60 protein-coding genes and 1 pseudogene (1 of these 61 running past the window's edge) are annotated in these 57,671 nt (G+C 34.3%); 34 read left to right on the top strand and 27 right to left on the bottom strand.

Annotated features, from left to right (window positions below; translation table 11 throughout):
- The 4 genes in view from ACEN2N_RS16555 to ACEN2N_RS16540 are tightly spaced (at most 59 nt apart) and all read right to left on the bottom strand, a layout consistent with a single transcriptional unit that may run on beyond the window.
- Positions 1-584 carry the 5' portion of a class I SAM-dependent DNA methyltransferase gene (locus ACEN2N_RS16555; protein WP_441825355.1) on the bottom strand. Its footprint begins 187 nt before the window's first position, so only the first 584 of its 771 coding nucleotides appear in the window; its start codon is at positions 582-584; the stop codon falls past the left edge of the window.
- A 59-nt stretch (positions 585-643) separates the two neighbouring features.
- The gene (locus ACEN2N_RS16550) at positions 644-3,745 is read right to left on the bottom strand and encodes a TonB-dependent receptor (protein WP_441825354.1); all 3,102 of its coding nucleotides are present in this window, start codon (positions 3,743-3,745) and stop codon (positions 644-646) included.
- A gap of 15 nt (positions 3,746-3,760) precedes the next feature.
- Complete coding sequence (locus ACEN2N_RS16545; RefSeq protein ID WP_441825353.1) at positions 3,761-4,774, bottom strand: FecR family protein; 1,014 nt, start codon at positions 4,772-4,774, stop codon at positions 3,761-3,763.
- A gap of 57 nt (positions 4,775-4,831) precedes the next feature.
- Positions 4,832-5,410: an RNA polymerase sigma factor gene (locus ACEN2N_RS16540; RefSeq protein WP_441825352.1), complete on the bottom strand. Its 579-nt coding sequence runs from the start codon at positions 5,408-5,410 to the stop codon at positions 4,832-4,834.
- Between the two features lie 202 nt (positions 5,411-5,612).
- Between ACEN2N_RS16540 and ychF the strand changes: the two genes are divergently transcribed.
- On the top strand, positions 5,613-6,707 hold the full coding sequence (gene ychF / locus ACEN2N_RS16535; RefSeq protein WP_441825351.1) for a redox-regulated ATPase YchF: 1,095 nt from the start codon (positions 5,613-5,615) through the stop codon (positions 6,705-6,707).
- On the opposite strand, the gene ACEN2N_RS16530 is transcribed toward ychF, so the two are convergent.
- Together ACEN2N_RS16530 and ACEN2N_RS16525 are read right to left on the bottom strand one after the other, a co-directional pair.
- Entirely contained in the window at positions 6,704-6,997 is a 294-nt protein-coding gene (locus ACEN2N_RS16530; RefSeq protein ID WP_441825350.1) for a chaperone modulator CbpM, read from the bottom strand. The genes ychF and ACEN2N_RS16530 overlap by 4 nt on opposite strands.
- Before the next feature lies 1 nt (position 6,998).
- Positions 6,999-7,904, bottom strand: coding sequence for a DnaJ C-terminal domain-containing protein (locus ACEN2N_RS16525; RefSeq protein ID WP_441825349.1), 906 nt, complete (start codon positions 7,902-7,904; stop codon positions 6,999-7,001).
- Between the two features lie 237 nt (positions 7,905-8,141).
- Here ACEN2N_RS16525 and ACEN2N_RS16520 point away from each other — a divergent pair, with 237 nt between their 5' ends.
- From ACEN2N_RS16520 to ACEN2N_RS16505, 4 genes are all read left to right on the top strand, one after another.
- Positions 8,142-10,007, top strand: coding sequence for a DNA topoisomerase IV subunit B (locus ACEN2N_RS16520; protein ID WP_441825348.1), 1,866 nt, complete (start codon positions 8,142-8,144; stop codon positions 10,005-10,007).
- 25 nt (positions 10,008-10,032) lie between these two features.
- A complete protein-coding gene (locus ACEN2N_RS16515) occupies positions 10,033-12,693 on the top strand; it encodes a DNA gyrase/topoisomerase IV subunit A (RefSeq protein WP_441825347.1) in 2,661 nt (886 codons plus the stop codon).
- 8 nt (positions 12,694-12,701) lie between these two features.
- Positions 12,702-13,130 (top strand): large-conductance mechanosensitive channel protein MscL, encoded by a 429-nt coding sequence (gene mscL, locus ACEN2N_RS16510; RefSeq protein WP_441825346.1) that lies wholly within the window; start codon positions 12,702-12,704, stop codon positions 13,128-13,130.
- Between the two features lie 108 nt (positions 13,131-13,238).
- A complete protein-coding gene (locus tag ACEN2N_RS16505; protein WP_441825345.1) occupies positions 13,239-14,195 on the top strand; it encodes a sterol desaturase family protein in 957 nt (318 codons plus the stop codon).
- 150 nt (positions 14,196-14,345) lie between these two features.
- Here ACEN2N_RS16505 and ACEN2N_RS16500 read toward each other — a convergent pair whose 3' ends face one another.
- From ACEN2N_RS16500 to ACEN2N_RS16490, 3 genes are all read right to left on the bottom strand, one after another.
- Entirely contained in the window at positions 14,346-15,155 is an 810-nt protein-coding gene (locus ACEN2N_RS16500; RefSeq protein WP_441825344.1) for a TerC family protein, read from the bottom strand.
- Between the two features lie 26 nt (positions 15,156-15,181).
- The gene (locus tag ACEN2N_RS16495) at positions 15,182-15,562 is read right to left on the bottom strand and encodes a hypothetical protein (protein WP_441825343.1); all 381 of its coding nucleotides are present in this window, start codon (positions 15,560-15,562) and stop codon (positions 15,182-15,184) included.
- 71 nt (positions 15,563-15,633) lie between these two features.
- Complete coding sequence (locus tag ACEN2N_RS16490; RefSeq protein WP_441825342.1) at positions 15,634-15,990, bottom strand: helix-turn-helix transcriptional regulator; 357 nt, start codon at positions 15,988-15,990, stop codon at positions 15,634-15,636.
- 258 nt (positions 15,991-16,248) lie between these two features.
- Here ACEN2N_RS16490 and ACEN2N_RS16485 point away from each other — a divergent pair, with 258 nt between their 5' ends.
- The 3 genes from ACEN2N_RS16485 to ACEN2N_RS16475 all read left to right on the top strand — a co-directional run bounded on the left by ACEN2N_RS16485 (position 16,249) and on the right by ACEN2N_RS16475 (position 18,556).
- Positions 16,249-17,352 (top strand): M14 family metallopeptidase, encoded by a 1,104-nt coding sequence (locus ACEN2N_RS16485; protein WP_441825341.1) that lies wholly within the window; start codon positions 16,249-16,251, stop codon positions 17,350-17,352.
- A 116-nt stretch (positions 17,353-17,468) separates the two neighbouring features.
- Positions 17,469-17,948 carry an Lrp/AsnC family transcriptional regulator gene (locus ACEN2N_RS16480; protein WP_027066901.1) on the top strand — a complete coding sequence of 160 codons (480 nt, stop codon included), beginning with the start codon at positions 17,469-17,471 and terminating at the stop codon, positions 17,946-17,948.
- Positions 17,949-18,034: 86 nt separating this feature from the next.
- Positions 18,035-18,556, top strand: coding sequence for a DinB family protein (locus ACEN2N_RS16475; protein WP_441825340.1), 522 nt, complete (start codon positions 18,035-18,037; stop codon positions 18,554-18,556).
- Here ACEN2N_RS16475 and ACEN2N_RS16470 read toward each other — a convergent pair.
- Together ACEN2N_RS16470 and aroB are read right to left on the bottom strand one after the other, a co-directional pair.
- A complete protein-coding gene (locus ACEN2N_RS16470; protein ID WP_441825339.1) occupies positions 18,553-18,882 on the bottom strand; it encodes a hypothetical protein in 330 nt (109 codons plus the stop codon). The genes ACEN2N_RS16475 and ACEN2N_RS16470 overlap by 4 nt on opposite strands.
- A 110-nt stretch (positions 18,883-18,992) precedes the next feature.
- Positions 18,993-20,054 carry a 3-dehydroquinate synthase gene (aroB, locus tag ACEN2N_RS16465; protein WP_441825338.1) on the bottom strand — a complete coding sequence of 354 codons (1,062 nt, stop codon included), beginning with the start codon at positions 20,052-20,054 and terminating at the stop codon, positions 18,993-18,995.
- A 111-nt stretch (positions 20,055-20,165) separates the two neighbouring features.
- Between aroB and ACEN2N_RS16460 the strand changes: the two genes are divergently transcribed.
- The gene (locus tag ACEN2N_RS16460; RefSeq protein WP_441825337.1) at positions 20,166-21,332 is read left to right on the top strand and encodes a proline dehydrogenase family protein; all 1,167 of its coding nucleotides are present in this window, start codon (positions 20,166-20,168) and stop codon (positions 21,330-21,332) included.
- 4 nt (positions 21,333-21,336) lie between these two features.
- Here the strand turns inward: ACEN2N_RS16460 and ACEN2N_RS16455 are convergent, their stop codons facing one another.
- The 6 genes from ACEN2N_RS16455 to ACEN2N_RS16430 form a co-directional block, all read right to left on the bottom strand.
- Complete coding sequence (locus ACEN2N_RS16455) at positions 21,337-21,726, bottom strand: DUF4258 domain-containing protein (RefSeq protein ID WP_441825336.1); 390 nt, start codon at positions 21,724-21,726, stop codon at positions 21,337-21,339.
- Positions 21,727-21,799: 73 nt separating this feature from the next.
- Positions 21,800-22,999 carry an alanine dehydrogenase gene (locus ACEN2N_RS16450; RefSeq protein ID WP_423999692.1) on the bottom strand — a complete coding sequence of 400 codons (1,200 nt, stop codon included), beginning with the start codon at positions 22,997-22,999 and terminating at the stop codon, positions 21,800-21,802.
- Positions 23,000-23,095: 96 nt separating this feature from the next.
- Positions 23,096-23,752 (bottom strand): hypothetical protein, encoded by a 657-nt coding sequence (locus ACEN2N_RS16445; RefSeq protein WP_441825335.1) that lies wholly within the window; start codon positions 23,750-23,752, stop codon positions 23,096-23,098.
- A gap of 99 nt (positions 23,753-23,851) precedes the next feature.
- Entirely contained in the window at positions 23,852-23,983 is a 132-nt protein-coding gene (locus ACEN2N_RS16440) for a hypothetical protein (protein WP_441825334.1), read from the bottom strand.
- A gap of 228 nt (positions 23,984-24,211) precedes the next feature.
- A complete protein-coding gene (gene tsaE, locus ACEN2N_RS16435; RefSeq protein ID WP_441825333.1) occupies positions 24,212-24,622 on the bottom strand; it encodes a tRNA (adenosine(37)-N6)-threonylcarbamoyltransferase complex ATPase subunit type 1 TsaE in 411 nt (136 codons plus the stop codon).
- 9 nt (positions 24,623-24,631) lie between these two features.
- Positions 24,632-26,176 carry a PglZ domain-containing protein gene (locus ACEN2N_RS16430; RefSeq protein WP_441825332.1) on the bottom strand — a complete coding sequence of 515 codons (1,545 nt, stop codon included), beginning with the start codon at positions 26,174-26,176 and terminating at the stop codon, positions 24,632-24,634.
- Between the two features lie 86 nt (positions 26,177-26,262).
- Here ACEN2N_RS16430 and ACEN2N_RS16425 point away from each other — a divergent pair, with 86 nt between their 5' ends.
- The 22 genes and pseudogenes from ACEN2N_RS16425 (at position 26,263) to hisIE (ending at position 46,961) form a co-directional block, all read left to right on the top strand.
- Complete coding sequence (locus ACEN2N_RS16425) at positions 26,263-27,492, top strand: HD domain-containing protein (protein ID WP_441825331.1); 1,230 nt, start codon at positions 26,263-26,265, stop codon at positions 27,490-27,492.
- A 23-nt stretch (positions 27,493-27,515) separates the two neighbouring features.
- Positions 27,516-28,532, top strand: coding sequence for a UDP-3-O-(3-hydroxymyristoyl)glucosamine N-acyltransferase (gene lpxD, locus ACEN2N_RS16420; protein WP_441825330.1), 1,017 nt, complete (start codon positions 27,516-27,518; stop codon positions 28,530-28,532).
- A 2-nt stretch (positions 28,533-28,534) separates the two neighbouring features.
- Positions 28,535-29,935 (top strand): bifunctional UDP-3-O-[3-hydroxymyristoyl] N-acetylglucosamine deacetylase/3-hydroxyacyl-ACP dehydratase, encoded by a 1,401-nt coding sequence (locus tag ACEN2N_RS16415; RefSeq protein WP_441825329.1) that lies wholly within the window; start codon positions 28,535-28,537, stop codon positions 29,933-29,935.
- A 1-nt stretch (position 29,936) separates the two neighbouring features.
- Complete coding sequence (gene lpxA / locus ACEN2N_RS16410; protein ID WP_423999708.1) at positions 29,937-30,722, top strand: acyl-ACP--UDP-N-acetylglucosamine O-acyltransferase; 786 nt, start codon at positions 29,937-29,939, stop codon at positions 30,720-30,722.
- 112 nt (positions 30,723-30,834) lie between these two features.
- Positions 30,835-31,401: an elongation factor P gene (efp, locus tag ACEN2N_RS16405; RefSeq protein ID WP_423999710.1), complete on the top strand. Its 567-nt coding sequence runs from the start codon at positions 30,835-30,837 to the stop codon at positions 31,399-31,401.
- A gap of 37 nt (positions 31,402-31,438) precedes the next feature.
- Positions 31,439-32,374: a UDP-3-O-(3-hydroxymyristoyl)glucosamine N-acyltransferase gene (locus ACEN2N_RS16400; protein WP_441825328.1), complete on the top strand. Its 936-nt coding sequence runs from the start codon at positions 31,439-31,441 to the stop codon at positions 32,372-32,374.
- 71 nt (positions 32,375-32,445) lie between these two features.
- The gene (gene sucD, locus ACEN2N_RS16395; protein WP_073244071.1) at positions 32,446-33,318 is read left to right on the top strand and encodes a succinate--CoA ligase subunit alpha; all 873 of its coding nucleotides are present in this window, start codon (positions 32,446-32,448) and stop codon (positions 33,316-33,318) included.
- Between the two features lie 106 nt (positions 33,319-33,424).
- A complete protein-coding gene (gene fabG, locus ACEN2N_RS16390; protein WP_441825327.1) occupies positions 33,425-34,174 on the top strand; it encodes a 3-oxoacyl-[acyl-carrier-protein] reductase in 750 nt (249 codons plus the stop codon).
- A 66-nt stretch (positions 34,175-34,240) separates the two neighbouring features.
- A complete protein-coding gene (locus ACEN2N_RS16385) occupies positions 34,241-36,268 on the top strand; it encodes a VWA domain-containing protein (RefSeq protein ID WP_441825326.1) in 2,028 nt (675 codons plus the stop codon).
- Positions 36,269-36,278: 10 nt separating this feature from the next.
- Positions 36,279-37,091: a prohibitin family protein gene (locus ACEN2N_RS16380; protein WP_441825325.1), complete on the top strand. Its 813-nt coding sequence runs from the start codon at positions 36,279-36,281 to the stop codon at positions 37,089-37,091.
- Between the two features lie 234 nt (positions 37,092-37,325).
- Positions 37,326-38,183: an ATP phosphoribosyltransferase gene (hisG, locus tag ACEN2N_RS16375; RefSeq protein ID WP_441825324.1), complete on the top strand. Its 858-nt coding sequence runs from the start codon at positions 37,326-37,328 to the stop codon at positions 38,181-38,183.
- Between the two features lie 97 nt (positions 38,184-38,280).
- Complete coding sequence (hisD, locus tag ACEN2N_RS16370; RefSeq protein WP_441825323.1) at positions 38,281-39,564, top strand: histidinol dehydrogenase; 1,284 nt, start codon at positions 38,281-38,283, stop codon at positions 39,562-39,564.
- A 43-nt stretch (positions 39,565-39,607) separates the two neighbouring features.
- A complete protein-coding gene (gene hisC / locus ACEN2N_RS16365) occupies positions 39,608-40,654 on the top strand; it encodes a histidinol-phosphate transaminase (RefSeq protein WP_441825322.1) in 1,047 nt (348 codons plus the stop codon).
- Position 40,655: 1 nt separating this feature from the next.
- Positions 40,656-41,798, top strand: coding sequence for a bifunctional histidinol-phosphatase/imidazoleglycerol-phosphate dehydratase HisB (hisB, locus tag ACEN2N_RS16360; RefSeq protein ID WP_441825321.1), 1,143 nt, complete (start codon positions 40,656-40,658; stop codon positions 41,796-41,798).
- 104 nt (positions 41,799-41,902) lie between these two features.
- Positions 41,903-42,181: pseudogene (locus ACEN2N_RS16355) on the top strand (four helix bundle protein); the annotation flags it as partial.
- 60 nt (positions 42,182-42,241) lie between these two features.
- Positions 42,242-42,823: an imidazole glycerol phosphate synthase subunit HisH gene (hisH, locus tag ACEN2N_RS16350; protein WP_441825320.1), complete on the top strand. Its 582-nt coding sequence runs from the start codon at positions 42,242-42,244 to the stop codon at positions 42,821-42,823.
- Positions 42,823-43,245, top strand: coding sequence for a GNAT family N-acetyltransferase (locus ACEN2N_RS16345; RefSeq protein WP_441825319.1), 423 nt, complete (start codon positions 42,823-42,825; stop codon positions 43,243-43,245). Before hisH ends, ACEN2N_RS16345 begins: the two co-directional genes overlap by 1 nt.
- 3 nt (positions 43,246-43,248) lie before the next feature.
- Positions 43,249-44,010, top strand: coding sequence for a 1-(5-phosphoribosyl)-5-[(5-phosphoribosylamino)methylideneamino]imidazole-4-carboxamide isomerase (gene hisA, locus ACEN2N_RS16340; RefSeq protein WP_441825318.1), 762 nt, complete (start codon positions 43,249-43,251; stop codon positions 44,008-44,010).
- Positions 44,003-44,518 carry a DinB family protein gene (locus ACEN2N_RS16335; RefSeq protein WP_441825317.1) on the top strand — a complete coding sequence of 172 codons (516 nt, stop codon included), beginning with the start codon at positions 44,003-44,005 and terminating at the stop codon, positions 44,516-44,518. Before hisA ends, ACEN2N_RS16335 begins: the two co-directional genes overlap by 8 nt.
- 22 nt (positions 44,519-44,540) lie before the next feature.
- Complete coding sequence (gene hisF / locus ACEN2N_RS16330) at positions 44,541-45,296, top strand: imidazole glycerol phosphate synthase subunit HisF (protein ID WP_441825316.1); 756 nt, start codon at positions 44,541-44,543, stop codon at positions 45,294-45,296.
- 180 nt (positions 45,297-45,476) lie between these two features.
- Positions 45,477-46,169 (top strand): aspartate/glutamate racemase family protein, encoded by a 693-nt coding sequence (locus ACEN2N_RS16325; RefSeq protein ID WP_441825315.1) that lies wholly within the window; start codon positions 45,477-45,479, stop codon positions 46,167-46,169.
- A 183-nt stretch (positions 46,170-46,352) separates the two neighbouring features.
- Positions 46,353-46,961 (top strand): bifunctional phosphoribosyl-AMP cyclohydrolase/phosphoribosyl-ATP diphosphatase HisIE, encoded by a 609-nt coding sequence (hisIE, locus tag ACEN2N_RS16320; protein ID WP_441825314.1) that lies wholly within the window; start codon positions 46,353-46,355, stop codon positions 46,959-46,961.
- 46 nt (positions 46,962-47,007) lie between these two features.
- On the opposite strand, the gene ACEN2N_RS16315 is transcribed toward hisIE, so the two are convergent.
- From ACEN2N_RS16315 to ACEN2N_RS16295, 5 genes are all read right to left on the bottom strand, one after another.
- A complete protein-coding gene (locus ACEN2N_RS16315; protein ID WP_441825313.1) occupies positions 47,008-47,619 on the bottom strand; it encodes a DJ-1/PfpI family protein in 612 nt (203 codons plus the stop codon).
- A 239-nt stretch (positions 47,620-47,858) separates the two neighbouring features.
- Positions 47,859-48,269: a GNAT family N-acetyltransferase gene (locus tag ACEN2N_RS16310; RefSeq protein ID WP_441825312.1), complete on the bottom strand. Its 411-nt coding sequence runs from the start codon at positions 48,267-48,269 to the stop codon at positions 47,859-47,861.
- A 42-nt stretch (positions 48,270-48,311) separates the two neighbouring features.
- Positions 48,312-48,503, bottom strand: a complete 192-nt coding sequence (locus ACEN2N_RS16305) for a hypothetical protein (protein ID WP_441825311.1) — start codon at positions 48,501-48,503, stop codon at positions 48,312-48,314.
- Positions 48,503-49,171 carry a hypothetical protein gene (locus ACEN2N_RS16300; protein WP_441825310.1) on the bottom strand — a complete coding sequence of 223 codons (669 nt, stop codon included), beginning with the start codon at positions 49,169-49,171 and terminating at the stop codon, positions 48,503-48,505. Before ACEN2N_RS16300 ends, ACEN2N_RS16305 begins: the two co-directional genes overlap by 1 nt.
- 133 nt (positions 49,172-49,304) lie before the next feature.
- The gene (locus ACEN2N_RS16295; protein ID WP_441825309.1) at positions 49,305-49,619 is read right to left on the bottom strand and encodes a winged helix-turn-helix transcriptional regulator; all 315 of its coding nucleotides are present in this window, start codon (positions 49,617-49,619) and stop codon (positions 49,305-49,307) included.
- Between the two features lie 119 nt (positions 49,620-49,738).
- Between ACEN2N_RS16295 and ACEN2N_RS16290 the strand changes: the two genes are divergently transcribed.
- Positions 49,739-50,251 (top strand): VOC family protein, encoded by a 513-nt coding sequence (locus tag ACEN2N_RS16290; RefSeq protein ID WP_441825308.1) that lies wholly within the window; start codon positions 49,739-49,741, stop codon positions 50,249-50,251.
- Positions 50,252-50,344: 93 nt separating this feature from the next.
- Here the strand turns inward: ACEN2N_RS16290 and ACEN2N_RS16285 are convergent, their stop codons facing one another.
- From ACEN2N_RS16285 to ACEN2N_RS16275, 3 genes are read right to left on the bottom strand one after another with little or no spacing between them, the layout of a single operon-like run.
- Positions 50,345-51,433, bottom strand: a complete 1,089-nt coding sequence (locus tag ACEN2N_RS16285) for a hypothetical protein (RefSeq protein WP_441825307.1) — start codon at positions 51,431-51,433, stop codon at positions 50,345-50,347.
- Complete coding sequence (locus ACEN2N_RS16280; RefSeq protein ID WP_441825306.1) at positions 51,417-51,956, bottom strand: hypothetical protein; 540 nt, start codon at positions 51,954-51,956, stop codon at positions 51,417-51,419. The genes ACEN2N_RS16285 and ACEN2N_RS16280 overlap by 17 nt, the downstream gene beginning before the upstream one ends.
- Positions 51,956-52,498: an RNA polymerase sigma factor gene (locus ACEN2N_RS16275; RefSeq protein ID WP_441825305.1), complete on the bottom strand. Its 543-nt coding sequence runs from the start codon at positions 52,496-52,498 to the stop codon at positions 51,956-51,958. The genes ACEN2N_RS16280 and ACEN2N_RS16275 overlap by 1 nt, the downstream gene beginning before the upstream one ends.
- A gap of 241 nt (positions 52,499-52,739) precedes the next feature.
- Here ACEN2N_RS16275 and ACEN2N_RS16270 point away from each other — a divergent pair, with 241 nt between their 5' ends.
- On the top strand, positions 52,740-55,148 hold the full coding sequence (locus ACEN2N_RS16270; RefSeq protein WP_441825304.1) for a TonB-dependent receptor: 2,409 nt from the start codon (positions 52,740-52,742) through the stop codon (positions 55,146-55,148).
- A 2-nt stretch (positions 55,149-55,150) separates the two neighbouring features.
- On the top strand, positions 55,151-55,996 hold the full coding sequence (locus ACEN2N_RS16265; protein ID WP_441825303.1) for a DUF4249 family protein: 846 nt from the start codon (positions 55,151-55,153) through the stop codon (positions 55,994-55,996).
- Between the two features lie 300 nt (positions 55,997-56,296).
- On the opposite strand, the gene ACEN2N_RS16260 is transcribed toward ACEN2N_RS16265, so the two are convergent.
- Both ACEN2N_RS16260 and ACEN2N_RS16255 read right to left on the bottom strand, forming a co-directional pair.
- The gene (locus ACEN2N_RS16260; protein WP_441825302.1) at positions 56,297-56,743 is read right to left on the bottom strand and encodes a UPF0158 family protein; all 447 of its coding nucleotides are present in this window, start codon (positions 56,741-56,743) and stop codon (positions 56,297-56,299) included.
- A gap of 33 nt (positions 56,744-56,776) precedes the next feature.
- Positions 56,777-57,079: a DUF3024 domain-containing protein gene (locus ACEN2N_RS16255; protein ID WP_441825301.1), complete on the bottom strand. Its 303-nt coding sequence runs from the start codon at positions 57,077-57,079 to the stop codon at positions 56,777-56,779.
- Positions 57,080-57,671 lie beyond the last annotated feature (592 nt).

The following is a 57,671-nucleotide window of genomic DNA, read 5'->3' as shown; positions in this document are numbered from 1 at the left end:
TTTTTGTTAGTGGCGTAGTATTTTGATTTCCAAGAGACTAAATGACTTTTGGTCGATTCGTATCTTTCCCAAACAGATTCTCTTTCAAAAGTTTTATTGTTGACGTTAGAATAATGAATTATTTTTTTATTCTTTAAAATGTATGGCATAAAATGCGCTGCATCTATACAGTCAAAAATGAAAATTCCATTATCTTGTAAAGCTTTGTGAACGGAATTAAAAGTGTTTTGAATATCTATATCTTCAATTAAATAACTTGTTGAACGTCCTGTAATAAGAATGGTACTGAACAGAGAGGTGAAATTTAATTTTCTCATATCACCTTGTACGAAGTTTCCTTTTTTGAATTTTGTTTTGGCAATTTCTAACATTGCCTCACTGTAATCTAAACCTGTGTAATTTAAAAAATCGTTCGTAAATGATTCAGATAGGTTACCTGAACCACATGCGATCTCTAAAATTGAGATGGCATTATGCGTTTTGCATAATGTTTTGTAGAAATCATACTCAGCTTTATAATCTATAAAACCTTGATAAATTTCATCGTATACCCAAGCGAGATTCTTTCCGTATAAATTATTCATGATGCAAAAAAAAAGCTACCTAAAAATAGGTAGCTTTTTGCAAATAAAACTAAATCAAACTAAAATTTATAATTCAATGATAAGTTGAACATTGTACCCAATTGGCTAAAATGATACCCATCATACGTCATTTGAGAGTAACGTTGGTTGAAAGTAATCAAGTTAGATTGGTTTTGTACCTGTGCTGGGTCAGCTAAAATAGCATTACCTGCAGCATTTTTAGACTGGAAACTCCATTCTGGAAGTACATTGAAAATGTTGTTTACGTTTAATGATAAAGTCAATTTATCACTAGCACTGTAGTTAATTCCTAAATCGGTAACCGTTTTTGGCGTAAACTCAGTGAATAAATTTTCATCTAAACCTTGTTGTTGGAACTTCGTTTTACCGAAATAAGTGTTATTCAAAGAAAAACCGAACTTGTTGATATCGTAGTTGATTCCAAAAATCCACTTTGTTATTGGACGAGAAGTGAATAATAAGGCAGCTTGTGTATCGTTAAATACAGATTGTCCAGAATTAGCTACCAATGGAATATCATTTACTTCACCGTCAAGCTCATTTTGAATCGTATAGTTACCCGATAAGTTCAAATCTAAAGTACCATTACCTAGTTCAAGACCTCTATACCCAAGAACAACATCAATACCAGAAGTTTTAGTATCTATAGCGTTAGAAAAGAAACTTACATCAGAAAGATTGTTTTGAGCCAAAAGAATATCTAAAGGATTAGCAGCATCGCCACTAGCACCGATTTCTGTACCAAGAACAATACGATCTTTTACCGCAATACTATAATAATCTAATGTATAGCTGAATTTATCTACTTTACCACCAAAACCTACTGTGAAGTTTTGAGAAGTTTCAGCGTCTAATGGATCGATACCTAATAATTTTGCTTGAGTAGAGGTATTGTTGATTAAACCACCCACTTGAATACCTTGACCAGGAATAAAGCTATACTGTGCTTTTTGAGTGTGGATTTGATGTAGCGTAGGAGCTCTGAAACCTGAAGAGATAGAACCTCTTAAAGTGAAAGCGTCGCTAAACTTGTAACGTGAGCTAAATTTGTAAACAAAAGCGTTACCAAAATCAGAATAGTTTTCTGATCTAATAGTACCACTTAATAAGAAAGCATCAGTTACATCATAATCTAAACTAAAGTATCCACCGATATTGTAACGGTTGAATTTACCAGAGTTTTGAGGTGCAGCACCTGCAAATGAATCGGCACCACCACCATCGTAAGATGCAAGCTCGCCTTCGATTACTTCAAATGTCTCCGTTCTAAACTCAGCACCAACACCAATACTAACTTTGTCAGAAAGTATTCTTGAAATATCGATGTTACCTACGTTGTGAGAGAATTTAGTTCCTCCTGGATCGAATGACTGCTGACTATTTTCTCTGTATAATTCTGACCCTTCAGAAATTTCACCGTCATCAACAGAACCATTTCCGTTAGCATCAATAAATACAGAAGGAGAGTAAACAACATTTCTGTTGTGTGATTGATTCACTTTATAAGTTTGTGAGTTTCCACCAGTAGTAAAACTAGCATCTAAATTCCAATCATTAATGATAGATTTAAAACCAACTGTTGCATTATAATCACTTAACAAACCTTCAAAAGTAGGAACATAACCGTCGTAACCACCAGCTGTATTTGGATTGTCACCAGGGAAGAAGTCTGCTAAATAAGGGAAATCATCAACAGTTCTCCAATAAGGAGTTCTGTAGTTTGCAAAACTATTTACAGATTTATATACATAAGCAGCATTACCATACAAACTAGTGTTCTCACTTAAATCGTAACCCATGTTCACAGAGAACTTTGCAGCGGCTGTTTCAGGAGATCCATTAATGTTATTTGCATCTGGGTTTCTGCTTAAAAACTCTTGTACGTCTGCAATATCTGCTCCAAAATCACCAGCCTCACCTGCAGCGTCAACAGTACCTGGTCTGTTGGCTAGGTTTACTTTAGAAAGATCAACTGTGTAGTTAATAAAACCTTTATCTTCTCCAATTGAAGAGCCATTGTTTATAGCAACACCGAACATTTCACCATCACCTTCAGATGTAATACCAGTTCTAATTGTTGCAGAACCGTCGTTTGGTGTATCTTTTAATATAATGTTCATTACACCTGCAATTGCATCAGAACCGTATTGAGCAGAAGCACCATCTCTTAGAATTTCAACTCTTTTGATAGCATCTGTTGGTATAGCAGAAATATCTGCACCCGTTTCACCACGACCTGGAGAGGTTTGCGTATAAAGTAGTGCACTTAGGTTCTTTCTTTTACCATTGATTAATATCAATGTTCTAGATGGTCCCATGTTTCTAATTTCATAAGGATCTAATAAAGAAGTCGCATCGTTTACCGGTGTTTGTACCGTATTAAAAGATGGAATTCTGTATTGTAACGCTTTGTCAAAAGTAACTTGACCTGTAGAAGTTAATTCTTTAACACCTACAACATCAACTGGTAACGGAGTGTCTGCATTACTTCTAGGTGCAGTACGTGATCCAACAACAATAAATTCATCTAGTTGCATACCTTCAGAAAGTTGTACGTTAATGGTTGTTTTACCAGCTGTAGAAACTTCTTGAGTGGCAAAACCAATATAACTAAATACTAATTTTGTATCATCGGTTACATTAATAGTGTAATTACCATCAAAATCTGAAGTAGTACCGTTTGTAGTACCTTTTTCAATAATGTTTACTCCTGCTAATGGCATTCCAGAGCTATCTGTAACATTACCAGAAATTGAATTCTGAATAACTTTATTAAGTGTTAAGGCGGTTATACCATTATTGTTTATGGTGTTAACCTTAAGAACTTTTGCTCTTTCTGGTTTTTTATGATAAACAACATAATATTTGTTACCTAGATATTCAAAATCGAAACTTGTTTTACGCTCCAATTTATTGATTATCTCATCTAATACCGGGAATTTATATTCCTCAGGATTTAAACTGGTAGTTGATACCAGCGTAGGGTTGTAAGTGAAAAACACTTCATGTTTTGCACTGATCTCACTAAGAAACTCGCTCAGAGTAACGTTTTCTTTAATTTCATTAGAAGCTTTCATGCTTATACTACTCGAAAAAAGTAGTACTGCAATCAGCATTCTCACTAGTTTGTTTGTTCTCATAAATAAATAGTTTAGTTAATAAATAGGGTTTTCTTGTACGCGTAAAATATTTCCTTTGTTAATAATTCTTGTTCCTGTAGCTTTTTCTATCGCGGCGATACATATTTTTAAATTCTGATTAGGAATACCACCTGAAATGGGTATTTCTTTTAACTCGTTAGATGAATATTGAACTTCTAGTCCGTAAGTAAGCTCAAGATTTGACATTACATCTTCAAGTGGTATTTCATTAAAAGCATATGTGCCACCTCTCCAAAGAGCATATGGGGTTTCTACATCGACTCTTTTATGAATTATTTTTTTGCTTTCTTTTGAAAATGATACCATTTCACCTGGAATCATTTTGGTAACCTCTCCATTTATAAACTCCAAATGAATAGATCCTTCATCTAATACTACATTTGTTTTTTGTTTTCTTGTATTTACATGAAATTGTGTACCTAATACTTCAACTTTTAGATCATTTGTTATTACCCAAAATTTTGCATTTGTACTAGGTATTGGTTTTACCTTAAAATATGCTTCTCCTTTTAAGTGTAATAATCTCGGATTTTCTTTATCATAAGATATTTCAGAATTACCATTAAGCACTACAGATGTGCCGTCGGGTAATTTTAAGTCAATGATTTCTCCGTAATTTGTTTTATGAACAGTTTGAGAATCATTGGTGTAGTATGAGTAGCTCGTCCAGCTAATCAATACTAGTAATACTGCAGCAGCTGCGGTTAGCAATGTGCTATGTGATTTGCGTTTGTTGGATGGTTTCTTATTTGAAACGGAGTCTAACCCTATTTTTGGTAAGATGCTTAAAAGTGCTTCGTTTACTTTCTCTTTACTAGGATATTCTTGGTTGAAGTTGATTCCGCTAATTATAGACTTCGCATTTTCTGCTGTCTCTACATATTCCGGATTATTTTGAATCCAATTATTCCAGTACGTGATATCGTTTTTATTGATACCTCGTGCCCAATTTTCGAATGATGCATCCGACAGGAAATAATTTAAATCGAATTTGTTTTTGTTGTCCATTTAGTAAGGTCTTCCATATATAAGAGATTTAATTCTCAAAAATATACCCTACTACAGTTAACTTTTTTTCAAAATATTTTTAATCTGTTGATTTTCAGATGATTTGCGAAGTTTAATTAATGCCTTTTGTAGTACATTTAAAACGCTTTGGTAGTTCATGTCCATTACTTCTGCAATGTCAGAGCTACTCATTCCGCTATAATATTTTAAATACAACACCTCTTTTTGTCTTGGAGATAGGTTGTTTATAAGGTGTGCTAGGGTAGAAGTACATAGAAATTGTATCTCTTGGTGAATAGATATTTCTTCTGCTGAAAATGTAAAATTTGTTTTAAATAGTTGTGCTTCTGATATTGGCAGGTTTTTTTGGTTTTTTTGTAGTTGCTTTACCAGCCTTCTTTTGAAAGATACAAATAGGTATGCCTTTAAATTCTTAATGTTGGTTTCTTTTTCTCTTTCCTCAAAAAGTTGAATAAAAAAGTTTTGAAGGCAATCTTCGGTTATTTCTTGATTGTTGCTAAGCTTTAAGCCGTACACATGTAATTGTGGATAATACTTTTTGAAAAGGAGACTAAAAGCATTCGTCTCGCCTTTTTTAAAGAAGTACCATATTGTTTCATCTGAATGAAGTTCCATAAATTCTCATGAGTTCTACTGCCAAAGTAAGAAATAATTCTTAAAATATGTTAAAAAGTATCATTTTAACTATCGTCGGTCTAAAAAATTTGAATTTTAAATAAATATATAGTATAAAACTATGTTCTATTAATCATTGAAAATTCAATAGAGAATGTTGAAGTAAAAACTATATTTTTGCACCCTCGAAATATTAGTAATTATGAAAGCAGGTATCGTAGGATTGCCAAACGTAGGTAAATCAACACTTTTTAATTGTTTGTCTAATGCAAAGGCGCAGAGTGCAAATTTTCCGTTTTGTACAATTGAACCTAATATAGGTGTAGTAAATGTGCCAGATTCACGTTTAGAAAAATTAGAGGAATTGGTGAATCCAGAAAGAGTTTTGCCTGCTACGGTTGAAATCGTTGATATTGCCGGACTGGTAAAAGGTGCAAGTAAAGGGGAAGGATTAGGGAATCAATTCTTAGGAAATATTCGTGAGACCGATGCCATTTTGCATGTATTACGTTGTTTTGATAATGATAATATTGTGCACGTCGATGGTAGTGTTGATCCTATTAGAGATAAAGAAACTATAGATATGGAGCTTCAATTGAAAGATTTGGAGACCGTTGACAAGAAATTAGAGAAAGTTAAAAGAGCTGCTAGAACAGGTAATAAAGATGCTCAAAAAGAGGAAGCAGTATTACTAGCTGTAAAAACAGGTCTAGAAACAGGTACTTCTGTTAGGGCCATTAAAATCGATGATGAATCGAGACTTGAATTTGTAAAGCCGCTACAGTTTATTACAGATAAACCGGTAATGTATGTTTGTAATGTTGATGAAGATGCTGCAGTTACTGGTAATACTTATGTTGATAAAGTGAAAGAAATGGTAGCTGCTGAAAATGCAGAAGTTATTTTCTTAGCCGTTGGTACCGAAGCTGATATTACCGAGTTGGAGACATACGAAGAGCGCCAAATGTTTTTAGAAGATTTGGGCTTAGAAGAGCCTGGTTCTGCTAAACTAATTCGCGGAGCATATAAATTATTAAATTTAGAAACTTACTTTACGGCAGGTGTTAAAGAAGTTCGTGCTTGGACAATACCTGTTGGTGCAACTGCACCTCAGGCAGCAGGTGTTATACACACCGATTTTGAAAAAGGTTTTATTAGGGCAGAAGTTATTGCTTATAACGACTATGTAACTTTTGGTAGTGAAGCAAAAGTTAAAGAAGCTGGTAAAATGAAAGTGGAGGGTAAAGAGTACATCGTTAAAGATGGCGATGTAATGCACTTCCGTTTTAACGTTTAATATTCATAAATAGTCAACCGATTTCTTAGCAGTCTTACTTCTTGTTCTAATCGGTTGACTTTTTCTAACATATGGTTTAAAGTATCTATACCTTCCATATTAATACCCAGATCTTTTCGCAATCTATATATACGCTCTATTTCTGAGATAAAGTGCGATTGAACGTATATCTTATTTTCAATTTGTTGTACCTCGATCATTTCAAACTCTAAAAGGTCATCTATAAATTCTAATGGCGTTTGTGTTTGTTCGCAGTACAATTCTATCTGTATATAATTTTCTGAATCCATATTATCGTAATTCTGAAAGTTGTTTGAATAATTCTTTTTCTTTATCTGTAAGATTGGTTGGCATGGTCACTTTATAAGTAATATATAAATCTCCATGCGCTCCCTTTTTTTTATAAACAGGCATACCTTTTCCTTTTAACTTGACTTTCGTGTCGTTTTGGGTTTCTGGTTTTACGTTAAGTTTCACTTTGCCTGTCAACGTTTCTACTTCAATTGGACTGCCTAATATGGCGTCATATATAGAGATAGATTCATTTTTGTACAAATCGTTCTTTACTCTTTGAAAGTTGGTGTTATTGTTAATTTCAAAGGTCAGGTATAGGTCTCCTTTTGGTCCGCCATTTACGCCTTCGCCTCCGTAGCCAGAAATTTTTATAGTTTGACCGTCTTCGACACCGGCAGGTATGGTTATTCTAATCTTTTTAGTACCTAAATCAAGTGTTTGTTTTTGATCTTCAAGAACGTCAAGCAAGTTCAGCTTTAGCGTTGCATTTAAATCTTGACCCTTAAACTGTGCCGTTCTCTGTCTGCCGCCTCCACTAAAACCTCCGCCAGCACCGCCGAACATTGATTCAAAGAAGTCTGAAAAATCTTGATTTCCTCCTCCAGAACCAGAATAACTTCTTCTACCACCACTTGATGAGCTGCGTTGATTTCTCTTGGCTTCTTCAAAAGCATCGGCATGTTCCCAATCTTTACCATATTGGTCGTACTTTTTTCTTTTTTCAGGATCGCTTAAAACTTCGTTCGCTTCGTTTATGCGTTGAAATTTTTCGTGAGCTGTTTTGTCATTCGGATTTAAGTCTGGATGAAGTTTGCGTGCCAATTTTCGATAAGCCTTTTTAATATCGGCTTGAGAAGCTTTCTTGTCAATTTCAAGAATTTTGTAATAATCAATAAATTCCATAGCTGTTCAAAATCTATTTTAAAGATATGAAAAGGATAAAATTAAACTATGATACATGTCATCATTTAAGTTATGATTTTTAGTGATTATTATTGTTTAAGTGTAGATGTATATCTGGTGTTAACTTGTAGCTATCAACAAACACGCATCTTTTATTGTTAATTACTTTAACAGTAAGGTGTTTTATCTTTTGCCGAGTGGTGCTATCTTTAGCGCAACTTTCATAAACTTTTTTAAATGTCTCAAGACAATACCCAATATACAGAAGATAATATACGCTCGCTCGATTGGAAAGAACATATCCGATTACGACCTGGTATGTATATCGGTAAATTGGGCGATGGTTCATCTGCTGATGATGGTATCTATATTCTGCTGAAAGAGGTAATTGATAACTGTATCGATGAATTTGTTATGGGTGCAGGTAAGACTATAGAAATATCTATTAAAGATAAAGTGGTCAAGGTTCGAGATTATGGTCGTGGTATACCGCTTGGTAAAGTGGTCGATGTGGTTTCTAAAATGAATACCGGTGGTAAGTACGATAGCCGGGCATTTAAAAAATCGGTAGGTTTAAATGGTGTTGGTACCAAAGCGGTCAATGCATTGTCTAGCTTTTTTGAAGTACAGTCTTCTCGAGATAATCAATTAAAAACGGCACAGTTTAGTTCTGGTAACCTTGAAAATGAAGTAGGACCAGAAGAAACGAGCAAAAGAAAAGGTACTAAGGTTACCTTTATACCTGATGAGACCATTTTTAAAAATTATAAATATAGAAATGAGTATGTGGAACGCATGCTTAAAAACTATGTGTACCTAAATCCGGGATTGACGATAGTTTTTAACGGAGAGAAATTTTATTCTGAAAACGGATTAAAAGATCTTTTGGAGGATAATAATAATGTTGACGATATGCTCTATCCTGTTATTCATTTAAAAGGGGAGGATATTGAGATTGCCATTACACATAGTAAAACACAATATAGCGAAGAGTATCATTCTTTTGTGAATGGGCAGCATACAACGCATGGTGGTACGCACCAAGCAGCATTTAGAGAGGCGATTGTGAAAACCATACGTGATTTTTATGGTAAGGCTTACGACGCTTCTGATATTAGAAAATCTATAATTTCGGCAATTGCTATAAAAGTGATGGAGCCCATTTTTGAAAGTCAAACAAAAACAAAACTTGGTTCTACTGAAATGGGAGGTACTCTCCCAAGCGTGCGTAGCTATATCAATGATTTTATTGGTAAATATTTAGATAACTATCTTCATAAGAATACCGATACCGCAGATATGCTTCAGCGAAAAATTATGATGGCCGAGAAAGAGCGTAAAGAACTTTCAGGTATTCGTAAATTAGCGCGCGACAGGGCTAAGAAAGCTAGTCTCCATAATAAAAAGCTTAGAGATTGTAGGGTTCATTTAGGTGATATTAAACATGATCGTCGTTTAGAAAGTTCATTGTTTATTACCGAGGGAGATTCTGCTTCTGGATCTATAACCAAATCTAGAGATGTAAATACACAAGCCGTATTCAGTTTGAAAGGTAAACCCCTGAATTCGTATGGCATGTCTAAAAAGATTGTGTACGAAAATGAAGAGTTTAATCTGTTACAGGCTGCTTTGAATATTGAAGAGTCTATAGAAGATTTGCGCTATAATAATATTATAATCGCTACCGATGCCGATGTTGATGGAATGCATATTCGCCTATTACTGATTACCTTCTTTTTACAATTCTTTCCTGAGTTGATCAAAGAAAATCATCTTTATATTTTACAGACTCCTCTATTTAGGGTTCGAAATAAAAAGGAAACGATTTATTGTTATAGCGATGAAGAGCGCCAACATGCCATTAATAAATTAACTGGCAAACCAGAAATAACTCGATTTAAGGGTCTAGGAGAGATTTCGCCAGATGAGTTTAGACACTTCATTGGTGAAGATATAAGGCTAGAACCTATTATGCTTGATAAGGCAATGTCTATTGAAGAACTGTTGAGTTTTTATATGGGAAAAAACACTCCCGATAGACAAAAATTTATTATCGATAACCTTAAAGTAGAAGTTGATTTAATTAAAGATAAAGTAGTATAAACTAGATTAATACGATTGCTTCTGAATGGAGGAAAATGAAGATTTGAACGAAGAAATAAACGAAAACCTTTCTGAAGAGAATACCGATAATATAGATACTTCTGATGCATTGACGAGAGTGTCTGGCATGTATAAAGATTGGTTCTTAGATTACGCTTCTTATGTAATATTAGAACGGGCCGTACCTGCTATAGAAGACGGATTCAAACCTGTGCAACGACGTATCATGCATTCTTTGAAGGAGCTCGATGATGGTAGATATAATAAAGTGGCCAATGTTGTAGGGCATACCATGCAGTATCACCCACATGGTGATGCCAGTATTGCTGACGCCATGGTGCAAATTGGTCAAAAAGACCTTTTAATAGATACGCAGGGTAACTGGGGTAACATTCTTACAGGAGATAGAGCTGCTGCTTCTAGGTATATCGAGGCCAGACTTTCTAAATTCGCTTTAGAAGTTGTTTTTAGCCCTAAAATTACCGAGTGGCAAATGTCTTATGATGGCAGAAAAAAAGAGCCTGTAAATTTACCGGTAAAGTTTCCCTTATTATTGGCACAAGGTGCAGAAGGTATTGCAGTTGGCTTATCCACGAAAGTGCTATCACATAATTTTATTGAGCTTATTGATGCTTCTATAAAGCATTTAAAAGGACAACGATTTAAGATTTATCCAGATTTTCCGACTGCCGGTATTATAGATGTAACAAATTATAATGACGGACTCAGAGGTGGTAAAATAAGGGTTCGTGCAAAGATATCTCAGTTAGATAAAAATACCTTAGTAATCAATGAAATACCTTACGGTACTAATACTGGTACTTTAATAGATTCTATTCTTAAGGCTAACGATAAGGGTAAGATAAAAATTAAGAAAATTGAGGATAATACCGCGGCTGATGTTGAGATATTGATTCATCTTCCTTCAGGTATTTCACCAGATAGAACTATCGATGCGCTATATGCATTTACCGCTTGTGAGTCTTCTATTTCTCCGCTAGGCTGTATTATTGAAGATAACAAACCTTTGTTTATAGGGGTTACAGAAATGCTTAGAAGGTCTACGGACTCTACAGTGGAATTATTGAAGCAAGAGCTGGAAATTCAACTTAAAGAGTTAGAAGAGCAATGGCACTTTGCTTCACTTGAAAGAATTTTTATTGAAAACCGTATCTATCGAGATATTGAGGAAGAGGAAACTTGGGAAGGTGTAATAGCTGCTATCGATAAGGGTTTGGCGCCATTTACTAAGCACTTAAAGCGAACTGTTACCGAAGATGATATTACCAGGCTTACAGAAATACGTATAAAAAGAATTTCAAAATTCGATTTAGATAAGGCGCAGCAGTATTTAGAAAGTTTGCAAGAGCGTATTGCAGAGGTGAAGCATCATCTTGCCAATCTTATTGAGTTTGCGATAAACTACTTTAAAAATCTTAAAGAAACCTATGGTAAAGATCGTGGTAGATTAACAGAAATACGAGTTTTCGATGATATAGAGGCCACTAAAGTTGCTATTAGAAATACTAAACTCTATGTAAACAGAGATGAGGGTTTTGTCGGTACTTCTTTAAAGAAAGATGAATATGTTACCGATTGTAGCGATATAGATGATATAATTGTCATTACTAGCGAAGGTCAAATGATGGTTTCAAAGGTTGATTCCAAAATTTTTGTGGGTAAGGGTATTATTCATGTTGCTGTTTTTAAGAAAAAAGATAAGCGTACTACATATAATTTGGTTTATAAAGACGGTAAAGGCGGTCCCACTTATATAAAGCGCTTTAACGTTACCAGTATCACCAGAGATCGGGTTTATGATTTAACGACTGGTAAAGCTGGTTCTCAAATATTATATTTCACTGCCAACCCTAATGGTGAAGCTGAAGTGATAACTGTTTTACTTCGTCAGGTTGGTAGTATTAAGAAGTTGAAATGGGATATTGATTTTTCTGATGTACTTATTAAAGGAAGAGCGTCTAAAGGAAATATTGTTACCAAGTATTCTGTTAAGCGAATAGAATTGAAAGAGAAAGGGGTTTCTACTCTTAAACCTAGAAAAATTTGGTTCGATGACGTTGTGCGTAGGTTAAATGTTGATGGAAGAGGAGAATTGCTTGGAGAATTTAGGGGAGATGATTTAATACTAGTGATCAATCAGAAAGGAATAGCTAAAACATTTCTTCCCGTATTGACCTCTCATTTTGATGATGACATGATTGTGTTAGAAAAATGGATTCCAGAAAAACCTATTTCTGCTATTTACTGGGAAGGAGAAAAGGAACGTTTTTATGTAAAAAGATTCTTGATAGAAAACGAAAATAAAGAGGAGTTGTTTGTTTCCGAACATCCGAAATCATATTTAGAACTTGTCTCTACGGACTGGAAACCTATGGTTGAAATTGAATTTCCAAAGCCAAGAGGTAAAGAAGCTAAAGATAATGAATCTGTTGATATTGAAGATTTTATATCGATTAAGGGTATTAAAGCTTTAGGTAACCAATTTGTTACTGAAAAGGTTAAAAATATTAATCTTTTAGATCCACTGCCTTATGAGCCAGAGGTGCCTGAAGAAATTGAAGATATTGAAGTGGTAGATGAAGAAGATGTTGCATCTAATGATAATGATGAGAGTTCAAAAGGGGGTGAAGGCAATTCTAATGACGGACCTACATTGTTCGATTAATTTTAATTATGAAGAATTTTTTTAAGGAGTTTAAAAATTTTGCCGTAAAAGGTAATATGATAGATTTGGCTGTTGGTATCATTATAGGTACTGCATTTAACAAGGTAGTAAGTACTATTGTTTCTGCTATTATTATGCCGCCACTTTCTTTATTGACCGATGATGTCAATTTGTCTAACAAGAAATGGATTCTAAGAGAAGCAACTGGTTCTGCTGAAGAAGTTGCATTAGGTTATGGTGAACTTATAGAGTCGCTAATAGATTTTGGTATCATTGCCTTTACCATTTTTGTAATGGTAAAATTTATAAATAGGTTTAAAGAGAAGTCAGAAGACCCTGCGAATAAAGAAGTAGAAACTCCAAAAAATATAGCCTTGCTTTCTAGTATGGAGAAACTTTTACAAGAGCAAAATGCCATTCTTAAAAGTAAAAAGTAATCAAACTGTTTAATAATTGAGTTGTCTTATTCTATAATAGAAAGTTAAGATTAGACAATTTTAAAGAATAATTGCTTTTATAACTACCTTTACAAAAATTTTGAATTAATGGATTTTACCAACCCGCTGGTATATGGTGCACCAGCATTTATAGCCTTTATTTTATTAGAATTAACCTACAGCAAAACTCATGGAGACGATGATCTTTATGATTGGAAAGATTTTGCAGCCAGTAGTGTAATGGGTATTGGCTCTGCCATTATAGGTCCGTTACTGAAAGTCGTTTTATTGGTTGTTCTTTTTGAATATGCTTATGAGTTTTTTAACCCAATGGTCGATGGTGTGCGAACAAACATTATGGGGTATAAGTCTTTTGACTATGCTTGGTATGTTTGGTTGCTTTGTCAATTAGCAGATGATTTCACCTACTATTGGTTTCACAGAGCGAATCATGAAATACGGATTTTATGGGCTGCGCACATCGTGCACCACTCCTCAGATAACTTTAACTTAGGTACTGCTATTCGTAATGGCTGGTTTACTTTGTTGTACAAGCCTTTTTTCTATGTTTGGATGCCAATTATTGGTTTCCCTGTTGAAATGGTTGTAGTATGTTTAGCGATTGAGTCGTTTTGGCAATTTCAATTGCATTCTCAATATGTTCCAAAAATGGGCTTTATCGAAAAAATATTCAACACCCACACAATGCATCAAGTGCACCACGCACAGAATGTGGAGTACCTGGATAAGAATCATGGTGGATTCCTTAACTTTTTTGATAAAATATTTGGTACTTGGAAAGAGTATGATGAAGATATTGATGTGAAATTTGGTGTAATACATGCTCCTAATTCTAATAACCCTATCGTTATTTTAACTCATGAGTTTAAAGATATTTGGGCAGATACCAAGAAGTCTAAAAAAATAAGTGATAAGCTGATGTATATTTTCGGACCTCCAGGATGGAGTCATGATGGTAGTACAATGACAGTAAAGCAGCAACAGCGATTATTCGAAGAACAAAAGCAAGCTAATCCTGGTGTTACCTTCGACAGACCAAATTAGTGCTTTAAATAGGCTTAAAACATAAGCTTAATTAGTACTTAAACAATAATTTAAAATCGAAATAGTCCGCATGAAGCAACTGCTTCATGCGGACTATTTCGATTTTCGCTAATAGCTGAATCTTATTCGCTAGATATTATAGCCTAACTTTTAATCTTTTATTTCCTCAGTCGTATTCTTGTTCTTTTTCATTCTTAGATCAAAGAACTCGACCATTAATGAAAATGCAATTGAGAAGTACAAGTAGCCTTTAGGTATGGTGCCTACCTCATTGCCGAAGACTATTAAATGGCATAAATGTGCAGACTCCGCAATGAGCATAAAACCTATTAATATTAAAAACGACAGTCCTAATATTTGAATAGATGGGTGCCTGTTTACAAACTCTCCGACGGGGTTTGCAAAAACCATCATAATAACGACAGAGATAACCACTGCAACTATCATAAGAACAAGTGCGTCGTTTGGGTTAGGTGAAATGCCGTTAGTCATTCCTATGGCAGTTAAAATAGAATCAAACGAGAAAACTATATTTATAACTGTTATTTGAAGTATAGCATTAGTTAATGAGGTTGATCTAGCTTTCTTTACTTCTCGCTCGTCGTGACCTTTGTCTTCTACTTTTTCGTGAATTTCTTTTGTGCTTTTATATAACAAGAACAGACCGCCAAGAAATAGAATAACACCTTGCCCGCTTATACCGCCAGTAATCCAGTCGCTATCGAATACCCAAAAAGGTTTTTTCATAGATGTTAGCAGTGAAATACCAAAAAGTAATACAATACGCATGACCATGGCTAGGACCAAGCCTAAATTGGTCGCCTTTTTTCTTTGCGATGGTTCGAGTTTACCTGCAGCGATAGATATGAAAATAATATTATCAATACCTAGAACGATTTCTAAAAACGTTAAGGTTAATAGGGCAATCCAAGCATCTGGACTAGAGAAAATTTCAAACATGGTTGGTTTGTGGGTTAGTTAGTTAGTTAGTTAGTTAGTTTTATGGCAGTTCCGGTTTTAACTATCAATTGCTTATTCGGGTCTTTTACGGCACTTTTATATTGAAAAGTATATGAAGAATCTGTTGTACTAATTATTTTGTATTGGATAGCGTTTTTACTGCGTATGTCTTGCAAAACAAATTCGCAGTCATTAAACCATCGAACGGTCGCGCTATCGATTTTATTTTCATAATAATCTACACTGTAATCTTCAGTTCTTATGAATTTGCCTTCTTTTAGAGTGTCACCAATCTCATAGGTGAACCTAAAAGATCCTGTTTTATATTTTTCGCAATCACGTTCAGGTTGGTAGCATGAGCAAAGAATAACGCATAGAATAACGGTAAAAGATATTTTTTTCATCATGTTGCAAAATAATGAAAATAGGAGTGAAGTGGCATTAAAATAGTAAAGAATAATTCGAAGTATAGTGTTACTTAAAACTCTGTGTAGGTTTTAAATGTACCATCGGTATAGAACATAACTATTCGATCTAGTTTTTTTATAGTGTCCATATTTTTACCTTTTTTCTTAATAACTTCTACAGGGCGAAGGTTCGTGTTTTCTGTTCTCGGGAAGGTTCCTTTTTCGTATAAAAGCCATTGAAGATCTACTTCAGTAAATGCTTCGTCGATTTTCATAATAAACTCTAAACTCGGTTTATTTCTGCCACTTAGTATATGTGAAATGCTAGATCTTTGCACGGCAATTAAATCTGCAAACGCTGCAGCTGATAATTCGTTGTGCGCTAAAATTTTTTTTAATCTTGAAATAAAAGATGTGGTATCTAACATGTTTACAAAGTTAATACATTCTTTAAATTTTTATTTATAATAGTGTTTAATATGGTTACTGTAATAGGCAATTTTCTAGATTATGTATTTATATAAGATATGTTAAAATACTGATAAACAATAATTTAAGATATATTTTAAATAATAAGTTAAAATTGTAAATTTTTAAAAGCGAAATAATGTATTTGATAGGTTATAAAGTTTACAATTGTAAACAAATGCTGTAGTATTTTTACATCTTATTAAAGTTTAGTGACAATGAAAGATTTGGATTATAATAAGATTAGAGTAGCTACAATTTCTGGGCGGTATATTACCTATGACCATATCAACGAATTTTTGTCTTCGTTACCTGATATATTTGTGATTAAAATAGAAGGAGAATCTGTAAGAAAAGAATCGATAAAAAGCATCACATTTGGTGACGGACCAAAGAAGATTTTAATGTGGTCTCAAATGCATGGTAATGAATCTACGACCACTAAAGCTGTAGTTGATTTGCTAAGTTATTTTAATCAAGATAGTACTGATGTTTTAAAACTTGTTGAAAAATGTACTGTAAAGATTATCCCAATTTTGAATCCGGATGGGGCTCGAGATTATACAAGAGTAAATGCCAATAAAATTGATCTCAATAGAGATGCTCAAAATTTATCTCAACCAGAAAGTCGCATCTTAAAAAAAGTGTATGAAAATTTTCAGCCACACTTTTGTTTCAACTTACATGATCAGCGAACCATATTTAATGTAGGTGAAACGAATAAACCAGCAACTGTTTCATTTTTGGCACCTGCTTTTGATCAAGAACGCAATAATTCGCCATCTCGAAAAATGAGTATGAAGTTGATTGCCGCAATGAACAGTAAGCTTCAAAAAGAGATTCCTGGACAAATAGGAAGGTATGATGACGGGTTTAATGAGAATTGTGTTGGTGATGCCTTTCAAATGAAGAATACCCCAACCGTATTATTTGAAGCTGGTCATTATGAAAATGATTACGAGAGAGATATAACAAGAAAATTTATTTATAAGGCGATTTTAAAAGGCATTAAAACTATAGTTGATGATAGTTTAGATGAATTTACGATTGATCAGTACGTGTCTATACCTGAAAATGGAAAACAATTTGTAGATATTGTAGTAGAAAATACCGATTATGAAAGTAATTATTTAACCAAAAGTAAAATTTCACCTATACAATTTAAAGAGGTCTTGATTTTTGGTAAGGTGGAGTTTAAACCAGAACTACATATATTCGAAAAAAAACCTTCGGAGTTTTTTGGACATAAAACATTGAATTGCAATGATGCAAATGATATGTTATGGCTAAAAGAAAATGAATTACTGAGTCTGTTATCGTGATATTTTTTGTCTTATTTCTTTAAAAATGTAATATTGTTTACGTTTTCATTAAATAAAATCAAGTTTCAATGAATTTAATGCGATAATTTTTTATTTTTGGCAAAAATTTTACAACTATGGGCAAAGTCAAATTAGACGAAATAGACCACCAAATTCTGGATATGTTGATTGACAACACCAGAACACCTTTTACTGATATTGCAAAAAAACTTCTTATCTCAGCTGGTACAGTTCATGTAAGAGTTAAGAAAATGGAAGAAGCGGGAATCATTAAAGGTTCATCACTTACATTAGATTACGTAAAGCTTGGTTATGCTTTCATCGCTTATGTTGGTATTTTTCTTGAGAAAACACACCAAACTAAATTCGTGCTTGAGCGTTTAAATCAAATTCCGAACGTTACTATCGCACATATAACTACAGGTAAATTTAATATTTTCTGTAAAATAAGAGCTAAGGATACTACACATGCTAAAAATATTATCTTTAAAATAGATGATATTGATGGTATTAGTAGAACCGAAACGATGATTTCATTAGAAGAAAGTTTTAATGATAAGAAGCGTTTAATGCATACTATTTTTAATGAGTTATAAATAAGAGATATTTAACTAACTTAAAAATTGCCCAGTTATCTAATGTAATTGGGCTTTTTTAATTTTCAATACTTAAATTTTTCAAAATGAGAGTTAAAGACTTACAAAAAGACGAATTACAATTTTTTTATGGTACTTATCTGAAAAGTCTTGATGAGCAAGACGATGTGATGTCTGCGCTTTTAAAAGGTAGAAAAAGTTTTGAAGACTTGGTTCATGGTTTAACCGACGAACAATTTTTATATAGTTACGGTGATGGTAAATGGACGGTAGCTGAAGTTTTGGTTCACTTAATTGATACTGAACGCGTATTTCAATATCGCGCCTTTAGAATTTCTAGAAATGACAAAACGCCGTTACCAGGTTTTGATCACAATCAATTTGTTCCAGAAAGTAATGCCAATAAGCGTACAAAAGACGATATATTAAAAGAATATCTTTCTGTACGTGAAGCATCAATTAGTTTGTTCGAAACTATGCAAAATGATCATTTAAAAAGAATTGGTACAGCAAGCAATATTCCTTGGTCTGTCGCTGCATTAGGCTTGGTGATAAGTGGACATCAAAAACATCATGAAAATATATTACAAGAACGCTATTTTAATTAATCTAGCTCCTGTTCAGTTTCTGTTTCGAAATTTAGGTAAAGTGCTTTAGTCATGTCTTCAGATTGCATAACTTCTTCTGGTGTTTTCGATTCTAATTCTTTTTCTATATTCTCTTCAAAGTTCGCAATGAAGTTAGAAAGGCTTTTACTTATCTTAACTAAATATAAAGTATCATCTGTTCTAATTTCTACAGCTTCGACGTAATCTCCTTTAATATTTTTAAAACAAATAATGTCTTCATCGCCATAACCATAAGGGTAGGTTTCTATCAATAGCGCTGCTAATTGGTGATCTAATTTACGGTAATCAATAAGTCGTCTGGTCATAACTAATTTATTTATAGTAGGTTGTGTGTTTAACTAAAACTAAACTAGTAATTATACTCACATGTCTCTTTATAGAGTTGTGAAAGTGCTATTTTGCGTATGTGAACTTTTTAAACTTTGTAGTAAGCGAATGCTTCAGCGAATAATTCTACAGGAATCTCAATATCATATTCCGGCTCACCAATAGATTTCAATAGAACAAAATTCACTTTTCCGTGAGAATTTTTCTTGTCATACTTCATAAGCTTCAAAATATTCTCAAAATCATCGCCAGTAAATACTACTTTCTCATATATGTCTAAAAATGTAGTTTTAATATCGTCTAAATCCTCATTTGATAAGCCAAGAAGTTTGTTAGATAGATAACCTTCTAAAACCATACCAATGGCAATTGCTTCTCCGTGTAGTAACATTTCTTTCGATTCATTCTCAAGAAAATAAGATTCTATGGCATGACCAAGTGTATGTCCGTAATTTAAAATCTTACGTATGTTTTGTTCTGTAGGGTCTTGAAGTACTACGTTGTTCTTAATTTGGATAGAAGTAAGAATATGACTTTTCATATCTTCTAAACTAGTAGCATTCTTCAGGGCTTCCCAATAAGATGTATCTTGAATAAGACCGTGTTTCAGCATCTCTGCAAACCCGCTTCTAATTTGTCGCTCATCTAAGGTATCAAGAAAATCGGGTACAACAAGTACCAAAACTGGTTGATTGATCACCCCAATTTGATTTTTTAAAGCACCTAAGTCAATACCTGTTTTGCCACCAACCGAGGCATCTACCATAGATAATAGGGTAGTGGGTACATTTATAAAATCTATACCTCTTTTAAAGGTAGAGGCTATAAAGCCGCCCATGTCAGTTAATACACCACCTCCTAAATTTATCAAAATACTTTTACGGTCGGCACCTAATTCAGATAGGGCTTCCCAAACGCCAACACACGTTTCTATGTTTTTGTTGATTTCACCCGATTCGATCTCAATAATTTCAAACTGATAATCACCGTTAATTTCTGCCATAAAATTAGGCATGCATAACTCATGTGTATTCTCATCTACTAATATGAAAATTATAGAATACTTTTTTTTTGCGAGGTGTTTATTCAATGCCTGAAAAGCATTTTCGTTGAAATGTACTGCGTAAGAATCTGAAATTATAGAATCCATTAAAAATATAGCTTTGTATTGATGACTATTTAAACGCAAAATAAAGGTTATTTTAAGTCTTAGGATTATAAATTCTGTGATTATATTTGATCATTATAGAAATAATAGAAAATGGAACCAATTTTTGAAAATACCGCAACGGCATTTGCTTTAAAATCTGATTCAGAATTAGAAAGAGCTTACTTTCTTTTTAAAATGATATCAAATGAACCTTTAGTGAAAATGGGTTCTGTGATTACCAATTTTGCATTTAAGGCACATTTACCTGTCGAAGGATTAATTAGAGCAACTGTATTTGATCATTTTTGTGGTGGTATAAATGAACGCGATTGTTTACCTGTAGTTGATCGTATGTGGGAGAAAGGTGTATGTTCTGTTTTAGATTATTCTGTTGAAGGTAAAGAAGAAGAGGATCCTTTTGATTCGGCAACAGAAATAATTCTAACAATTTTAGATTTCGTAAAAGAAAAGGAAGCTATACCATATGCTGTCTTTAAGCCAACAGGTTTTGGAAGATTTGCATTGTACCAAAAAATTGGAGAAAAAAAGGAGCTTACTAAAGATGAAGAAGCAGAATGGCAACGTGTTGTCAAAAGATTCGATAAAGTTTGTAAAAAAGCACATGACCTCGAAGTTTCATTGCTCATTGATGGTGAAGAAAGTTGGATGCAAGATGCAGCCGATAATCTAGCTGAAGACATGATGCGTAAATACAATAAGAAAAAAAGAATTGTATTTAATACGCTGCAAACCTACAGATGGGACCGATTACTATACCTAAAATCTTTACAAGAACGCGCGGTTAGAGACGGATTTTTAGTCGGTATGAAGGTTGTTCGCGGTGCTTATATGGAAAAGGAAAATGACCGCGCCAAAGAAAAAGGATATACTTCGCCGATTTGCAAGACTAAAGAGGAGACAGATGATAATTTCAATGCTACCATTGAATATATGATAGATAATCTTGATACGCTATCCATTTTTTCTGGAACACATAACGAAGACAGTTGTTACCGTTTAATGGAAATGATGGAGAAAAAAGGTATCGATAAAAATAATGAGCACGTTTGGTTCGGACAGTTATATGGTATGAGCGATCACATATCGTATAATTTAGCGGCCAATGGATATAATGTTGCTAAATACTTGCCATTCGGACCAGTACGTGATGTGATGCCTTATTTAATAAGAAGGGCTGACGAAAATACATCGGTAGCCGGACAAACAAGTAGAGAGCTTTCGTTATTGAAAGCAGAAAGAAAACGAAGAAAAATTTAGTTACTTATTGTAGCTCTACTTTTTCAATAGAAGACTTTTCTCTGCAGTTTTTAACGGTAAATCTATAATCTCGTTCCTTGTACTCTGATTCAACAACATATGTTCTACAAGGAACAGATTTAGTATCACTTTTACTAAAATCAACATCTCCTTCAGTTAAGATATAACGAATACCAATAGAATCTAATTCAAACTCTTGAAGCTTTTGTTTTGCCTCATCACTATAATACATCGATTTAGATCGAATGTCTTTTAATGTTCTACAATCAGGTAAGTAGCAAAAATATACTCCGGTTTCTTGAGATTTCTTTTTCATAAAAAAAGTGAGAAATACAATACCGATAGACAAACCTACCAAGAAAAACCCTAACCTTTTAAGAAAATCTATATTCATAATTCCAAGTGATCAATAAGACCGCGAAATTATGCCTTTTAAAATGGATAGGAAAACGATTGGCCTGAGTATTCTAAAAAATCAGGAAATTAATATCACTGTATTGTAAATCGAACCATTCGCCAACAGATTTGTTGGTTAAAATACCGTGGTACATGTAAAGTCCGTTTCGTAAACCTTTGTCAAATCGAAGTGAATTTTCTAATCCCCCATCCTCACCAATTTTTAATAAATAGGGCGTAAAAATATTGCTAATACTTACAGATGCTGTTTTTGGATATCTTGAAGGAATGTTAGGTACACCATAATGTATAACACCATACTTTTCTTTAGTAGGTTTATTGTGAGTTGTTATTTCGCTAGTTTCAAAACAACCACCTGTATCAATACTTACGTCAATAATAACCGCGCCTTTCTTCATATGTTCCACCATTGTACTAGATACGACAACGGGAGATCTATCTTTTCCTCTAGTTGCCCCAATAGCCACATCGCATCTTTTTAGTGCTTTTAAAAGATTTTTTGGTTGAATAGTAGACGTGTAGACGGTTTGTTTTAAATTGGTCTGTATATTTCTCAGTTTTGTAATTGAGTTGTCAAAAACTTTCACATTTGCACCAATGCCTATAGCAGATCGTGCTGCAAACTCACCAACGGTACCTGCGCCAATAATAACCACTTCTACAGGTGGTACACCGCTTATATTGCCAAACATTAAACCATTTCCGTTATTATTTGCTGCCATTAATTCTGCAGCAATTAAAACTGAAGAAATACCGGCAATTTCGCTTAATGAACGTACTGCTGGGTATTTACCTTCTTCATCGCGAATATATTCGAAGGCAATGGCGGTAATTCTTTTTCTTGCCAATTCTTCAAAATATTCTTTGTATTGGGTTTTAATTTGAAGCGCTGATATAACTGTAGTCTGCGGATTAATAAATTCTATTTCCGTTAGGGTAGGTGGCTCTACTTTTAGAATTAACGGACAAGCAAAAACTTTTTTTGTGTCACGAGTTATTTCTCCACCGGCAGTAACATAATCAGCATCAGTATAATGAGCACCTTCACCTGCACCAGACTCTATTAATACACGATGACCATTAGCGGTAATTGCATTAACGGCATCGGGAGTAAGGCATATTCTCTTCTCTTGGTATTGGTTTTCTTTAGGTATACCAATGTGTAATTCTCCTTTTTGACGCAAAACCTCTAGGGTTTCCTCTTGTGGAATTAATTGGTACTTACTAAAAGGGGAAGTGGGTTGGCTCATAACTTAATTGCTCTTTATTCAAATCATTGACTTGAAACCCAAATGTACAATTTTTCGAGAAATGAATTTTTGAACTAAATACTATAATGAAGAGACCTAAGTTTTAATATGTAGCCAATTTTGTAAACGGTCTTGAAAACTCTTGAAAATACTTTCTAAATTTCCTGTAGATAGTTTAGAATTGATGTCTTCTGATATGGTTGGGATTTCGTCTTTTAAAGGCTCATTACTTTTTTTCTCATTATCAATATCATCGTTACTATCAAAGCCTTTGTTTTTAAGTTCCTCTAATTCAGCTTCTATTGCTTCTAAATCTATACCATGTACATGTTTGTCATATAATTTAATACGGATAAAATATACGAATGGAATGGTTATCATGCATATCGGAATTAACCACCAAATGTTATCAGTGTCAATATAAACATCGTCTTCGTAGAAAACTTCGAAAAGTTGAAAACCATACATAGCAACAGGAATAATGATTATATGATACCACCAGTCGCGTGAAGTTAGAAACCAAAAAATTAAGAGATAAAGAGGTACTATTTTAGAAGTTAAAAACCAAAGAAAAGTTTGTGTACTTGGAAAACCATGATTACCAATGGTTAAACCAAAAATTGTTGTATCTCCATTGGAGTCATATGGTAAGTAATCATATGCTTTGTATAAAAATGGAGAAATAGCAATTAAAAAAACCAAGGCGGTTTCTAAGATTATCTTTTTCTTGGCCTTTTTCTTATTGGTTAACATAAAAATAGATTTACTATATGCTAACGATGTATTTTGGAAAATATTATTCAAAAAAAAAGAGCAAACAAATTGCTCTTTTAAATACCTCTGTAAGTAATATTAAATTCTTTTGGTAAGCTCTCTCTTGTCTACATTAAGATCTTGATTATCAAGATCAATAATTGGAGCAGTCATTGCTAATAAAAATACGCCTAAAGCGATTGATGCTAATAATGTTTTTTTGTTTTTCATTTTCAAGGGGTTTTTGGTTATACTAAATATTTAGTTCTCCTACAAACGTAAGAAAAAATATACAACTAAAACACCATTTATCGTTAAAATTATGCCTTTTACCCGAAAAATTAAACATTTCATCGAATTACTGGTTTTTCATCGAAAAAATGCAATAAAAAACGGTCTGAACGATACATGATTTTTATTTAAAAATTAAAAAAGCAACCTTGATAGCGATTTCCTTAATTACGAGAGCGTTAACTTTCTTGTTCGTCCATTAATTATTTCAATTTTAATATTCTGAACATCATTAGGTATCAGGTTTGGAATTTTTTCAGGCCATTCCATAAATATCCATCCTTTTGAAGCTAAGTAATCATCTAAACCCATATCCATGGCTTCTTCTTCATCATTCAACCGATAAAAATCAAAATGATACCCTAGTAACTCTCCAGATTCTAGTGCATATTCATTGACCAAACCAAACGTAGGGCTACTAACATTATCATTACTGCCTAACTCTTTAATAAGTGCTTTTATCAAGGTTGTTTTTCCTGCTCCCATTGGAGCGTAAAATGCCAATGTCTTGCTACTTGATAATTTAATAATCTGTTTCGCAATAGTGTTTAATTCACTTTCGGTATAAATGAATTCCATATTATAATTTTATTTAGGTTCCAAAACTACAAAAGGTATAATCATTTCTTCTAATGAAACTCCGCCATGTTGGTAGGTATTTCTATAATAGCTTACGTAGTGGTTATAATTATTTGGGTAAGCAAAGAAAAAGTCATTTTTTGCAAAAATATAAGAACTACTCATATTTATACTTGGTAGGTAAATAGATTTTGGGTCCTTAGCAGCTAGCACTTCATTTTTTTCATACGTAAGACTTCTGCCAGTTTTATAACGAAGATTAGAACTTGTATCTCTGTCGCCAACAACTTTAGACGGAGATTTTACATTTATAGTGCCATGGTCAGTGGTAATAATCAATTTCATACCCAAGGTCTGTGCCTGCTGAATAATCTCTAGCATAGGTGAGTTCTTGAACCAACTTGTGGTTAAAGACCTATAAGATTTATCATTTGAAGCTAGTTCTTTAATTACTTCCATTTCTGTCTTAGAATGTGAAAGCATATCTACGAAATTGTAAACAATTACCGTTAAGTCGTTATCTTTTTGAGATTTGAAATTCTGACTTAAATGTTTTCCTTGTTTTAAACTGCTGATTTTATGGTATTCCCATTTTAAATCTAAACCTAGCCTTTTTAACTGTGCATCTAAGAATTTATCTTCAAACAAATTTTTACCACCTTCATCGGTATCATTTTTCCACCATTCTGGATATTTTTTTTCCATATCAAGGGGAGTCAAACCAGAGAATATTGCATTACGGGCGTATTGTGTAGCGGTTGGTAGTATGCTGTAGTATGAGTCCTCTTTTTTCTTTTTATAAAACGAGTTGACCGTTTCTTCAAAAGCATACCACTGATCATAGCGTAGGTTATCTACTACTATCAATAAAGTTTTTGAATCTTTGATTTCGGGTGCAATCCATTCTTTAAATATGGTATGAGACATAACTGGCGCATCTGAATCTGTAAACCAGTCTTCATAATTACGTTCTACAAATTTTCCGAATTGTTGATTTGCTTCCGTTTTTTGAGATTCTAAAATTTCAAACATTCCGCTGTCCTCAATTTCCTCTAACTGCAATTCCCAATAAATTAGTTTTTTATATAAATCTGCCCATTCTTGATACGAGTTGACCATTGATAGATCCATCGCTATCTTTCTGAATTCTTGCTGGTAGTTGCTAGTAGTTTTTTCTGAAACTAATCTTGAGTGGTCTAAGTTCTTTTTTAAGGATAGTAGAATCTGATTCGGATTCACAGGTTTTATAAGATAATCGGCGATTTTAGAACCAATAGCCTCTTCCATAATAAATTCTTCTTCACTCTTGGTAATCATTACAACAGGTAAAGAACTATCGATAACCTTAATTTCAGATAAGGTTTCTAAACCAGTAATACCAGGCATATTTTCGTCTAAAAAAACGATGTCTACCCTAGTTTTTGCTAATTCTTCTAAAGCTTCTTGCCCACTTAAGCAGGTAATTACCTCATAATTTTTTGATTCTAAAAAGATGATATGGGGCTTGAGTAGATCAATTTCATCATCTACCCACAATATTTTTATTTTATTCATTGAATTATTATTTGACGATAATCAAATTCTATGCTAATGCTTTTGTATAACTTTGAAATGTTAATCTCAGAAAAGACGACGTTATCTTGAAGACATCAAACAAATTGAAAATCTTTAATGATCCAATTTACGGATTTATTAGAATTCCCAACACGCTCATTTTTGACCTCATTGCAGATCCCTACTTTCAAAGGCTTCGAAGAATATCTCAAATGGGGCTTTCTTATTTAGTATATCCAGGGGCACACCATACCAGATTTCATCATGCATTAGGTTGTATGTATTTAATGCAAAAAGCTATACAAGTGCTTCGTTTTAAAGGTGTTGAAATAACTGCCGAGGAGCAAGACGGACTTCTTATTGCCATACTTTTACACGATATTGGTCACGGTCCTTTTTCGCATGCTATGGAGCATAGCATCGTGGAAGGGGTTAGTCATGAGTTTATTTCGCTTCAATTCATGCAAGATTTGAATAAGCGATTTAACGGAAGTTTAACGGAAGCTATTTCTATATTTACCGGTAATCATTCGAAAAAATTTCTAAATCAATTAGTTTCTAGTCAATTAGATATGGATAGGCTTGATTATTTAAAGCGAGATAGTTTTTATACCGGTGTCGCTGAAGGTAATACCAATGCTGAACGATTAATTACCATGTTGAATGTCGTTGATGGCAATTTGGTTGTTGAAGAAAAAGGGATTTATTCGGTAGAAAAATTTCTAATGGCACGCCGTTTTATGTATTGGCAGGTATATCTACACAAAACAGCAGTTGTTGCCGAGCGCTTACTTATTAATATTTTAAAGAGAGCTAGATTTTTAATTGAAAAAGGCGAGACCTTACACTGTAGTAGTGCCTTGCAGTTTTTTTTAACGCATCATATCGATATCAATAATTTTAATACAGACACGTTGGCGAAGTTTGCCAAATTAGATGATGTTGATATACTCTCTGCCTTAAAAGAATGGCAATTTTCAGCTGACTTTGTATTAGCTTCTCTTTGCGAGATGATTATCAATAGAAAATTGTTACATATTAAGGTTAAAAAAGAACCTATTACTGATAGTAAATTTTTAATGCAATTAAATAAAGTAAAAATACAGTATAATCTTACAGATGAAGATGCGTCATATTTTGTGTTCAAAGGCGAACTTATGAATAAGGCGTATGACAGGCAGTATCAGACTATCAACATTTTAAGGAAAAATGGAAAGATTACCGATGTAGCCAAATTATCTGATCACTTAAATTTAAACGCGCTATCTAAAACGGTGACCAAATATTATATCTGTTATCCAAAAGAAGGTGTTTAACAATTTTTCTTACTTTTACGCTCATGAAATTTACAGCAGGTCAGATTGCAGGTATCTTAGATGGAGAAGTGCATGGAAATCCAGAAATAGCCGTACATAAACTTGCGAAAATCGAGGAAGGCGAAGAAGGTTCCCTTACTTTTTTAGCTAATCCGAAATATACTTCATTCATTTATAAGACAAAGGCATCGGTAACGATAGTCAATAAGAGTTTTGTTCCAGAACAACATCTACATACCACTTTGATAAAGGTAGAAGATGCATACAAGTCTTTTTCTAAATTATTAGAATATTATAACCAAGTAAAGAATAATAAAGTAGGCATTGAAGAGCCGATTTTTAAATCGGAAACAGCAACTTATGGCGCCGATGTTTATATTGGGGCTTTCGCTTATTTAGGAAATAATGTTACCATAGGCGATAACGTAAAAGTGTACCCTAATGTTTACATAGGTGATAATGTTAAAATTGGCAATAATGTTACACTATTTGCTGGTGCCAAGGTGTATTCAGAAACTATCATCGGTAATAATTGTGTAGTAAATAGCGGAGTGGTAATTGGTGCTGACGGATTTGGTTTTGCGCCAAATGAAGATGGGGAGTTTGTTAAGGTGCCACAGACTGGTAATGTTATTTTAGAAGACAACGTTGATGTAGGCGCTGGTACAACTATCGATAGAGCTACTTTAGGCTCTACCATATTAAGAAAAGGTGTCAAGCTAGACAATCAAATACAGATAGCACATAATGTTGAGATTGGAGAGCATACAGTTATAGCTGCCCAAACGGGTATTGCTGGCTCGACCAAAATAGGCAAGCATTGTATGATTGGAGGGCAAGTAGGTATTGTTGGCCATATAGTAATTGGTGACAATGTAAAAATACAGGCACAATCGGGTATTGGTAGAAATGTAAAGGATAATGAAGTGCTGCAAGGCTCGCCCGCATTAAATTATGGTGATTACAACAAATCATATGTTCATTTTAAGAATTTACCAAGAATAATAAGTAGAATCGACACCTTAGAAAAGAAAGATTGACGATGAGCACAAAAAACAACAAACAAAGAACAATTAGTAAAGAGGTAAGCCTAACGGGAGTTGGTTTACATACGGGCAGTAATGTTACTATTAAATTTTTACCTGCAGATGAAAACCACGGTTATGCATTTAAAAGGGTAGATTTAGAAGGAGAACCAATTATTCCGGCTGATGCTAATCTTGTTGTAAATACACAAAGAGGCACCAATTTAGAAAAAAATGGTGTAAAAATTCAGACTTCAGAGCACGTTTTGGCTGCTTTGGTAGGTCTTGAAATAGATAATGTGTTAATAGAGCTAGATGCTGCCGAACCACCAATTATGGATGGTTCTTCTAAATTCTTTGTAGAAGTTTTAGAGAATGCCGGTATCGTTGAGCAAGAAGCTGAGCGTGAAGAATACATTGTTAAAGATGTTATTTCTTTTAAGGATGAAGAAACTGGTAGTGAGATAACCATAATACCGTCAGACGAATATCAATTGATGACGATGGTTGATTTTGGAACTAAAGTATTAGGAACCCAAAACGCTACCTTAGAAAAGCTTTCTGATTTCAAATCTGAAATTTCAAATGCCCGCACTTTTAGTTTTCTTCACGAGTTAGAAATGCTCTTAGAAAACGGACTAATAAAAGGTGGTGATCTAAACAATGCTATCGTTTATGTGGATAAGGAAATTTCTCAAGCCACTATGAATAAATTAGAGAAGGCTTTTAATAAAAAGAAACTTTCTGTAAAAGCAAATGGTATTCTAGATAACCTAACATTACACCAACCTAACGAGGCTGCAAGACATAAATTATTAGATGTAATTGGTGATTTAGCATTAATTGGTACCCGTATACGAGGTAAGGTAATAGCCAATAAACCTGGTCATTATGTGAACAACCAATTCGCGAAGAAGCTTTCGCAAATTATCAAGTTAGAAAAACGTAACAAGGTACCTAAGTACGATTTAAGCTTACCTCCGTTAATGGATATTCATAAGATTATGGATATGCTGCCTCACAGACCTCCTTTTTTATTGATAGATCGTATTATAGAGCTATCAGAAGAGCACGTTGTGGGTATGAAGAACGTGACGATGAACGAACCTTTCTTCGTTGGTCATTTTCCAGGAGCTCCAGTAATGCCAGGTGTACTTCAAGTAGAAGCTATGGCGCAAACAGGCGGTATTTTAGTTTTAAGTACTGTGCCTGATCCAGAGAATTATTTGACTTTATTTATGAAAATAGATAAAGTAAAATTCAAAAGACAAGTATTGCCAGGCGATACGCTAATTTTTCACTGTAGTTTAATTACACCAATTAGAAGAGGTATTTGTCACATGCAAGCTTATGCATACGCAAATGATAAATTGGTAAGTGAAGCAGAATTAATGGCACAAATAGTTAAAAGAACATAGAATGAATCAACCTTTAGCCTATATACATCCAGGAGCTAAAATTGCTAAAAATGTAGTAGTTGAACCTTTTACAACTATTCATAATAATGTTATCATTGGCGATGGTACTTGGATCGGTTCTAATGTGACCATAATGGAAGGTGCTCGCATTGGTAAAAATTGTAATATTTTTCCAGGTGCCGTAATTTCTGCGTCTCCACAAGATTTAAAATACGATGGTGAAGAGACTACTGTTGTAATCGGCGATAATACTACTATTAGAGAATGTGCTACAATACATAAAGGTACTTCTGACCGTATGAAAACCGTTATTGGTAAAAATTGCCTTATTATGGCATATTGCCACATTGCACATGATTGTTTGGTGGGTGATAATTGTATCTTTTCAAACAATTCTACATTAGCGGGTCATGTTACTATTGGTGATAATGTAATTCTTGCAGGGTTGGTAGCCGTGCACCAATTTGTATCTGTCGGTCAACATGCTTTTGTTACAGGAGGATCTTTGGTTAGAAAAGATGTGCCGCCTTATGTAAAAGCTGCAAGAGAGCCGTTATCTTATGTAGGTATTAATTCTGTCGGATTAAGAAGACGAGGATTTGTATCTGATAAAATTAGAGAAATTCAGAATATTTACAGAATTCTATATCAAAAGAACTATAATAATACTCAAGCAGTTCAAATAATTGAAGCGGAAATGGAAGCAACGCCAGAACGTGACGAAATTTTGCAATTTATTCGTGATTCGCAACGCGGAATTATGAAAGGGTATTTCAGTAATAACTAAATTTGAAGTATTAAATAATTGGTTTTTAATATTGATTATTTAGAAACAAAACAACAATCAGCAACTAGTAAGGAACAACGAATAACGAATAACGAATAACGAAAATAAAATAATGGCTTCTACATCAGATATACGAAAAGGACTATGCATAAGATATAATAACGATATCTATAAGATTATTGAATTTTTACACGTGAAACCGGGTAAAGGTCCTGCTTTTGTGCGTACTAAATTAAGAAGTGTAACAAATGGTAAAGTGTTGGATAACACGTTTTCAGCTGGTCATAAAATTGAAGATGTACGCGTAGAAACTCGTTCTTATCAATACTTGTATCCAGAAGGTGAAACCTATCACTTTATGAATACTGATGATTATAACCAAATAACGCTTCAAGAGAGTTCTTTAGATGCTCCTGGCTTATTAAAAGAGGGTGAGATTGTTACAATTTTATTCAATACCGAAGATAGTATGCCATTATCTGTTGATATGCCTGCAAGTGTAGTTTTAGAGATAACCTATACTGAACCTGGTGTTAAAGGTAATACTGCTACGAATGCAACTAAGCCTGCAACAGTAGAAACAGGGGCAGAGGTAAATGTGCCTTTGTTTATTAACGAAGGTGATAAAATAAAAGTTGATACTGCCACTGGTTCTTATATGGAGCGAGTAAAGGATTAGTAATCAATTTTATAAATAATTAGAATCATATTATTAATTGAAATTTCCAACTACTTTTTCATTAAAACAAATCGCTGATATAATATCGTGCGAATATGTTGGTCAAGATGATTATCCCGTTCTGGGCATGAACGAAATTCATGTTGTAGTAAATGGGGATATTGTTTTTGTAGATCATCCAAAATACTACGATAAAGCCTTGCAGTCAAAGGCAAGTGTTATCTTAATCAATAAAAATGTAGAATGCCCAGAAGGCAAGGCATTGTTGATTTCAGATGATCCATTTAGAGATTTTAATAAATTAACAACATTCTTTCAACCATTTGTACCAAGTAGCCAGACCATATCGGTTACCGCTAAAATTGGTAAAGACACTATTATTCAACCTAATACTTTTATTGGTAACAATGTAGAAATAGGGGAAAACTGCCTAATTCATTCCAATGTTTCTATTTACGACAATTGTGTTATTGGTCATAATGTCACCATACATGCAGGTAGTGTTTTAGGTGCAGATGCTTTTTATTATAAGAAGCGTCCTGAAGGATTTGATAAACTAAAATCTGGCGGAAGAGTCGTTTTAAAAGATAATGTTGATATCGGTGCACTTTGTACAATTGATAGAGGAGTTACTGGTGACACTACCATAGGTTTTGGTACCAAACTAGATAATCAAGTACATGTGGGTCATGATACCGTTATTGGTGAGAAGTGTTTAATTGCTTCACAAACCGGTATTGCTGGTTGTGTTATTATTGAAGATGAAGTTACACTTTGGGGACAAGTAGGAACCAATAGCGGAATTACAATTGGTGCAAAAGCAGTAATTATGGGTCAAACCGGAGTTACAAAATCAGTGAAAGGTGGTAAAAGTTATTTCGGTACACCAATCGAAGAATCACGTGAAAAGCTGAAACAATTAGCGTATATCAAGAAGATTCCAGAAATAATTAAAAAAATGGATAAGAAATAAGGGTGTAAATGCTATAAAAGTCATTAACAACTTATATTTTTGTTCTATCATAAAATAAAAACTACAGTAGTATGAGCGTATTAGTAAATAAGGATTCCAAAATAATCGTACAAGGTTTCACTGGTAGTGAAGGTACTTTCCATGCCGGACAGATGATTGAGTACGGTACTAATATCGTAGGTGGTGTTACTCCTGGTAAAGGAGGACAAGAGCATTTAGGAAAACCTGTTTTCAACACGGTTTCTGAAGCTGTTGAGAAAGTAGGTGCAGATACTACTATCATATTTGTTCCACCTGCTTTTGCTGCAGATGCCATTATGGAAGCTGCAGAAGCAGGTATTAAAGTTATTATTACAATTACAGAAGGTATTCCTGTTGCCGATATGGTAAAGGTTGCCAACTACATTAAAAATAGAGATTGTCGTTTAATTGGCCCTAACTGTCCTGGTGTTATTACTCCGGGTGAAGCTAAAGTTGGTATTATGCCAGGTTTCGTTTTCAAAGAAGGGAATGTTGGTATCGTATCTAAGTCAGGTACATTAACCTATGAAGCTGCTGATCAAGTAGTACGTCAAGGTTTAGGTATTACAACTGCAATTGGTATTGGTGGTGATCCAATTATTGGAACAACTACTAAAGAAGCAGTTGAACTTTTGATCAATGACCCAGCAACAAAATGTGTGGTTATGATCGGTGAAATTGGTGGTCAATTAGAAGCAGATGCTGCTCAGTGGTATAAAGCTAGTGGAAGTAAAAAGCCAGTTGTTGGTTTTATCGCTGGTGAAACTGCTCCTGCAGGTAGAACAATGGGTCATGCAGGTGCAATTGTTGGTGGTAGTGATGATACTGCACAAGCTAAAAAACGCATCATGAGAGAATGTGGAATTCACGTTGTAGATTCTCCTGCTGAAATCGGCTTGAAAGTAAAAGAAGTAATGGGTTAAAAACTCATATTTTTCATATAAAATCCCGTTTATAGCGGGATTTTTTTTAACCTATAAATTAAACAAAAGGTATATTTGGTAAACTTCGGTTTTAAATAACGGACTTATGAAATTATTACAAGATAAAAACGTCATCATTACAGGAGCAAGTAGAGGAATTGGTATGGGTATTGCCCAGGTTTTTGCCGACCACGGTGCAAATGTTGCATTTACTTATAGCTCTAGTGAAGCTCCGGCTTTAGAATTAGAGAAAGAATTAAAGGCTAAAGGTGTTAATGCAAAAGCTTATAAAAGTAATGCGGCTAGTTTTCAAGAAGCTGAAGAATTAGTGGCTAAGGTTTTAGAAGATTTTGGTGGTAGAATTGACGTATTGATTAATAACGCCGGTATCACAAAAGATAACCTGTTAATGCGTATGTCTGAAGCTGATTTTGATACGGTTATAGATATCAATTTGAAATCTGTTTTTAATATGACGAAAGCGGTACAAAGAACCTTATTGAAACAACGTAGTGGCTCTATTATTAATATGAGTAGTGTTGTTGGGGTAAAAGGTAACGCTGGTCAAACTAATTATGCGGCTTCTAAAGCAGGTATGATCGGATTTACAAAATCTGTAGCCCTTGAATTAGGTTCTAGAAATATTAGATGTAATGCTATTGCACCTGGTTTCATTGAAACAGAAATGACCGATAAATTAGACGAAAAAACTGTTCAAGGCTGGAGAGATGGTATTCCTCTTAAACGTGGTGGATCAACTGAAGATATCGCAAACGCATGTTTATTCTTTGCATCAGATTTGTCAGGTTACGTTACTGGTCAAGTATTGAATGTTGATGGTGGGATGTTAACCTAAGTCAAAAACAAACTCGGGAGGAACGCAGTTTTTTGTTTCCTTTTTAAGAATAACTTTAGTTTATACATGGAAAGCATAACGGTATTGTATATTATTCTTGCTGCAGTTGTAGCATTGGGTATCGTTGTTTTTCAATACATATATAAGCAGAAGGCTAAAAGCAAAATTCATTGGCTTTTAGCCTTTTTGCGTTTTACAGGTATTTTCGGGTTGTTACTCTTGCTGATTAATCCGCAGTTTTCACAAAAATCATACACTTTAGAGAAGCCTAATTTGGTCATATTGGCTGATAATTCTACCTCTATAGAAGAGCGTGCATCGCAATTAACTGAATTACTATCTGAAATTAAGTCATCAGAAGATATTGCGGATAGATTTAAAGTTGCCGATTATAGTTTTGGGGCTGACCTACAAATTTTTGATAGTATTTCTTTTCAAGAAAAAAATACAAACATTTATAAATCGCTATCGGCGTTGAAAGATGTATATGCGCGCGAACAGACGGTAACTATTTTGTTATCTGATGGAAATCAAACTATTGGACAAGATTATACCTATTTTAAATCTGATCAAAATAATAGTATCTACACGGTAGTCTTAGGTGATACCACCAAATATACAGACATTTCGGTTGGGTCTATTCAGACTAATAAATATGCTTTTCTTAAAAATAAATTTCCGTTAGAGACCTATGTTTCTTATCAAGGTAATAGTGCTGTATCAGCTACGGTATCTATTAAAATGAATTCAAAAATTGTTCATAAAGAGAATGTGAAATTAAATTCCCAAAATAATTATAAGCCTATTTCTATTGAGGTAGAGGCGAATTCAGTGGGAATAAAAAATTTGGTCGTTGAAGTTTCTCAGTTGCCTGAAGAACGAAATATAAAAAACAATCGCAGAAGTACAAGTATCGAGGTCATCGATGAAAAAACTAAAATTGCTATAATATCAGACATATTGCATCCGGACTTAGGGGCACTTAAAAAGGCTATTGAAAGTAATGAGCAGCGAGAAGTTTCAATTCTAAAATCTAATGTCGCAAATAATATTTTAGAGGAAATTGACTTGTTTATATTTTATCAGCCCACAGCTAGATTTCAAAGCTCTTTTGAATTTGCCAAAAGTAAAAATGCAAACACCTTTATCATTACCGGCACACAAACAGATTATTCATTTTTGAACAAAGCCGATGTCCCTTTTGAAATAGAGAATGGTTATCCCCAGCAAGAAGTATTCGGTGTATTGAATAATGCTTTTACAAAATATGATATTTCAAGGTTTGATTTGACAGATTTTCCTCCCTTAGTTAGTGATGCTGGTCCTATTTTAATAACTACGTCTTTTGAAACCTTATTAGGCACTGAAATAAAAGGGTTGAATATACAGCAGCCGTTGTTATCGGTAATGGAGAAGAATGCTCAGAAAAGTGCGCTGTTAATAGGGGAGGACCTTTGGAAATGGAGAATGCAGACCTTTAGAAATACAAACGAATTTGTCAATTTCGATGAGTTTATTGGTAATCTCATTCGTTATTTAACTAGTTCAAAGAATAAGTCGAGATTGAATGTTGACTATGAAAAGGTATACGAGGGTAGTAGCAATACGGTGATAACGGCGACGTATTTCGATGAAGCATTTTTATTCGACCCAAACGCCAAAGTAAAAATTAAAGTAACGAGCATAGAAAATAAAAAAGTTCAAACGAATGCAATGGTTTTAAAGAATGGATATTTCGAAGCAGACTTATCTAATTTAATGGCTGGTTCTTATGAATTTGTTGTTTCGGTAGAAAATGAGTCTAAATCGGAATTGGGAAGTTTTATTATTTCCGAATTTGATATGGAAAATCAGTTTGTATCAAGTGATAATGTAAAAATGGAAAAATTAGCTGTAAACTCTGGTGGAAAACAGTTTTATCCTTCTCAAATAGAACAGTTACTGCAGGATTTGAAAGAAAGTGATGCTTATGTGCCTACTGAGAAAAGCACTGAAAATATCGTATCTTTGATTGATTTCAGAATGCTTTTGGCAATTATAGTTTTTGCCTTTGCAGCAGAATGGTTTATCAGAAAATATAACGGATTAATTTAAATAGACATTAATGGATAAGTTACCTAAGATTGCGTTACCCGCAATATTTATTTTTATTGTAGTGATTATTGCAATTTCAAAATCAACAGTTACAATAGACTCTGGTCAAGCAGGTGTTTTGTACAAAACTTTTGGCGGGGGTGTAGTGACTGATCAGCCTCCAATGGGTGAAGGATTTCATCTTGTAGCACCATGGAATAGGGTGACAGTGTATGAAGTAAGACAACAAGAAGTTCTTGAAAGTATGAATGTATTATCAAGTAATGGTTTGGATATTAAATTGGAAGCTTCTGCTTGGTTTGAACCTATTCGTAATGATTTAGGAAAATTACATCAAGAGAAGGGAACGGAATATATTCAACGTGTATTACTTCCAACAATTCGATCTGCTGCACGGTCTGTAGTTGGGCGTTATACACCAGAACAATTATATTCTAGTAAAAGAGATGCTATTCAACAAGAAATTTTTGATGAGACTCAAAAGATAGTTTCTGGACAATACATTCAACTAAATGAAATATTGGTAAGGGATGTAACTTTACCTCCAACCATTAAAGATGCTATCGAAAGAAAGTTAAAGCAAGAGCAAGAGTCTTTAGAATATGAGTTTAGACTGGTTACTGCTAAGAAAGAGGCAGAAAAAGTAACCATTGAAGCGCAAGGTAAAGCTGATGCTAACCGCATTTTAAGTGCTTCTTTAAATGACCAAATTTTAAAAGATAAGGGTATCGATGCTACATTGAAATTAGCAGAATCGCCAAATTCAAAAGTAGTAATCGTTGGTGGTAGCGATGGTCTTCCTTTAATTTTAGGTGATAACTAATACACGGGGTTAATTATTTTTGTTTCATTTTAAACTTTTGTTTTGTGAAATGGAAAATACCTTTTACTTTTACATCGTAATGAAAAATAGAACTACACATCATCATATTCATACACACGCTTAGGCGAGGTAGGAATGTATTGTAGTAGAACAACATATTTTAAAACCCGTTTGAGCAATCAAACGGGTTTTGTATTTAAATCTCTTTTGGTTGCCAAGCATTAAATTAAGAAAATGACTAAAATTAGAATTGCTATTCAGAAATCGGGAAGACTTAATGAGGAATCCCTACAAATTTTAAAAGACTGCGGAATTTCCATTGATAATGGTAAAGACCAGTTAAAGGCTTCTTCAAGAAACTTCCCTATTGAAGTGTTTTATTTAAGAAACGGAGATATACCTCAATATTTAAGAGACGGAGTGGTTGATATTGCCATTATCGGCGAAAATGTATTAGTAGAGAAAGGTGAAGATATTATCATTGCAGAGAAACTTGGTTTTTCAAAATGTAAAGTCTCTTTAGCGGTGCCTAAGTCGGTGAAGTATAATTCGGTTAAAGATTTTGAGGGTAAGCGTATTGCAACATCATACCCGAATACTGTATTGAATTACTTGAAAGAAAAAGGCGTGAAAGCCGATTTACACATCATTAGTGGCTCTGTTGAAATTGCACCGAATATTGGGTTGGCAGATGCTATTTGCGATATTGTTTCAAGTGGTAGTACCTTATTTAAAAACAACTTAAAAGAGGTTGAAGTAATGTTGACAAGTGAAGCTGTCTTAGCAGTTTCTCCAAAAATATCTTCCGAGAGAAAAGAACTTCTTGAAAAGCTACAGTTTAGAATTCAGTCTGTTTTAAGAGCTAGAGGTTCTAAGTATGTGTTGCTTAATGCACCAAACGATAAATTAGATGGAATTCTAAAGCTTTTACCAGGTATGCGAAGTCCGACAGTTTTGCCCTTGGCAGATGAAGGTTGGAGCTCGGTACACACTGTAATCAATAAAGATAAATTCTGGGAAGTAATCGACGAATTGAAGAAAGCAGGTGCAGAGGGTATTCTTGTTTGCCCAATTGAGAAAATGGTATTGTAATTAGGCTTTTAGCTTGTAGCCTTGTGCTATTAGCTACTGTAAATGATTATTTTTTTGCCAAAAGCGAATAGTTTAAGGCCAATAGCTAATTAAAGAAATGAATAAAATATATAATCCTAAAAGACAAGATTGGAAAGACGTTCTTATGCGCCCGACCCAAACTGTTGCCGATATTGAAGGGCTGGTCAACACTATTTTTGAAGAAGTTAAAGTCGGTGGCGATCGTATCTTAATAAAGTATACAAAGCAATTCGATAAGGTGAACTTAGACCATCTTCTGGTATCAAAAGATGAAATTAAGGAAGCTAAATCATTGGTGTCAGATGAACTTAAAGCTGCTATTCAATTAGCGAAATCTAATATAGAAGTATTTCATACCGCTCAGAAAACGGGTCGTGTTGAAGTGGAAACGACTGTAGGTGTATCTTGCTGGCAAGAAAAAAAACCGATACAGAAAGTGGGATTGTATATTCCTGGTGGAACGGCTCCTTTATTTTCTACAATTTTAATGTTAGCGGTACCTGCAACTATTGCCGGTTGTAATGAAGTTGTACTTTGTTCTCCACCTGATAAAGAAGGAAAGCTGAATCCAGCTATTTTGTATACGGCGGATTTATGCGGAGTAACAAAAATTGTAAAAATTGGCGGAATTCAAGCAATCGCTGGGATGACTTTTGGTACAGAAACCATACCGCAAGTGTATAAAGTGTTCGGACCAGGAAATCAATATGTAACTGTAGCGAAGCAAATTGCAACTAAACATGGTGTTGCCATTGATATGCCTGCAGGTCCGTCAGAATTATTGGTTGTTGCCGATGATTCTGCAAATGCTGCTTTTGTAGCTTCAGATTTATTGAGTCAGGCAGAACACGGGGTCGATAGCCAGGTAATTTTGGTGTCTACTTCTAAAGAAATGATTGATTTGGTAGAGAAGGAAGTAGCCCTACAATTAGAAGATTTACCCCGTAAAGAAATCGCGAGGCAGGCAATTGCTAATAGTAAATTGATTTATGTTGATAATGATCAAGATGCGATTGATTTAATTAATGAATATGGACCAGAACACTACATTGTTTGTGTCGAGAATGAAGATTTCTATATCGAAAATACACTGAATGCTGGCTCTGTTTTTATAGGGAATTACACTCCTGAAAGTGCTGGTGATTATGCTTCTGGAACGAATCATACCTTACCGACAAATGGATATGCTAAGCAATACAGCGGTGTAAACCTTGATAGTTTTATGAAGTGTATGACTTTTCAGAAAATTACAAAAGAAGGTATACAAATAATTGGAAATGCAATAGAACTGATGGCAGAGGCAGAAGGTTTAGAAGCTCATAAAAATGCAGTTACTTTAAGATTAAATAGTTTAAAATAATGTCATTTCGGCTACGCTCAATGACCAACACCATATTGAACTAATGAGTTTCAACTTAGATAAAATAACACGAGAAAATGTGAAGGGCTTGAGTCCGTATTCTTCTGCACGAGATGAATATGTTTCAGACGGGTCTACAATGGTCTTTTTAGACGCAAATGAGAATCCATTCGAGAATGGCGTGAATCGTTATCCTGATCCTCAACAACGAGGTTTGAAAGCTATATTGGCTGAACAAAAGGTTATAAAGGAAGAAAATATTCTTTTAGGTAATGGTAGCGATGAAGTTTTAGATATGTTGTTCAGAGCTTTCTGTGAACCTAAACAAGATAATATTATTACCCTGCCACCAACATACGGAATGTATAAGGTGCTTTCAGGTATCAATCTAGTAGAAAATAGAGAGGTCTTATTGACGAATGATTTTCAGCCTAACGTTGAAGAAATCCTAAAAACGATTGACAACAATACCAAACTATTGTTTATTTGCTCTCCAAACAATCCTACGGGGAATAGTTTCTCAACTAAAGCAATTGAAGAACTTTTGAATTCTTTCAACGGACTAGTAGTTATCGATGAGGCTTATATCGATTTTTCATCCAAAGAGAGTTGGGTATCTAAGCTTGCTAATTATCCAAATATAATTATTACGCAAACCTTGTCTAAAGCTTATGGTATGGCAGGCATACGATTGGGTATTTGTATTGCATCTGCAGAAATTATTGCTGTGGTGAACAAAATTAAACCTCCATACAACGTTAATCAATTAACACAAGAGAAAGCAACTACTCGTGTCTTAGATAAACAGGCGGTTAAGAACGAGGTTAGTGAGATTTTAGCTGAAAGATCAAAATTAGAAGAGGCTTTAAAAACAGTTTCTTTTGTTGAAACAATTTACCCTACCGATGCAAATTTTATTTTGGCAAAAGTAGATGATGCTACGCTTCGCTATAATCAATTATTGAAAAAGGGAATTGTGGTACGGAATCGTACCACACAACCATTATGCGCAAATACGCTGAGATTTACAGTAGGTACACCCGAAGAAAACAATAGTGTTATTAATGCTTTAAAAGAATTATCGAACTAATATGGGAAATAAAAAAAGAGTACTGTTTATAGACCGTGATGGAACTATAATAAAAGAAACAGTTGATGAACAGATAGATGCATTTGAAAAAATGATTTTTTATCCAAAATCATTTACTTTTCTAGGTAAAATAGCTAAAGAATTGGATTATGAATTAGTCATGATTACCAATCAAGATGGTTTAGGTACCGATATTTTTCCTGAAGATACTTTTTGGCCTGTACATAATTTCATCCTTAAATCTTTTGAAAATGAAGGGGTTGTGTTTGATAAGGTATTCTTAGATCGTACTTTTCCTCATGAGAATGCCGATACTAGAAAACCGGGTACTGGGTTATTGACAGAATATTTTTCCGATGAATATGATTTAGAAAATTCTTATGTAATCGGTGATCGATTAACAGATATGGAATTGGCTAAGAACTTAGGTTCTAAAGGTATTTTCATCAATGATGAGACCAACTTAGGCACGGGAGAAATCACGGTAAAACGTGATGAGCTTGATAGCCATATTGCTATCGAAAGCAATGATTGGGAAAAGATTTATGAGTTCTTAAAACTAAATGATAGAACGGCTGAAATTCATAGAAAAACCAATGAAACCGATATTTCCATCAAATTAAATTTAGATGGTACTGGCAAAAGTGATATTGAAACCGGATTAGAATTCTTTGACCATATGTTAGATCAATTGGCCCGTCATGGGCAAATGGATTTAATGATTAAAGTTGATGGTGATTTAGAAGTTGACGAACACCATACTATCGAAGATACTGGTATTGCATTAGGCGAAGTATTTCATATAGCATTAGGAAATAAATTAGGTATTGAACGATACGGTTTCTGTTTACCAATGGATGATTGTTTAGCGCAATCTGCCATTGATTTCGGAGGTAGAAATTGGCTAGTATGGGATGCGGACTTTAAGCGTGAAATGGTAGGAGACATGCCAACAGAAATGTTTCATCATTTCTTTAAATCATTCACTGATGGTGCTAAAGCAAATCTAAACATTAAAGCAGAAGGCACCAATGAACATCATAAGATTGAAGCTATTTTTAAGGCTTTTGCAAAGAGCATAAAAATGTCTGTTAAAAGAGACGTTGAAAAAATGGTGTTGCCAAGTACAAAAGGAGTATTATAAGGTACGAGGTGTGAAGTTAAAAGTACAAAGTAATGCAAGATTTAAAAAAACGAACTAAACAATTTGCAATTGATTGTTGGGTGTTCTGAAAACATGTTCCAAGATCAAGGGAGTTAGATGCTTGGGTAAGACAATTAATTAGGTGTTCTAGTTCTGTTGGTGCAAATTATCGAGCTTCGCAAAGAGCAAAATCTACCGCTGATTTTATAAATAAACTAAAGATTGTTGAAGAGGAAATTGATGAATCTGCATATTGGTTAGAATTGTTTTTAGAAGTTAATTCTGAAAGAAAAGAAGAAATAGACAAATTGCACAGTGAGGCTAAAGAACTTTTAGCAATAATCGTTGCCTCGATAAAAACGTCTAGAGCAAATAGAATGTAAAGAAATGAAAAATACGATAAACACCTTGTACTTTGTACTTTTAACCTTGTATCTGAGCTTATGAAAATTGTAATTATAAATTACGGAGCAGGAAATATACAAAGTATCAAATTTGCCATAAAACGCCTGGGCTACGAGGCTATTTTAAGTAATGATGTTACTGAAATACAACATGCTGATAAAGTTATATTCCCAGGAGTAGGTGAGGCGAGTAGTGCTATGCACAAACTTCGTGATAGCGGTTTAGATACACTAATTCCGACTTTAACGCAACCTGTTTTAGGTATTTGCTTAGGTATGCAATTAATGTGTCATTCGTCTGAGGAGGGAAATACAAAGGGACTCGGGATTTTTAATGTTGATGTTGTAAAGTTTGATAACACGGTAAAAGTTCCTCAGATTGGTTGGAATCAGATTACAAACTTAAAATCTACTTTGTTTAAAGATATAGAGGAAAAAGAACACATTTACTTGGTACATAGTTACTATGCACCATTGTGCGATGAAACTATCGCAGAATGTTCTTATGGAGTTGATTATAGTGCAGCTTTACAAAAAGATAATTTCTATGGTACTCAATTTCACCCTGAAAAGAGTAGTGATGTTGGGCAGCGAATTTTAGAGAATTTTTTAAAAATGTAATGGAGCAAGATTATTTTATTTCAACTGATAAAAACCTTTTAAACGTCGATGCAATTCAACAGTTTATTGCTAATTCATATTGGGGAGATAGGAGAACATTAGAAGAAGTAAAAACAACGATTGAAAACTCTTACTGTTTTGGTATGTATACACTTAAAAATGAACAAATTGGCTTTGCTAGGGTAGTTACCGATTATATTTACTTTGGATATTTCATGGATGTGATTATTCTAGATAAATTTCAAGGTCAGGGTTATGGTAAGATTTTGGTGAAAGAGATATTAGAAGATGCTACTATTAAAAAGCTTAAAACATTAGCATTAAAAACTAAGGATGCCCATTTGTTATATGAGCGTTTCGGATTTAATAAAATAGGAGATTCACCATTGTGGATGTCTGTTGATAAACAAATTTTAGATTAAAGAATGAGAATTATTCCTGCAATTGATATCATAGATGGCAAATGTGTTCGCCTTTCAAAAGGAGATTATGATACCAAGAAAATATATAATGAAAATCCGTTAGAGGTTGCTAAAGAGTTTGAAGCTCACGGTATTATGCATCTACATTTGGTGGATTTAGATGGTGCAAAATCTAAACATATCGTCAATCATAAAGTTTTAGAAAAGATAGCCTCGCAAACCGGTTTACAAATTGATTTTGGTGGTGGTTTAAAAACTGATGATGATTTACGTATTGCTTTTGAAAGTGGTGCTAAACAAATTACTGGAGGTAGTATTGCGGTAAAAGATTCAGATACTTTCCTTGGTTGGATAGAAAAGCATGGTGCTGATAAGATAATTTTAGGAGCAGATGCTATGGATGAAAAAGTAGCGGTTTCTGGATGGCAAGAAGAATCTAAAGAAGAATTGATTCCGTTTATACAATCGTATCAACAAAAAGGAATTCAATATGTAATTTGTACCGATATCAGTAAAGACGGTATGTTAGAAGGTCCGTCGTTTGCTTTATATCAGAAGATATTGAATAGTACTAATGAAGAACATTCGACTACGCTCAAGGTGACATCTAAGATTAAATTAATCGCCAGTGGTGGCATATCAACTTTTGATGAATTACCTAAATTAGCAGAAATGGGTTGTGAAGGAACAATCATTGGTAAGGCGATTTATGAAAATAGAATCAGTCTTAAACAACTGGAAACTTATATTTTAAGCAATGGATAAAGAAGCGCGCTTAGTGGAAGAAATTGTTGAAAATGCGATGTATCGTATGGACGAAAGTACACGTATGATCAAGAAAAGTCTTGCTGAAATATCGGAAGAAGAAATTTGGCAAAAGCCTAATCCTTCTTTGAACAGTATGGCTAATCTCATTTTACACCTTTGTGGTAATATGACACAATATGTAATTTCTTCCATAGGCGAAATTGATGATAAAAGAAATCGAGATGCCGAGTTTTCTATTGGTTCAGGACTAACGAAAGCGGAGTTATTACATAAATTAGAAGATACGGTAGACTCCGTAAAACGTGTCATTTTTGATTCAACAGCCGATAAGTTGACAAAAGTGAGGTCTGTACAAGGAATGTCTTTTTCTGGAGTTGGTGCAATTATGCATGCGGTTGAGCATTACTCATACCATACCGGTCAGATCGCTTTTTATGTGAAACTGATCAAAGAAAAGGATTTAGGATTTTATGACGGAGTCGATTTGAATATTAAAAATGAGTAGTTAGTACTTAATACTAAAAAATATGCTTGCTAAGAGAATAATACCTTGTTTAGATATAAAAGATGGTAGAACTGTAAAAGGTGTCAACTTTGTCGATTTACGCGATGCTGGAGATCCTGTTGAGCTTGCTGAAATTTACAGTAAAGAAGGTGCAGATGAGCTTGTTTTTCTAGATATATCTGCAACAGAGCAGAAACGTAAAACTTTAGCGGATTTGGTTTTCCGAGTAGCGGAAAAAGTAAATATTCCCTTTACTGTTGGTGGCGGAATCTCTTCTGTTGAAGATGTAGATGTGTTGCTTCAAAATGGGGCAGACAAAGTTTCAATTAATTCATCTGCTGTAAAGAATCCACAGTTAATTAATGATTTAGTTGCTAAATTCGGCTCTCAATGTATCGTTGTTGCTATCGATGCTAAACAGATAGATGGCGAATGGATCGTTCATTTGGTAGGAGGAAAAGTACCTACTGAACGTAAATTGTTCGAGTGGGCAAAAGAAGTGGAAGAGCGCGGAGCAGGAGAAATCTTGTTTACCTCAATGGATAATGATGGTACCAAAGACGGATTCGCAAATGAAGCATTGGCAAAATTGTCTACGGAGTTAAATATACCTATAATTGCATCTGGCGGTGCTGGTAATAAACAACACTTTACCGATACCTTTATAGATGGTAAGGCAGATGCTGCTTTGGCTGCAAGTGTTTTTCATTTTAAGGAAATTGGTATTCAAGAGCTGAAGAGGGAGTTAAAAGAAAACGGTATTCCTGTTCGAATATAGTTTACAGTTGGCAGTGTCGGTTTTCTGTTAACAGTACCAATTTACCGTGTTCAGTTAGTAGTTTTAATAAATTAAATGTCACTTCGGCTACGCTCAGTGACCGAATTAAAATTGTCAAACGAGATTTCATCCTGAGCGGAGTAAAAGGCTTTGAATCACGAAACTTTTTAATAAAATACAATGAAAAAAATAGGTCTTATTGGAGGAATTACATGGCAGTCTACTCAATTGTATTATCAATTATTAAACTCTAAAGTATCCGAAGAATTAGGCGGACAAAGCTCTTGTGAATGTATTATTGAGTCGGTCAATTTTGCCGATATCTCTGCTACACAAGCAAAAGGCGATTGGCAAGCATTACATACTCAAATGGCAGATATTGCTGTTCGATTAGAAAATGCAGGTGCAGATATCATACTTATTTGTGCTAATACCATGCACCTTAGTGTTCCCACAATCAAAGAAAAAATTACAGTGCCTCTATTACATATTGCAGAAGTTGCTGGCGAAGCAGTCAAACAAAAAGGTTGTAAGAAAGTATTATTACTAGGTACTAAGTATACCATGGAACTTGATTTCTATAAAGATATTTTAAAGAACCAATTTGGTATCGAAGTTATGGTACCTAATACAGAAGACCGCGAAATAGTACATACTATTATCTATTCAGAATTATCTAAAGGAATCATATCCAACGAATCTAAACAACACTATTTAGACATTATAAAAAAGTCTGAAAAAGATGGTGCAGAAGGCGTGATTTTAGGATGTACCGAAATACCTTTGCTAATTCAGCAAGATGATTGTGATATTGTGGTTATTGATACAACCAAAGAACATGCTTTTGCTGCCGTGAAGTTTGCTCTTGAATAGTTTTGAGTAGAGAGTGTTTAGTGTAGTTTTAATATACGAAATGTCACTTCGGCTACGCTCAGTGACCGAATTGAAATTGCCAAGCGAAATGTCATCTAGAGTACTGTCGAAAGCTTTGAAAAACGATAAGTATATCGCCTTATAAGAATATGATTAATAGAATTGAAATTGAATAAAGAGAATATGGAATTTAATACACCAAATTGGGAGAAAATGAATGACGGACTGGTACCTGCTATTATACAAGATGCACGTACGAAGAATGTATTGATGCTTGGCTACATGAATGCCGAAGCTTTGAAGAAAACTACTGATAGTGGTAAGGTTACATTTTTTAGTCGTTCTAAGCAGCGTTTATGGACTAAAGGTGAAGAAAGCGGAAACTTTTTGACTTTAGTTTCTATTAAAAATGACTGTGACGATGATTCTCTTTTAATTACTGTAAATCCTGTAGGACCTACATGTCATACCGGTACAGATACCTGTTGGAAAGAAGAAAACAATTCACAATTCGGATTCTTTTCAGAGTTAGAAGATACAATTAAAGAAAGAAGAACTTCTGCTGACGATAGTAAATCTTATGTTGCTTCTTTATTTAAAAAAGGAATCAATAAAATTGCACAGAAAGTAGGGGAGGAAGCCGTTGAAACGGTGATTGAAGCTATGGATAATAATGATGAATTATTCTTGTACGAGAGTGCTGATTTATTATTTCACTACTTAATGCTGTTACAGGCAAAAGGATTTACGCTTAAAGATATTGAGGCAGAATTGATGAAAAGGAAGAAGTAGATGTTATAAGTTCAAATGATACGTTAACTGATTTTCATGCAGTTTATCATTCTGCAGTAAACGTATCATTATCCTTGTCTTCTATCCAGTTGTATTCTATTTCCCAAGCTATATTTCTAGCGAAATCTAAACCGTGTCGGTCGGCTAAAAATCCTAAAGCCATATCCATACCTGCACTTACACCTGAAGAAGTATAATAATTTTCGTCTACCTTCCAACGGGCTTGTTTATCCCATTGCACCTGTGGTCCGTTGGTAACGACCCATGCGAATGCACGTTTGTTTGAAGTAGCCTTCCTTTTGTCTAAAAGTCCTGTTTTTGCCAAGAGCGCACTTCCTGTACATACGGTCATTACATATGTGCTTGATAGGCTTATATTTTTAATAGATTCTATTAGCTCCTCATTTTTTACTTCTACTCTAGTTCCTAATCCACCAGGTATTAGAAAGGCAAATGGCTTCTTATTGATATCTGCTAGTTTTTCTGTCATTATTGAGACTTGATGTCTATTAGTCACAATACCACCTTCTAATGAATAGAATTTTAAAGTATATAAGTCGGCTAATCGTCCAAATATTTCAGCAGGTCCAAATACATCGAGAGTTTCATAATTGTCGAATAATAAAAATGCAATTTCTTGTTTTTCAGTTGAACTCATTTGGCTAGAATTTTCTTGGGCAGTTACACTTGAATTGAATATTAATACAACTAATATCGACTTAATAAACTTAGTAAACATCTGCATAACTGCTATTTAAATTATTATCAAAGAGAAAACTTTCGTTTAAAATAAGATAATATTTAAATGATTCTAAGGGATTACTTCTTGGTATAAGGAATTTTAAGCATTATTATCAATACCATAAAAAAAAAGATGAATTTTTCAGAAAAAGGCTATTAAAATATTCGTTCCATGATAACATAATCTAAACCTCCCTTTATAAAAATGTTGTTAGTAGCTTCCATACCAAACTTCCTATAAAATTGAGATTTGTTTCTTCTGGCATTACACCAAATTCTTTTTAATGATTGCTTATCGGCAATGTGTATAATTTCATTTAGAAGTATACTGCCATATCCTTTGCCTTGGTAATTTTCTAATGTAGCAAATTTCCTAAATTGAGCTTCACTGTCCATAATAAATAAAGAAATTACCGAAATTAATTCTTTATCTAAATAGAGTCCGAAATGTAGACCTTCATTGTCATTGTCTAACTTTACGTAATCGAAAGGTTTATTAGGCCACATTACCTGATGTCTGATCGGTAATGTTTCATCGGCTGTTATCTCAATTATTTTTGTGGTCATAAATAGTATAGTTGACCTCAAATGTAAGGTAGCTTTTATAGTTTATTCAAGAACTAAAGAATCTTGAACGTTTGCAACAGATACCCATGTAAATTTTATAGGCGACCATTCCTCTTTTGGGTTGGACCTAATAGATGTTTTCTTTTTTACAAAAACTTTATTATTCTCTGTAAAGACATGTTGCGTGTCTATTACTTCTTGAGAATAAACTTTATTGGATTTCTTTTTACTCATTATTGCACATTTTTTTTATAACGGTTTCTTCCCATATTAAAGACTCCCACTTTAATACCGATACCTGCTGAAAAGCCATTAATATTTACAGTACGTGTTGGCGGTAGATTAATACGACTCGAAAAACGATATTTTACACCTGCTTCAATTTGTAAGTAGCGAGAGATATTAAAAAGAGCACTAACGCCTGGTTCTGCTACAAATACCGCATTAATATCATCGCTGGTAAGGTCTTCTTCAAGATAATCTGGATCACGAAAATTATTCTCCACATAGCCTACACCACCAGCACCAATAAGTAAAGGAAAAGAAAGATTGACTTTGCTTTTGCTAAAGAATATAGGTTCTAAATGTAGACCACCGTACGCCACTATGATATCTTCATATCGCCCACGCTCATTATTATAGATGTCTTGTTCTGAATACAGAAAGTTTCCTGCAAAGCCGACTTCGAATTGTTGATTGGCTACATAGGCAACTTTGAGTTCTCCTACATAAGTAGTATTACCGTCGATTTCTCCTAATCGTGTAGATAAACCTATGTAAACGCCATGTACTACGTTCTTTCGGTCGTTAAATTCTAGGTATTCATTAGTTTCTTCTTGTCCGAAGCTATTCAAACAGGATACGAGTGATAATAGGAGAAGTGTTAATTTTAGTGGTTTCATTATTGTTCGATTTTTGATTGATTACCTTATAGACAACCTAACTAACAAATAGTTGCACCAAAAACCCATATTTTTTAAATAAAACCCAATATTTCATTATTTGTTGTGTTGGATTATACTAATTACTTATGAATTAGCAGTTTGAAACATCATTTGCACCCCAAGAGTCTAAACTTAGAAGAATGCTTTTAAGAGATTTTCCACGTTCGCTTAGAGCATATTCTACTTTTGGCGGAACAACAGGAAACACTTCCCTATTTACCAGTCCGTCTTTTTCTAGCTCACGTACCGTTTGAGTAAACATTTTATTAGAAATGCCGGGTACTTTCTTTTGTAAAATTCCTGATCGTAGTGGTCCTTCTAAAAGATGAAACAATACTAATGGTTTCCATTTAGTACCTATTAAACTAATAGTGTAATCTAATGGGCAGAAGTTTATTGTTTTCATTTTACGATTTAATTATTTGATATTCAGCAATTAACTCTTTTAGTTATATATATAACTTTTAGGTAAGTTATTGCCTTTAAGGCAAATATAGTTTAATCTTGTAGTATAAATAGACACTTATGAATTCAAATAAAGAGTACCCTAAATCATTTTCCCATATTGGCATTACAGTTCCTAGAATAGATGACGCTGTAAAATTTTATTCTGAAGTTATGGGGTGGTATGTGATTATGTTACCATCTACAGTGAAAAAGGAAGCAGAAACAGCTATAGGGCAAATGTGTATCGACGTATTCGGTGAAGATTGGGAGGAATTTGAAATTGCGCATATGTCAACTTCCGATGGTATTGGTATAGAATTATTTTCATTTCCACACGGAGTAAAAGAAGCCCCAGAATTTAATCCTTTTAATACGGGCTTATTTCATTTCTGTATTCAAGATCCTAATATTGAAGAATTGATTGAAAAGATTGTTGCGAATGGCGGTAAGCAACGTATGCCTATACGATCCTATTACCCATATGACAAACCTTATAAAATGTGCTATGTAGAAGACCCGTTCGGTATTGTATTTGAAATTTATACGCATAGCTATGAACTAACGTATTCATCTGGTGCTTATGAAAATTAGATGAACTCGACATTATATTAAAAAGCGACTGGCCTGTTAGTATAAATAGCTTCAGTCGCTTTTTTTAAAGTATTATTTAAAGTGTTGTCAATCTTAAATTTCTTTCAATAGCACCACGCCTTTTTTACCGGTAATCGAAATACGGCCAAGTGTTTTTTTACCATATAAAGCTTTTATTTCTCGTAGTTTTCTACCCTTATCAAGCATTTTAGAATTTACATCATGAAAGGTTTTTGGTAATCGAACCAAGCCTTCTTCAAGAACTGCCGAGAATTTGTGTGGAAAATCGGTAATGTTCAAACTTACTTCACTCGATTCTTGTTCAATTTTAATAGTTGCATCTTGATCTAATATTCTACCTAACTTAAAGTCTGCAATTCTCATGTCAAGATTCAAATCCGATTTAAGATTGTTCAACACTACGTTAGAGAATTTAAGAGTGCCATTCATAGACGCTACCACATTAAGGGTTACTTCATCTTTATTGGAAATTAATTCAAGCGATGATACGGTTTGCATATCAATTTTGCTGCCACTACTATTGATTTGCAACCTATTTGCATCGTCCATATCAAGCACACCATTATTTAAGTAAATACTGCCATTTACAATACTTTTGGCTTTAAGTTTTCCGTATTTTAAAGTAATATCAGCTTTTGTAATATTCTCATTAATCCATATATCACCATGCTCAACATCAACTTTTAAAATTCCGTCCCAATCTTCAATTAAAACATCTCCAAATTTGTTACTAATGTTTAGTATCGTCATTTGCGGCATGTATACCTTATAATCTATTTTTACATTGCTACGGTCAAAATCAAACGGATTTGCTTTTTCGAATAGATTCGAAAAGAAGCCAGAGCTTTTATCCGATATTTCATAATTCACCGACAAATAGTTGTCATTAGATGTAATTACGGGAGCTATCCGGTGTAATAAATCTGTAGCATTGTCTTTCTTCTTATGGGTAACGGTCATGTTTACAGTAATGGAAACCTCATTTTTATTCCATCCGAAGACCGTAATATTTCCATATTTGTTCTCTAAACGAAGTTCTCCGCCATTGGTGAATTTATAGGACTTGGTTACCTTTTTAGATACCTTTTCCTGCGCCGTGACCGTGAGGCCAAAGACCAATGCCGCAGCAAAAAGGAGCAGTTTTTTATAAAGTGTATCCATATTCTTCATCTTTAAGTTGAGACTCATTTAATTGTCGCAATAGGTTTTCTATCAACTCTATACGCTTTCGGTAATTCGATACAATTGCTTCTAGCACTAATTGATTATCTAAATTGTTTTGCATTTCTAGGCGTAGCACTGCGTATTCTTTATCCAATTCATCTATAAAGGATAGAAACTCGGCTTTATCGGTTGCTGATAACTGTCCATTTTTCTCAATTAATTGTACTTGATACGAAACAAGACCTTTGTAATGCATATCTATATCACGCAATTCTTGTGATGCATAGTTAGCTTCAGTTGTGGTTGTACGAGTCAACGAAATTCCCAGTATACCTCCTATACCCAATAATAGGAGCACACTAGCCGCTATTTTAAATAAGGGTGATTTCCATAACGGAATCACTTTAGTTTCTGCCGGACCTATTTCAGCTTCAATGTTCGCCCATAATTTAGCGCGGTCAGCTTTTTGGTCGTTAAAGAACGCTTTGTTCTCTTGAATATGTTTTTCAAATTTGTTCATTACAATGCATTTATAATTTGAACTAGTTTCTTTTTTGCCCTATGGTATTGTGATTTTGAGGTAGAGGTAGATATCCCTAATACTTCTCCAATTTCCATATGGTCATAACCTTCCAATAGGTATAGATTTATAATTTGTTTGTAGCCTAGCGGTAATTGTTCAATACCTGTCTTAATTTTTTGCAGGGCTATTGGTGCTTCTATATCAATTTCTTCTTCCTCAGCTAAATGATATTCATGATTATCCATCGTTGACAGCGATAATCGCTTCACTTTTAAATGGTTAATACTTTTATTGATGACTATTCGTTTAAGCCACGCCCCAAACGTGCTTTCGTATTTAAAACTGTGTAGGTTTTTAAAGGCATCAACAAAACTTTCTTGCACAATGTCTTCGGCATCTTCTTTAGTGCCTAAAAATCGTAGTCCTATATTGTACATCGCATCCACATAGAGCTCGTACAGTTTGTACTGCGAGTTTCTATCACCTGTCTTGCTACTTTCTACAAGCGATTTATGCGTAAAACGAATATTGGTTTCCAATTAATTTAAGCGGGTTGATGCTACTCTAAATTATAGTTCTAGTACAAAGACAAGTAAAAAACTATAGGGTTGCATTTAGAGTCAATTATTTTGTGACTAAAGTTACCATTAACCTAGTATTTTTGCAGCCTTAAAATTTGTTGTAGTTACTGTTATTATTTCCTTAAAATATAAAATGAATGCAACCTTTCAATTATTCACTTGTCAATAGGGTGTTCATCATTCAAAATAAATACATAAAATGAATCAAAAAAAAATGATTAAATATTGGCAGAAACGGCTGAATACCATTGTAGGGTTATTATTGCTGTTAATTGGCATGCAGGGGTTTGCTCAAGAAAACTATACTGTTAGCGGTAAAATTAGTGATATCGATAATGGAGAAACCCTATTTGGAGCTTCGGTCTTTTTAGAAGGAACTTCAATTGGTGTGGTTACCAATGAATACGGATTTTACTCCCTTACCGCACCGCAAGGGGAATACCGCTTGTTAATTACCTATATCGGTTATTCGGATATTAAACAAGATATCAACCTCAATAAAAATCAACAGTTCAATTTTGAAATTTCAGAAGCTTCTACGCAATTGGAAGAAGTAGAGGTTACTGCCGACGAACCTGAACGTGCCATTTTGCGTAAGCCAGAAATGAGCGTACTTAAAATGAATATTGAAACGGTGAAACAAATGCCGGTGGTTTTGGGAGAAGTAGATATTTTAAAGTCGCTACAAATGTTGCCCGGTGTAACCAATAATGGTGAAGGTACTGGTGGATTTCATGTGCGTGGTGGTGCAGGGGACCAAAACCTGGTATTATTAGATGAAGCTATTATTTACAATACATCGCACATGTTCGGCTTCTTTTCGGTGTTCAATGCCGATGCCATTAAAGATGTAAAATTGTATAAAGGGGGAATACCTGCACGTTACGGCGGTAGGGTATCTTCGGTATTAGATGTACGACAGAAAGATGGTAATAGTAAACGGTTTGGAGCTACGGGTGGTATCGGTATTATTTCTAGTCGTCTTGCGCTAGAAGGTCCGTTATTTAAAGAAAAAGGTTCTTTTATAGTTGCTGGTCGACGGTCGTATGCAGATGTTTTGTTAAAGGCTTCAGGGAATGATAATAGTGTTAGTTTTTACGATCTGAACTTAAAAACGAATTACAAAATTAATACGAATAACCGTCTGTACCTTTCTGGTTATTTTGGTCGTGATGCTTTTGAATTGGGCGAAAATTTTAGCAGTAGCTACGGTAATTCTACCGGAAATTTACGTTGGAACCATATTTTTAACGACCGTCTTTTTTCAAACCTTTCGGCGGTATACAGTAAGTACGATTATGATTTGGGCATTACCACTGCGCAGTTCGATTGGGTTTCTTCCATTACCAACTACAATCTTAAATACGATTTAAAATACTATTTCAGTGACAAATTTAAACTGGATTTTGGGGCTAGCGGAATTTATTATGATTTTGACCCAGGGGAGATTAGACCAACTTCAGAAACATCTTCAGTAAATCAATATACATTAGACGCTAAAAAAGCATTGGAGAGCGGCGTCTATGTAAACGCGGAACATAAACTGACCGATAACTTAACCGCGCAATATGGGTTGCGCTATAGTGCTTTCACGCGACTTGGTGGTCAAGCTATGGTCGAGTATGAAAATGACAAGCCAGTAGTTTATAATTCAGAATTAGGTATCTATGAACGCGGTACGCCAATAGGCGAAACTGATTACGATACAGGAGATGCTATCGAGAAATTCGGCAATTTAGAACCTCGTGCTTCTCTGGCCTATACCTTGAATGAAAATTCATCGGTTAAGGCAGGTTTTTCTAGGGTTGCACAATATATTCATTTGTTATCGAATACCGCTTCTGCTACGCCTTTGGATGTTTGGGCGCCAAGCGGACAATACATAAAACCACAATTATCAAACCAATATGCCTTAGGATATTTTCGAAACTTCAAGGATAAGGTGTATTCGATAGAAGCTGAAGTGTATTTTAAAAACACCGACAATAGAATCGACTATATTGATGGGTCTGATTTAATAGGTCAGAATACCATTGAAACGGAAATACTGTCCGGAGAATCTAGAGCATACGGTCTTGAATTATTGTTCCGTAAAAATGAGGGTGATTTTACTGGGTGGGTTGCCTATACCTTGTCTAAATCTGAACAACGTACACCCGGTGGTACAGCTGGTGGATTAGGAATAAACAATGGGAAATGGTACAATACACCGTATGATAGAACCCATGATGTTTCTATTTCTGGCTCGTATAAATTGAACGATAAATGGAGTTTTGGTACCAACCTTGTTTTTCAGACCGGGAGACCTGTAACGTATCCGAATGGACAATATGAATATGAAGGAATATCTGTGGCGAGCTATGCCGATAGAAATTCTGACCGATTGCCAGCGTATCACCGTTTAGACCTTTCCTTTAATTACAAACCCAACCATAAACCCGATAGTAGATTTAAAGGGGAGTGGGTATTGGGAGTCTATAATGCATACAACCGGAAGAACGCGGCATCAATTTCCTTCGGTCAGAATATAGAAACTGGAGCTAACGAAGCTACCAGAACCGCTATATTCGGTATCGTGCCTTCATTAACCTATAACTTTAAATTTTAAAAATGCGCAACTATATAAAAATCATACTACTACTTATTATAGCATCGATAACCTCCTGTACTGATGTTATTGATGTGGAAGTTCAGCAAAGTCCAACACGGTTGGTTGTTCAGGCTTCTATAGATTGGGAAAAAGGAACTAATGGAAATGAGCAGGCCATTTACCTGAGTACGTCTACCGAATTTTTCGATACTACGAGCAATACTGCTGTAACGGGTGCTTTTGTATCCATTACAAACGATGCTACTGGCGCTGAATTTATTTTCACCGAACAGAATGATGGGTCATATGCTACGAGTGAATTTGTTCCTGTGTTGAATCAATCATACACCATGCTAATCATTCATGATGGGGAAACGTATACCGCACAAGAAACATTGACCACGGTTACCGATATTACACGTATATACCAAGACCGTGAAGATGGATTTAATGATGAGGAGCTAGAATTGCATGTTGAATATACGGACCCGGAAGATGAAGAGAATTATTACCTATTCAAGTTTCAACGGGATGGTGATTTGTTACCGCAATTTGAAGTAGGGGACGATGAGTTCATTAACGGAAACCAAGTGGATGAATGGTTCGAGCTTGATGAAGATGATGACACCGAAAAAATAGATGTGCTACAGCCTGGTGATGTGGTAACTATAGAAATGTATGGAATTTCAGAATCTTATTATGATTATATGGATATTCTAATTGACCAAATTGGCGGTGTAGGAATTTTTGCGACTACTCCCGTTGCCGTAAAAGGTAATTGCATTAACCGTACAAACCCAGATAATTACGCACACGGCTATTTTCGTTTGACCCAAGTAAATAGGGAGCGTTATACATTTGAGTAAGATATCATTTGAACTTATTGGAATTACAAAGCTCTGAGAAATTGGGGCTTTTTTATTTAGCTAATTTAAAATTTTAAAGCCAGTAGTTAAATAGCGAAAAACTTAAAAGGGTTCAAAAGTTTGAGGTAACGGTTGAGTTTTGAACAGTACGGGAGCAAACTAGCGTTTGTTTTCCGCCAAGCAAATAGCGAAATCTTATTGTTTTGATTTATTTTTTCTTGTCCAGAGCAAAATCCATAAGATTTTGCGGACTTCATAAAAATACACAAACCTTTCGATTAAGCCCGAAGCCCGTATTGTTTATAGGTTTTGTTGTGCGCTGGCTTTTCCATGTTCTAAATGGCTTTCTACAATTTTTTCGAGTTCATTCTGTTTAAAATCAAACCATTCTTGTCTAAAATCTGATTGGTCGATAGTATTTTTAAAATTCTGAAAAGGCTTTTTCTTTTCTAAAATGTCTTTCAATTTGAATTTGAATTTTTCGTCCGTCATTTGCTCAGAGAAACGTTCCATTATTTTAAATGACTCAAAGCTTTCTAATACTTCGAATTTTATAAAATCCGCTTTTTGGTCCTTTATCTTATTTAAGTCATCTCGAAAAAACTCTTTTAATTCTTGTTCGTCCGAGGTGTTTGAGAAATTTGGAATTGTAACAATTTCATTTGTTTTGGAATTGAAATAACAATTGTTTCCGCAATCCAGATTTTCAGCAATTTCCTTGACAATATTTTTTTGAGAATTAGCCATAAAAGCAATGGTGTTTATCTTCTTTGATAATTTCTATAATTTTTCTAAATATGTTGATTTGGGAAACGGTTCATAAAGTTCCCATTTTCCACTCGCTCGCATCCAATATAGATTCCATGCCTGCTTAGATTTGTAGAACCTTATTTTCGCAAATTCACTTTGTTGTAGTTTTTTTGGATTGTTCCAATCAGGTTGAACTGCATAAAAAATCGCAACTTTTCCGTCATAAGAATATCCGTAATCTAGTTGAGAACGTATTTCTGGGTTCTCCGGACGTAAAGATTCCACATACTTTTTTATAGTTGATTCGTTAATGTCAATCGTGGTATTTTTCATTCAACTAAAATATTTTTTCAGCTTGCGCACAACGATTGAGCTAAGCGTAGTGCGGTGGTAAGGAAACCTTTCGTTTCCGTCTGCGCACGAAGCTAAAGCTTATTGTTTAGTTTTATTTTTTCTTTTCCAAAGCTAAATCCATAAGATTTAGCGACTTTATAAATATACACAGACCTTTCGATAAAGCCCTAAAGTCCGCATTACGTTTAGCCATTGTGTGTGCCCAGCATGGGCATCTTTAAACTATTAGAAAGATAGTTTATTCATCTAGAGGGTGCAAGTCCCTTATGGGCAGGGGTAACGCCTTGAACCATTAGTAAGCTGCAAGGTTGTTAGTTGTGAGACTAGGACTGAAGGAAGCAGGACTACAAAACTCGGTACTGACGAACAGAAACCGTATATGAGGCATAATTACTTGGGTAAGCAACCACATCATTGTTACGCCCTAAAGAGTACAAAAATGGTAGTTATGTAGATACGGCAGGGATCGAGAGAAAGTGTAGGCTTCCCTTTTTTGTAGGCTTCCCAAAAAATAGGACAGTTCATAATTCGAATTTATTAACTTTAAATTCAAACTGTCACGATGAAAAAC

Origin of the sequence: Maribacter spongiicola (assembly GCF_052119685.1) — a bacterium.
In the GTDB taxonomy this organism is placed as follows: Bacteria; Bacteroidota; Bacteroidia; order Flavobacteriales; family Flavobacteriaceae; genus Maribacter; species Maribacter spongiicola_A.
The sequence above is the reverse complement of the archived record's forward strand: the minus strand, read 5'-3'. Positions and strand labels throughout refer to the sequence as shown.

Bases quoted from the DNA above. Each gene is read 5' to 3' on its own strand.
- ACEN2N_RS16550 (WP_441825354.1), bottom strand. From the start codon at position 3,745: ATGAGAACAAACAAACTAGTGAGAATGCTGATTGCAGTACTACTTTTT.
- ACEN2N_RS16545 (WP_441825353.1), bottom strand. From the start codon at position 4,774: ATGGACAACAAAAACAAATTCGATTTAAATTATTTCCTGTCGGATGCA.
- ACEN2N_RS16540 (WP_441825352.1), bottom strand. From the start codon at position 5,410: ATGGAACTTCATTCAGATGAAACAATATGGTACTTCTTTAAAAAAGGC.
- ychF (WP_441825351.1), top strand. From the start codon at position 5,613: ATGAAAGCAGGTATCGTAGGATTGCCAAACGTAGGTAAATCAACACTT.
- ACEN2N_RS16530 (WP_441825350.1), bottom strand. From the start codon at position 6,997: ATGGATTCAGAAAATTATATACAGATAGAATTGTACTGCGAACAAACA.
- ACEN2N_RS16525 (WP_441825349.1), bottom strand. From the start codon at position 7,904: ATGGAATTTATTGATTATTACAAAATTCTTGAAATTGACAAGAAAGCT.
- ACEN2N_RS16520 (WP_441825348.1), top strand. From the start codon at position 8,142: ATGTCTCAAGACAATACCCAATATACAGAAGATAATATACGCTCGCTC.
- ACEN2N_RS16515 (WP_441825347.1), top strand. From the start codon at position 10,033: ATGGAGGAAAATGAAGATTTGAACGAAGAAATAAACGAAAACCTTTCT.
- mscL (WP_441825346.1), top strand. From the start codon at position 12,702: ATGAAGAATTTTTTTAAGGAGTTTAAAAATTTTGCCGTAAAAGGTAAT.
- ACEN2N_RS16505 (WP_441825345.1), top strand. From the start codon at position 13,239: ATGGATTTTACCAACCCGCTGGTATATGGTGCACCAGCATTTATAGCC.
- ACEN2N_RS16500 (WP_441825344.1), bottom strand. From the start codon at position 15,155: ATGTTTGAAATTTTCTCTAGTCCAGATGCTTGGATTGCCCTATTAACC.
- ACEN2N_RS16495 (WP_441825343.1), bottom strand. From the start codon at position 15,562: ATGATGAAAAAAATATCTTTTACCGTTATTCTATGCGTTATTCTTTGC.
- ACEN2N_RS16490 (WP_441825342.1), bottom strand. From the start codon at position 15,990: ATGTTAGATACCACATCTTTTATTTCAAGATTAAAAAAAATTTTAGCG.
- ACEN2N_RS16485 (WP_441825341.1), top strand. From the start codon at position 16,249: ATGAAAGATTTGGATTATAATAAGATTAGAGTAGCTACAATTTCTGGG.
- ACEN2N_RS16480 (WP_027066901.1), top strand. From the start codon at position 17,469: ATGGGCAAAGTCAAATTAGACGAAATAGACCACCAAATTCTGGATATG.
- ACEN2N_RS16475 (WP_441825340.1), top strand. From the start codon at position 18,035: ATGAGAGTTAAAGACTTACAAAAAGACGAATTACAATTTTTTTATGGT.
- ACEN2N_RS16470 (WP_441825339.1), bottom strand. From the start codon at position 18,882: ATGACCAGACGACTTATTGATTACCGTAAATTAGATCACCAATTAGCA.
- aroB (WP_441825338.1), bottom strand. From the start codon at position 20,054: ATGGATTCTATAATTTCAGATTCTTACGCAGTACATTTCAACGAAAAT.
- ACEN2N_RS16460 (WP_441825337.1), top strand. From the start codon at position 20,166: ATGGAACCAATTTTTGAAAATACCGCAACGGCATTTGCTTTAAAATCT.
- ACEN2N_RS16455 (WP_441825336.1), bottom strand. From the start codon at position 21,726: ATGAATATAGATTTTCTTAAAAGGTTAGGGTTTTTCTTGGTAGGTTTG.
- ACEN2N_RS16450 (WP_423999692.1), bottom strand. From the start codon at position 22,999: ATGAGCCAACCCACTTCCCCTTTTAGTAAGTACCAATTAATTCCACAA.
- ACEN2N_RS16445 (WP_441825335.1), bottom strand. From the start codon at position 23,752: ATGTTAACCAATAAGAAAAAGGCCAAGAAAAAGATAATCTTAGAAACC.
- ACEN2N_RS16440 (WP_441825334.1), bottom strand. From the start codon at position 23,983: ATGAAAAACAAAAAAACATTATTAGCATCAATCGCTTTAGGCGTATTT.
- tsaE (WP_441825333.1), bottom strand. From the start codon at position 24,622: ATGGAATTCATTTATACCGAAAGTGAATTAAACACTATTGCGAAACAG.
- ACEN2N_RS16430 (WP_441825332.1), bottom strand. From the start codon at position 26,176: ATGAATAAAATAAAAATATTGTGGGTAGATGATGAAATTGATCTACTC.
- lpxD (WP_441825330.1), top strand. From the start codon at position 27,516: ATGAAATTTACAGCAGGTCAGATTGCAGGTATCTTAGATGGAGAAGTG.
- ACEN2N_RS16415 (WP_441825329.1), top strand. From the start codon at position 28,535: ATGAGCACAAAAAACAACAAACAAAGAACAATTAGTAAAGAGGTAAGC.
- lpxA (WP_423999708.1), top strand. From the start codon at position 29,937: ATGAATCAACCTTTAGCCTATATACATCCAGGAGCTAAAATTGCTAAA.
- efp (WP_423999710.1), top strand. From the start codon at position 30,835: ATGGCTTCTACATCAGATATACGAAAAGGACTATGCATAAGATATAAT.
- sucD (WP_073244071.1), top strand. From the start codon at position 32,446: ATGAGCGTATTAGTAAATAAGGATTCCAAAATAATCGTACAAGGTTTC.
- fabG (WP_441825327.1), top strand. From the start codon at position 33,425: ATGAAATTATTACAAGATAAAAACGTCATCATTACAGGAGCAAGTAGA.
- ACEN2N_RS16385 (WP_441825326.1), top strand. From the start codon at position 34,241: ATGGAAAGCATAACGGTATTGTATATTATTCTTGCTGCAGTTGTAGCA.
- ACEN2N_RS16380 (WP_441825325.1), top strand. From the start codon at position 36,279: ATGGATAAGTTACCTAAGATTGCGTTACCCGCAATATTTATTTTTATT.
- hisG (WP_441825324.1), top strand. From the start codon at position 37,326: ATGACTAAAATTAGAATTGCTATTCAGAAATCGGGAAGACTTAATGAG.
- hisD (WP_441825323.1), top strand. From the start codon at position 38,281: ATGAATAAAATATATAATCCTAAAAGACAAGATTGGAAAGACGTTCTT.
- hisC (WP_441825322.1), top strand. From the start codon at position 39,608: ATGAGTTTCAACTTAGATAAAATAACACGAGAAAATGTGAAGGGCTTG.
- hisB (WP_441825321.1), top strand. From the start codon at position 40,656: ATGGGAAATAAAAAAAGAGTACTGTTTATAGACCGTGATGGAACTATA.
- hisH (WP_441825320.1), top strand. From the start codon at position 42,242: ATGAAAATTGTAATTATAAATTACGGAGCAGGAAATATACAAAGTATC.
- ACEN2N_RS16345 (WP_441825319.1), top strand. From the start codon at position 42,823: ATGGAGCAAGATTATTTTATTTCAACTGATAAAAACCTTTTAAACGTC.
- hisA (WP_441825318.1), top strand. From the start codon at position 43,249: ATGAGAATTATTCCTGCAATTGATATCATAGATGGCAAATGTGTTCGC.
- ACEN2N_RS16335 (WP_441825317.1), top strand. From the start codon at position 44,003: ATGGATAAAGAAGCGCGCTTAGTGGAAGAAATTGTTGAAAATGCGATG.
- hisF (WP_441825316.1), top strand. From the start codon at position 44,541: ATGCTTGCTAAGAGAATAATACCTTGTTTAGATATAAAAGATGGTAGA.
- ACEN2N_RS16325 (WP_441825315.1), top strand. From the start codon at position 45,477: ATGAAAAAAATAGGTCTTATTGGAGGAATTACATGGCAGTCTACTCAA.
- hisIE (WP_441825314.1), top strand. From the start codon at position 46,353: ATGGAATTTAATACACCAAATTGGGAGAAAATGAATGACGGACTGGTA.
- ACEN2N_RS16315 (WP_441825313.1), bottom strand. From the start codon at position 47,619: ATGAGTTCAACTGAAAAACAAGAAATTGCATTTTTATTATTCGACAAT.
- ACEN2N_RS16310 (WP_441825312.1), bottom strand. From the start codon at position 48,269: ATGACCACAAAAATAATTGAGATAACAGCCGATGAAACATTACCGATC.
- ACEN2N_RS16305 (WP_441825311.1), bottom strand. From the start codon at position 48,503: ATGAGTAAAAAGAAATCCAATAAAGTTTATTCTCAAGAAGTAATAGAC.
- ACEN2N_RS16300 (WP_441825310.1), bottom strand. From the start codon at position 49,171: ATGAAACCACTAAAATTAACACTTCTCCTATTATCACTCGTATCCTGT.
- ACEN2N_RS16295 (WP_441825309.1), bottom strand. From the start codon at position 49,619: ATGAAAACAATAAACTTCTGCCCATTAGATTACACTATTAGTTTAATA.
- ACEN2N_RS16290 (WP_441825308.1), top strand. From the start codon at position 49,739: ATGAATTCAAATAAAGAGTACCCTAAATCATTTTCCCATATTGGCATT.
- ACEN2N_RS16285 (WP_441825307.1), bottom strand. From the start codon at position 51,433: ATGGATACACTTTATAAAAAACTGCTCCTTTTTGCTGCGGCATTGGTC.
- ACEN2N_RS16280 (WP_441825306.1), bottom strand. From the start codon at position 51,956: ATGAACAAATTTGAAAAACATATTCAAGAGAACAAAGCGTTCTTTAAC.
- ACEN2N_RS16270 (WP_441825304.1), top strand. From the start codon at position 52,740: ATGAATCAAAAAAAAATGATTAAATATTGGCAGAAACGGCTGAATACC.
- ACEN2N_RS16265 (WP_441825303.1), top strand. From the start codon at position 55,151: ATGCGCAACTATATAAAAATCATACTACTACTTATTATAGCATCGATA.
- ACEN2N_RS16260 (WP_441825302.1), bottom strand. From the start codon at position 56,743: ATGGCTAATTCTCAAAAAAATATTGTCAAGGAAATTGCTGAAAATCTG.
- ACEN2N_RS16255 (WP_441825301.1), bottom strand. From the start codon at position 57,079: ATGAAAAATACCACGATTGACATTAACGAATCAACTATAAAAAAGTAT.